A 57,671-nucleotide genomic window follows, 5' to 3' on the forward strand; every position below is an offset into this window, starting at 1 on the left:
ATCGTAGTTGAAATAATTAATTCCGATAAGCGAAGTTGCTTTTTTTCCTGCATTAAACTTCATTCCTAAATCAAGATTACTTTCAAAATAAGAAGTTGTAAAATAATCGGCAGAAAAAACCGGAGCATTTGTTGGGTTTTTGGTAATAATATTTATAAGACCTCCTACGGCTTCACTTCCGTATAGAGACGAAGCCGGACCTTTTACAATCTCGATTCGTTCAACCAGAGAATTTGGTATTCCGGATAAACCATAAACTGTCGACAGACTGCTCACAATTGGCATTCCGTCTATCAGGACCAAAGTATAAGGACCTTCCAATCCGTTAATGTGAATATCGCCCGTATTACAAACACCGCAATTGAGCTGCGGACGAACGCCGTTTATGTTTTGAAGCGCATCATAAATACTTGGCGTTGGATTTTTTTTGAAGAAAACAGGAGAATATACCTCAACCGGAACGGCACTTTCTAATCGTTTAACAGGTTTTAAGGTTCCGGAAACTACGACTTCATTTAACTCATTCTGATCTTCTTTTAATTCAAAGTCGAGATTCAAATCCTGATTTTCCAAAACTGAGATTCTTAGGGTTTGCGATTGGAATCCCTCCGCAGTCACTTGTATTTTATAATTTCCTTTTGGAACATTTTCTAATTTATAAAACCCAGTAGAATCTGTCTGGGTTTTAAAGTTTGTATTTAGTAAACCAACATTAATTTCCTGTCCTGCTGGAATTAATGTTTCTACTTTTCCTGAAATGTTTTGCGAGTATAGATTTTTAGCTGAGATTATTAATATTGTCAAAAATAAATATTTCATTATTATAAAATTAAATTTAGACAAATCTAAAAATTAAATTTGATATACAATTATTCTCAAACCAGAAATTTTCAAACTGATTGAATTCAATATGTTAGATTTTTACTTTTAGATAAATATATAAACCATATAAGTCATATAAGAAAATTTAAGTCAAGCTTTAAATGAACTTATATGACTTATATAGTTTAAAAATTATTACAGAAAATCCTCGTCGATAAGTTCTTTATTAATTGCCGCTCCTGCGAAAGATCCGGAAGAAACCGCCAAAGCAACAGATCGCATTTGAGTTGCAGCATCGCCGCTTCCATAAATTCCCGGAATAGTTGTTTTTTGCATAAAATCAACTTTCAAGTATCCTTGCTCATTGATTTCACAGCCTAAATCTTGCGGTAAAGAACAATGTTGTTCAAATGCAGGTCTTGCGTAAACAGCTTTTACATCAGCCTTTTTGCCGTTCTTAAAAACAATATTCGAAATATAACCGGAATTGTGTTCAAAAGAATCTATTTCTTCTTCTAAAACAGAAACTCCGTGATTTTGTAAAACCTGAGTTTGTTCCAATGTCAATTCAGATTTTCCATTCGTGCAGAGTCTCAAATCTTTAGTCCAGTTCGAAATCAGTTTGGCGTATTCGAAACCCATTTCTCCATTGGCGATAATTGCCGTTTTTTCGCCTTTGACTTCATAACCATGACAGTACGGACAATGCAAAACCGAAATTCCCCAGCATTCACCAAAACCTTTAATTTCAGGAAAAAGATCTTTAACTCCGGTTGCAAACAAGACTTTTCTCGAAGTAAAAACATCTCCCGATTCTGTTGTTATTGTAAAACCTTTTTCAATTCTGTCGGCTTTTACAGCCAATCCCTTATAAAATTGTACTGTTTTATAAATGTCAACCTGTAATTTGGCTTTCGCCGAAATAACAGCAGGCTTTTCACCATCCTGCGTAATAAAATTATGAGAATGCGGTGTTTGTCGGTTGCAGGGCAGACCGCTGTCAATAACCAAAACCTGACGCAGAGAACGTCCTAAACTCATAGCAGCAGACAGTCCGCTGTAACTGCCTCCAACGATAATCACTTCAAAATTCTTTTGTTCCATGTTTCTGTTTTAATGATTTGTTTTGTGTAAATTGTAATTGATTAAATGCCCGACGATCATTCCGATGCCGCCGTAATAAATTAAATCGAGGTGAATTTCAAAAAGAAGATCGCTTAAAATACTGATCCAGATTAAAGACATTGAAACAACCAGAATTGCAGAGACCAAAAGAGCCGATTTTTTTATAATTTTGAAAATTGCAAATAAACCGATTGAAGCAAAGATAAGATCGACAATTGGATTGTGACTAATGCCTAATGGGAGTAGGGTCAGAATTGGAAAAATCAAACAATGCACTAAACAGATAGTCGCACTTGAAATTCCTAAAATATCGTAAAAGGATGTGGTGGTTTTCTTCATATCTCTTAAATTAGCTTAACGCAATTATGTTGCAAATATATGTAATTTTATCAATTGCAACATTGTTGCGATAAAATTTTTTAATTCAAAAAAAATGAAAACGACACGTAACACTACAGCAAAGACAGCCGTTATAGAGGTTTTTGAGAAATCAAAAACAGCACTGTCTCACGCCGAAATTCAGAAACAATTAAACGATGTATGCGATCGCGTCACGATTTACAGAATCCTCGACCGATTAGTAAATGACGATATCATTCATAAAATTTCAAACCTTGACGGTACAGTAAAATATGCAAAATGCAATCATTCACATCAGCGTGTGCATATTCATAATCACGCACATTTCAGCTGCGAAAACTGTCATGAAATTACCTGCCTCGAGAATGTAAAGCCAAGTTATATCATGCCGCACAACTATAAAGTTAAGGAGATAAACTTTACCTTATCGGGATTATGTCCGAAATGTTTAAATTCTAACATTTAACATTTAGACTCGTCTAAAAATATTGTTCAGCGAATATAATTTTTCTATATATTTGTGAAAACAATATAATTACGATGAGTAAATCTCTAGAAGAAGTTCATGAATCGGTTTCTACAGAACATAAAAAAACAGGATTCAGAAAAATATTAGCATTTTTAGGTCCGGCGTACCTTGTGAGCGTCGGATATATGGACCCCGGAAACTGGGCAACCGATATAGCAGGAGGGAGTCAGTTTGGTTACACTCTTGTATGGGTTTTATTAATGAGCAACCTCATGGCTTTGCTTTTGCAGAGTTTGAGTGCACGTCTTGGAATTGTAACCCAGCGGGATCTTGCTCAGGCTTCAAGAGAAACGTATTCGAAGTACATCAATTATATTTTATACTTTCTGGCCGAGATTGCCATAGCGGCCTGCGATTTGGCAGAAGTACTCGGAATGGCGATTGGAATTAACCTGCTTTTTGGAATTCCATTGCTCGAAGCGGTTTTGATTACCGTTTTAGACACCTTTTTGCTGCTTTTCCTGATCAATAAAGGAATCCGTAAGATGGAAGCCTTCATTATAGCTTTAGTGGCAATAATTGGCTTTTCTTTTATTTTCGAAATGATTTTTGCCGAACCGGAAATGCATAAAGTGCTCGAAGGTCTTATTCCGTCGATTCCAAATTCGGCAGCTTTGTATATAGCGATCGGAATCATTGGGGCGACTGTTATGCCTCACAACTTGTACCTGCATTCGTCTTTGGTGCAGACCAGAAAATTTGATCGTACTCCGGCCGGAATCAAACAAGCCCTAAAATATAATTTAATCGATTCTACGATAGCCCTTAATCTTGCCTTTTTTGTAAATGCGGCTATTCTGATTCTCGCAGCTGCAACCTTTCATCGAAATGGAATGTATGAAGTAGCTGAAATTCAGGATGCTCATCAATTCCTGGAACCTTTGCTGGGAACAAAATGGGCGCCTATTTTGTTTGCCGTAGCGTTAATTGCGGCAGGACAAAGTTCAACAGTTACCGGAACACTTGCCGGACAAATCGTAATGGAAGGCTATTTACATTTTAGAATCCAGCCGTGGGTCCGCCGAATTATAACCCGTTTGATTGCGATTATTCCCGCTGTAATTGTTATTTTAATTTATGGCGAAAGCGTCACAGGAAAGTTATTGATCCTAAGTCAGGTTATTTTGAGCCTCCAGTTAGGCTTTGCGATTATTCCGCTGATTCATTTTGTGAGCGACAAATCGAAAATGAATGGTTTTCATATTTCCAGAACTACTCAGGTTGTTTCCTGGATTATTGCATCAATCATTGTTTCCTTAAATGCCAAATTGGTTTACGATGAAATTACTTCATGGCTGGAAAGTTCGGCTCACCCAACGATTTTATGGTTTACAGTAGTACCGCTTGCTTTTGGATTTTCAGCTTTATTATTATATATAGTTTTCAAACCCTTCATTGCTAAATTCAAAGCAAAAATGATCAATCATTCACCGCATAATCTGCAGCTGCGTTTTACGCCAAAAGAAAGTCAGACTGTAAAAAACATAGCAATTTCTGTTGATTTTTCTAATGCAGATGAAGCAGCTCTCAACCATGCTTTTGAATTGGGCGGAATGGATGCCAAATATACGCTGATTCATATTGTGGAAACCGTTGGTGCTTTAATGTATGGCATTCACGTTCATGATCATGAAACTACAATCGACGAAAAATTGTTATTGGAATATAAAGAAATGCTTTCGCAGAAAGGATTTAATATCGAAACGGAACTTGGTTTTGGAAAACCCAACAAAGTAATTCCTAAAATCATAAACGAAGGCAGTTTTGATATTCTCGTTATGGGAACTCACGGCCACACGGGATTAAAGGATATTCTTTTTGGCACAACCGTAGATAAACTGAGACATAAAATTTCGATACCTTTGTTGATTGTTAAATAAAAGGGGCAAAGACTCAGAAGGACAAAGGGACAAAGCCTTTGCAACTCTGAACCTTTGAGCCTTTGAACCTCAAAAAAAATGACTTTTTCAGAAGAAAATTACCTAAAATCGATCTATCACCTGACTGCAGCTTCAGAAACCGAAGTGAGTACTAACGCCATTGCCGAAATTATGGAAACAAAAGCGTCTTCTGTAACTGATATGCTTAAAAAGCTGGCGGAGAAAGATTTGGTGAATTATAAAAAATATCAGGGCGTTTCGTTGACCGAGAACGGAAAACTTGCCGCAAAAATGATTGTTAGAAAGCACCGTTTGTGGGAAGTGTTTCTGGTTGAAAAGCTTAACTTTAGCTGGGATGAGGTACATGATATTGCAGAACAGCTGGAACATATCAAATCAGAACAATTGATTAATCGTCTGGATGATTTTCTTGGAAATCCTACTGAAGACCCGCACGGCGACCCGATTCCGGATGCAAACGGACGTATCATTAAAATTGAAAAACAGCTCCTGTCTGAATTAGAAGAAAATCAAACCGGCATTTGTGTTGGTGTAAAAGATACTTCTTCGGAATTTCTGAAATATCTGGATAAACAGGGAATTGCTCTAGGTTCAAAGATCGAATTCCTTTCTAAAGAATCTTTTGATTTGTCTGTTAGAATAAAAGTGAATGATAGAGAATTATCTATTTCGAATAAAATTGCTTCTAATTTGTTTGTGAAGCTTTTGTAAATCTTGAATTTTAAATACCTAACAGGTTTTTAAAACCTGTTAGGATAAATATATAATCTATTTTATAATTCCTTTTTCAATCATTTCCAGCATTACCGGAGAAGCATTTTTAAACGTTGGCGGCTGTTCTATAATACTTCCGGCATTCTTTTTATTTACTTTAAACGTAACATCATTATCTGTTGTAAAAAGTAAAGCGGTCAGAAATGGTTTTTTGATGTGCGAACCCAAAATCAATAAAGCTTCATCTAAAGTATGAATGCTTTCGATTTCTTCGGTTTTATATTTAAAAGTCAATGAAATTGAGAAAGTATTATCTTCATTTAAAACCAATCGGAAATACACATTTTTAAGTTCTGTATCGCCCATAGTTTTGGCCAAAGTTAATTTTGCGAAAGTTCCAGATTGGATGCTTTCTTTAACTCGTTCACAAAAAAGGGCAAATATTGGTTCGTACATTTTTTTAGGTGCTAAGGTTCTGAGATACTGAGGTTCTAAGTTTTATCCTCTTTGGTGTTTAATTTAACCACAAAGGTCGCTAAGATTTACGCAAAGCACACAAAGAAAATAAAAAAACTTAGCGAACCTTGCGTAAATCTTAGCGCCCTTTGCGGTTAAGAAAATTATTTTCCTGTAAATTCAGCTTTACGTTTTTCTAAGAATGCTGTCGTTCCTTCTTTAAAATCAGCAGTTCCAAAACATTCTCCAAATGATTTTATTTCGGTATCAAAACCATTTTTGCCATCTTTATAATTGGCATTAATAGATTTTATTGCTTTCCCAATTGCAAACGGAGCATTTTTGATGATTCTTTGCGCAATGGCAGCTGTAAAAGATAAAAGTTCAGTTTGTGCCACTACATGGTTTACTAAACCGTATTGTTTGGCTTCTTCTGCAGAAATCATTGCGGCAGTCATGATCATTTCCATCGCACGGCCTTTACCAATTAGTTGAGGTAAACGCTGTGTTCCGCCGTAACCAGGAATTAGTCCTAGAGTTACTTCCGGAAGTCCCATTTTAGCATTATCAGAAGCTATTCTGAAATGACATGCCATTGCCAGTTCCAGTCCGCCTCCAAGAGCAAAACCATTAATGGCTGCAATAACCGGTTTTCTTAGGTTTTCGATGCAATCAAATAACGCTTCATGTCCTTCGGCAGCTAATTGTGCACCTTCGACAACGGTATAATTTGCAAATTCTGAAATATCGGCTCCTGCCACAAAAGCTTTTTCGCCGGTTCCCGTTATAATAATAACACGAACATTGTCATCATTTCCTAAAGCAGAAACAGCATTGCTCAAATCACTGATTGTGGCTTTATTTAAAGCATTTAGTTTTGCAGGCCTGTTAATTGTAATAGTTGCAATTCTTTCTTCAATAGAAACTAGAATGTTTTCGTAATTCATAACGCTGATTTTATGAGTTTGTAATAGGTAGAGAAACCCTAAATGTGGTTCCTTTTCCGTAAGTTGATTCAAAGGTAATTGTTCCTTTGTAATTTTCGATGATGTTTTTTATAATTCCCAGACCAAGTCCCATTCCGCTGGTTTTAGTGGTAAATTTTGGTTCGAAAATTCTGCCGATATCTTGCTTTTGAATTCCGATTCCGTTGTCTTTTACCGCAATTTCAACATTGTTGTTTCGTCTTTTTACCGAAACCACAATAGATTTTTGAAACTGACTTTCCGGAATGGCCTGAGTTGCGTTTTTAACCAAATTGGTAATCACACGAATCAATTGTGTACGATCCATTTTTGAAATAATTTCTTCTTCTTCTTTTTCGAAAGAAATATAATCTTCATTGAAAATATCCAAAGCCAGTTCTACAACCTCAACTACATTTAAAGTTTCATTTTGCTGTGCCGGCATCGAAGCAAAATTCGAAAATGCCGAAGCTACAGACGTCATGGTATCAATCTGCTGAATCAGGGTTTCTGAATAATCATTCATTTTCTGCTTTACATCAGGATCATTCGGATCAAATTTTCTTTGAAAACTCTGAACCGTTAAACGCATTGGCGTAAGCGGATTTTTAATCTCGTGCGCTACTTGTTTGGCCATTTCGCGCCAGGCTTCTTCACGTTCACTTTGTGCGAGTTTGATCGCACTGGTTTCCAGTTTGTCGACCATTCCGTTATACGCTTTGATCAGGAAGTTGACTTCTTTGCTGTTGGCTTCCAGAACAATTTTCTCGTTTTTCTGATCCAGATTGGTTTCTTCCAAACGATCTGAAATGGTTTTAAGCGATTTTGTAATATAAGTGGAAAGAAAATATGCTAAAGCAAAAGCCACAATCAGCATAAAAGAATAGACCTGACTTAAACGAATCAGGAAAGTATTCAACTCGTTGTCGTAATATCCATCGTCTTCTAAATACGGAAGATTCAGAATTCCGAGCGGTTTAAATTTTTCGTCTTTTATTAAACTGTATGAAGATCGGTTTTTAACTCCGTCGATGGTTTTAATGTCTACAAATCGCTTTTCGATAGAAGAACGAACCAGCTTTAAAATGTATTCCGGAATTGGCGGTGCGATTTTATCAACGGCAAAAGATTCTTTGGAAGATTTTAAAAGTTTCCCGTCAAGGCTGTAAATATTGATTTCAATTTTGTGAATCTGCGCCAGTTCGTGGATTTTATCTTTAAAAATTAAATCCAGATTTTGGGTTTTAAGCGGATAAGTTGTCGTTGAAAGAACGTAATTTATATGTTCTTTTACCGCATTTTCTTTTCGTTCTAAACGTTCCTGATGATATTCTTTTGCTTCTGTTTTAAATTGAATAATCGAAATCGAAGCCAATAAACAAGATGCCACAACAATCAATACAATCATCGACAGGAAAATCCTGGTACGAAGCGAAAGCATTGACATTTTGAAGTTGTTAAGCATGTTTTGTTGTTTTATTGTTTCAGGTTTCACGTTTCAGGTTATGTTGCGTGTGGCAACTTGAAACTTGAAACCTGAAACTAAAAAACTATTTTTTCTCCCGAATTCTTTTGTAAAATCGAAATCCCAGCATGATTAAAACCGAAAACAAAATAATTCCGATTACGCCGAAAATCCAATTGATGGCACTTTTTAAAACTACTAAAAAAACAACGGCAAACAAAATAATCGTTGCGCCTTCGTTCCATAAACGCATGAAGTTGTTTGAATATTTTACCTCATCGTTTTGTAATTGCTTAAAAATCTGATGACATTTTCCGTGGTATAAATACAAAAGGAAAACGAAACATAATTTTACGTGCATCCAGGGCATTTTCATCCAAACATGACCAGCATCTGTAAAAAACAACATCCAAAAAGCAAAAATACTCGCCAAAACCGCCGATGGCCACGTAATTATGTACCACAAACGATAGGCCATAATTTTGTACTGCGCCTGCAAAATTTCTTTTTCCGGCGAAGGTTTTTCATTGGCTTCTATTTGATACACAAACAAACGCACAATATAAAACAAACCTGCAAACCAAGTTATGACAAAAATAAGATGCAGCGATTTTAAGTAATTATAATACTCCATTATGAAAGTCTTTTTTCTTTACTCTTTCTTCTATTTTCTCTATTTAGCCCAGTCGTTAATCCAATTTGCAACTGTCTGACACCATTCGTCATCGTCATTCAAACATGGAATTGCCAAAAACTCTTCTCCTCCATTTGCTTCAAAATCTTCTTTGGCGCGCATGGCGATTTCCTCTAAGGTTTCCAAACAATCTGAAACGAACGCCGGTGTTACAACCGCTAATTTCTTGATACCTTTTGCTGGCATATTGTCAATTTCAACATCAGTATAAGGTTCAAGCCATTTATCGCCCGCTAAACGAGATTGAAATGTCAAACTGTATTTGTCTTCAGGAAGTCCTAATAATTTAATGACTTGTTTTGTTGTTTCGTAACATTGGTGACGATAGCAAAATTCGTGCGCCGGCGATGGTGTGTTGCAACAAGAACCGTCAATTTTACAATGTGATTTTGTCACATCGGTTTTGCGGATATGACGCTCCGGGATTCCATGGTATGAAAACAATAAATGATCATAATCAAACCCAACTAAATGTTTCTGAATTGAATCTGCTAAGTTTTTGATGTAATCCGGTTTGTTGTAAAACGCAGGGACATCGATAAATTTCATATGAGGGAATTTCTTCTTGCGAATTTCTTCAGCCTTAACCAAAATAGTCAAAGTCGATGCCATTGCATATTGCGGATATAATGGAAAAAGCATTACATCTGTAACTCCTTTGTCGCTTAATTCCTGAAGTCCTTTTTCAATAGTCATACTTCCGTAACGCATTGCCAAAGAAACAGGAACATTTACTAAAGGCTGTACTTTTTGCTGCATTCTTTCAGAAAGAACCACTAATGGCGAACCTTCTTCCCACCAAATTTTCGCGTAAGCGTGTGCCGATTCTTCTGGTCTTTTTCTTAAAATAATACCGCGAACTAATAATGCTCTTAATAAATATGGAACGTCGATCACATATTTATCCATCAAAAATTCATCTAAATACAGTTTTACATCTTTTGGAGTTGGACTGTCCGGAGAACCTAAGTTTACTAATAATACGCCTTTCATTATTGTTTTTTTTGCTTTTTGCTTTAAGCTCTAGGCTTTAAGCTTTTTTGTTTGTTTTAGAAATTTCCACAAAAGTAGAATTTGATGCTTTTGAGAAAAATAATATTTATTACTTTTTAATTATTGTTGGATATTCAAAATTGATGCTTTTAATACTTGCTTAATTCTTGTTCCATTTTTTCTTTCCATCCTTTTCCATTTCTGTTTTCTAAATAAGAGTCTGTTATTTTATGATATGCACTTATTGCTTCATTCAATTTTTTATCACCAATTACACAACCTTCATTTCTTAGAAATAAACCATATTTTTTATAAACACTATCCCGTTTATGTTCTTTTTTTAATTGGATTTTTCGTTCAGCTTCAGAAGGTGCAATAAATCGTAAACCATAAGTAAATTTTTTGACACTGTCTACTTCAACATCATGCAAAGCTTGATTTTTGTATTCAGTCACTAACGGAATATCTTGTGATTTACAATTAAAGAAAACAATACTTAATATAAGAATAGCTTTTTTCATTATTAAACATTCGCATTAATCGACATCAAATACTTTTTAGGAGTTGTTCCGAATTTCTTTTTGAACGCGGCTATAAAATGACTTCCGGTGCTGTAACCAATTTTCAATCCCACTTCGTTTACATTATAAGAACCGCTGTCTAATAATTTTCTGGCGAAATCCATTTTGTAATCAAACAGGAAACCGTAAACCGTGTCGCCGTAAATTTGTTTGAAGCCCATTTTCAGCTTTTTTAAATTCAAGCCAATTTCATCTGCCAATTCTTGTAATCCTGGAGGTTCGGCCATATTGGCGATTACAATTTCTTTGGCTTTTCTGATTTTCAAAACATTGTCTTCGTCAATCAAAAACGGACATTGTTCTGCATTTGGGTCTTCGGTTCTGTTGAAATACAAACTCAACAATTCGTATCCTTTTCCTTTATAATAAAGGTTTTTTATCGAAGGATGAAGATTATAATGAAACAATTGACTCAGCACAATCGCCATCGACGGACTGATGTTTCCTTCGTTATAATACTTTTTATCTTTATTATCGGGACTTAAAAAAGTAATATAATCAGCTTCGGCAGAAAACAACGCGTGAAATTTCTTTATCGATACTATTACAGAAATTACCCAGGAGTTAGGAGCCAATTCTAAATTAAGAGGAAGCTCTTTCTGCGGGTTATACAAAAGCAGTGATTTTTCTTCTTTCAATTCTAAAGCATAATTGCCCATATTGAATAAAAATTTGGCTTTGCCCTTTATTCCAAAGTGAAATTGTATTAGTCCGCTGCCTGCTTCATGCTGTGCATAAAAGGGCTCTGAACTGTCGTTTTGAAAACGGATCAGCGTAAAGTCGTCTTCGATTTTTATAATTTCTTGAGAACCCATAGCGATATTTTTTTGAAACTAAATTTCAAGTCAGAGCAAAGTGTTATTTAGAACGACTCTAAACAAAACGTTTCAAACAACTTGATTTTGCTACAAAAGTACTCCTTTTTGCATAAAAACAGACGATTACAATCAAAAAATCATGGAGCGATACAAAAAGTACTTTTAGCGTTATTTTTATCAATGCTATAGTAATAATTTTGTTGCACTTTTATGAAAGTGAATTTATGGAAAACAATAACGTACCGAAACACCTTTATTTTTACTCAGTTGGTCTGAGTTATAAAAAAGCTGATGCTGAGGTTAGAGGTCAATTTAGTTTGGATGCCGCTGCGAAGACCCGCCTGCTGGAACAAGCTAAAAGCGAAGGAATAGAAAGTTTAATTGTAACTTCAACTTGTAATAGAACCGAAATCTACGGTTTTGCAGAACATCCATTTCAATTAATAAAACTTATCTGCGACAACAGTAATGGTTCTGTTGATGCTTTTCAAAAAGTTGGTTTCGTTTACAAAAATCAGGAAGCGATCAATCACTTATTTCGCGTAGGAACTGGTTTGGACAGCCAGATTTTAGGTGACTTCGAAATTATATCTCAAATTAAAACCAGTTTTACACATTCAAAATCAGTTGGCTTAGTCAATGCTTTTTTAGAAAGACTGGTAAATGCGGTTATCCAGGCGAGTAAAAGAATTAAAAACGAAACTGAGATCAGCTCTGGTGCTACTTCGGTTTCTTTTGCATCGGTACAATATATTCTTAAAAATGTAGAAGACATTGGCAATAAAAATATTTTGCTTTTCGGAACTGGAAAAATCGGAAGAAATACGTGTGAGAATTTAGTAAAACATACTAAAAACGAACACATCACTTTAATAAACCGTACGAAAGACAAAGCAGAGAAACTGGCAGGAAAATTAAATTTGATTGTTAAAGATTACTCTGAATTGCATTTAGAACTTCAAAAAGCCGATGTTGTGGTTGTTGCAACGGGCGCTCAAAATCCTACTGTTGACAAAGCAATCTTGAATCTTAAAAAACCTTTATTGATTCTGGATTTATCTATTCCGAAAAACGTTCATGAAAATGTTGAGGAATTGGAAGGTGTAACTTTAATTCACATGGATTATTTGTCTCAATTGACAGATGAAACTTTGGAAAACAGAAAATTACACATTCCGGCTGCTGAAGCGATCATCGAAGAAATCAAAGAAGAATTTGTTACCTGGATGAAAGGAAGAAAGTTCGCTCCGACAATTAATGCTTTAAAAGACAAACTAAACGCTATTAAAGCTTCGGAACTGGATTTCCAAAGCAAAAAAATTGCCGATTTTAATGAAGAGCAGGCTGAAATCATCAGTAACCGAATCATTCAAAAAATCACTACACATTTCGCAAATCATTTAAAAGACGACGACACCATGGTCGATGAAAGCATCGAATGGATCGAAAAAGTCTTCAAAATAAAAGCATCTTAGTTTAAACCATATAAGTCATATAAGTTCATTTAAAATTGCCATGCGCAAAAAACTTAAATTTACTTATATGACTTATATGGTTCAAAAATTTTAAAGTTGTATCAGATTATTTAAACTGTTTTTTACCCAAACCGCTTAAATTACTTATATAACTTATATGGTTCAAAAAAAAGTTGTATTAGTCTTTTTATTCGTTTTACCCAAACTGCTTAAATTTGCTTATATAACTTATATGGTTCAAAAAACAAAACATGGCTGAAAAAACAATCAGAATAGGAACGCGTGACAGCGAATTAGCACTTTGGCAGGCACACACTGTAGAGAAAAAACTAAACGATTTGGGTTATAAAACTTCAATTGTTGCCGTAAAATCTCAAGGTGATATTATTCTGGATAAACCACTTTACGAACTTGGCATTACGGGAATTTTCACCAAAACTTTAGACATTGCCATGATCAATGGCGATATTGATATTGCGGTGCATTCGATGAAAGATGTTCCAACAGCTTTACCAAAAGGTATCGTTCAGGGTGCTGTTTTACCAAGAGCCAATGTTTTAGATATTTTAGTCCATAAAGGAAATCCTGATTTTGCAAATCCAAGTACAATTGCAACCGGAAGTCTTCGTCGCCAGGCACAATGGTTTAATAAATATCCAAATCATACTGTAGTTGATTTACGCGGAAACGTAAACACGCGTATGCAGAAGTTACAAGATAACAATTGGGATGGAGCTGTTTTTGCAGCGGCTGGTTTGGAAAGAATTAATCTGAAACCTGAAAATTTCATCAACTTAGATTGGATGATTCCTGCGCCCGCACAAGGAGCAATGCTGGTTGTGGCAATGGAAAATGACAATTATACTTTAGACGCACTTTCTCAGTTAAATGATATCGAAACTGAAATTTGCACGCACATCGAACGTCAGTTTTTAAGAACGCTTGAAGGCGGATGTACTGCGCCAATTGGAGCTTTGGTTACCTATAACGAAGACGAAGACACTTTACATTTTCAAGGTGTTTTACTTTCTATCGATGGAAAACAAAAACTGGAAATAGACAAAACCGTTGATATTTCAGAATGGAAAAAATTAGGATTCAACTCTGCTCAGGAGATTTTGAATAATGGCGGAACAGAATTAATGCAGAAAATCAAAGAATCCCTGAAAAAATAATGGCAAATCCAGTTCAGATATTATCTACAAAAATATTATCTCCTCTTCATAAGCAAGAGCTGATGAAATATGGCGTTGAATTAATCGAAGCTGATTTCATTAAAACAGAAAACAAACCTTTCGAATTAAAAGACCTCAACGAAAGTCTGATTTTTACAAGTCAAAATGCCGTTCACAGTGTTTTATCACACCCCGATTCTGAACAGTTAAAAAAGAAAAACGTGTATTGCGTTGGACTTAAAACCAAAACGCTTTTAAGCGATAATGGCTTTAATGTCGTGGCTTACACAGGTTACGCTGCTGATTTAGCTGAGATTATCACTTTGATTTACGGAAATGAGAGTTATACTTTTTTCAGCGGTAATTTAAGAAGGGATACTTTGCCGGAAGCTTTAAAAGAAAACGGAATTAAATTCAATGAAATTCAGGTTTACGAAACTACGTTGCAACCTCAGAAAATAAAAGCAAATCCAGAAGCGATCTTATTTTTTAGTCCGTCTGGAGTTAAGAGTTATTTGAAAGACAATAAGATAAATAAACAAATCTGTTTCTGCATTGGGGATACCACCGCAGAAGCATTGTCAAAAATCACTAAAAACATTATCGTCGCAGATCAGCCTACAATTGAAGATGTGATCGAAGATGTAATTCACGAATATAAGTAAGCAATAAGCTTTAGGCTGTAAGCCGTAAGCAAAAAACTATAGTTAAAAACAGCTTAAAGCCTAAAGCTTAAAGCCTAAAGCAAGAAAAAATGTTAAAAAACGACCTATTTTTAAAAGCATTAAAAGGAGAAACAGTACAGCGCCCGCCAGTATGGATGATGCGTCAAGCCGGAAGATATTTACCGGAATTTATCGAGTTAAGAGATAAATACGATTTCTTCACTCGTTGTCAGACTCCGGAATTAGCTGCCGAAATTACAGTTCAGCCCATTCGCCGTATCGCTCCGGATGCTGCTATTTTGTTCTCGGATATTTTGGTAGTACCGCAAGCAATGGGAATCGAAGTTTTGATGAAAGAAAATATCGGTCCGTTTATCCCGAATCCGATTCGCTCAATGGCAGATGTTCACCGTGTTTACATTCCGGATATCCAGCAAAGTTTAGGTTATGTAATGGATGCCATTAAATTGACCAAAGAAATGCTGAACGATGAGGTGCCGTTAATTGGTTTCGCAGGTTCGCCGTGGACAATTTTCTGTTATGCTGTCGAAGGAAGAGGTTCTAAGAGTTTTGATATGGCAAAAGGATTCTGTTTTTCTAATCCGGCTGCTGCTCACACTTTACTACAAAAAATTACAGACACTACGATTTTATACTTAAAAGAAAAAGTAAAAGCGGGTGTTGATGCCGTTCAGATTTTTGATTCCTGGGGAGGAATGCTTTCTCCTGTTGATTATCAGGAATTTTCATGGAAATACATCAACCAGATTGTTGAGGCTCTGGCTGATTTAACTCCGGTTATTGTTTTCGGAAAAGGATGTTGGTTTGCTCTTGGCGAAATGGGTAAAAGCCGTGCTTCTGCATTAGGGGTTGACTGGACTTGTTCGGCTAGAAATGCACGTTACTTATCTGGAGGAAACATTACTTTACAAGGAAACTTTGATCCGTCAAGATTACTTTCTCCAATTCCGACTATCAAGAAAATGGTTCACGAAATGATCGACGAATTCGGAAAAGATAAATATGTTGTAAATTTAGGTCACGGAATTTTACCAAATATCCCTGTAGATCACGCAAAAGCGTTTATCGATGCTGTGAAAGAATACGGGCAATAATAATTTTCAGTGTTCAGTCGCAGTTAGTTTTCCTGCAAGGTTTCCAAAACCTTGTAGGTATAAATATCCATTACATAGATAAAAAAACTCAAAAATAACACCAACAAGGTTTTGAAAACCTTTCAGGAAGCAAGAAAAGGGTAATCTAATGGTATAATTACAAAGTTAAACAAACACAGATGTAGAAGACCTACAAGGTTTTAAAAACCTTGCAGGAGATGAGAAATGAATGAGAACATGAAGTTGGAGATTTTAGAAAAGGATTGTTATTATCACATTTATAATCGTGGAATCAATGGAACTGATTTGTTTGATAATGATGAAAACAAAATCTATTTCTTAAAACAATTAGCCAAATACAGTGAAAAGAAAATTTCAATTTTTGCTTATTGTTTAATGAAAAATCACTTTCATTTGGTAATTCGACTAAATAGTGAAGAAAAAGACGTTACGCAGGCCTTTTCTAACTTATTTAATTCTTATGCCAAGGCATTTAATAAACAAATTGGAAGAACAGGAAGTTTGTTTGAGAAGCATTTCAAAAGAATAAAATTAAGAGACGAAAACTATTTAAAACGATTAATTGTTTATGTCCATTTAAATCCAAAACATCATTTAGATCAGGATTTTAAGAATTTTAGATTTTCTTCTTATCAAGCATTTTTATCTGATAAAGAAACTAAAATAGAACGAGAAGAGGTTTTAGATTTATTCGGGGATTTCGAAAATTTTATTTTTTGCCATAATCAAAAAAATGATCTTTTAAACGAAACGTATACTTTTGAATGATTTCGTTTCGTCCTGCAAGATTTTCAAAATCTTGTAGGTCTAGATTTCAAGATGATTTCTATAGAAGATGTACAATTAATACCTACAAGGTTTTGGAAACCTTGCAGGAAACGGAAAAGATAATTATGCTCAACAAAGGTTTAAGAGATGAAGAAAAAATAAGAATCGACAATGTTCTAAAAACATTGAGAACCCTTGTTTATGTACCTTATCCTTTAAATAACCTACAAAAAACAGATATTGAAAATCAGCTGAAAGAATTCGGATTAAACTTTGAAATTTTAGTTGATTATTCGAATGAAGATTTAATTACATTGTTAATGCGTCTTCATCTTGATTGGGATCAGTTAGAGCAGTTCGCTGATATTCTGATAGAATTTTCAAAAGCTGAAGATTATAATTTTGACGATAAGGCTTTAGCCATTTACCAATATATTCAGGCAGAGAGCAAAGTTTTTTCTTTTGGAATAAATTCGAAGATTTCATCAATTAAAAACAAATAAAAATGAGTTTTACAGATTGGAAAACAGAACGAATTGATGCTATTCTTCCCGGAGAATTTTACAAACTGATTGATAAGAATAAAACTCATATTGGAAAGACTTTTCCAGTTACACTTGCCAACTCAGATACTTTAGAAAAAGCACAGCATTTTTTATCGCTAAGTAGCGATAAAGAGAAAAACAAAGAAGGTTTTCATTTTTATGCCCGAGATATGCAAACAAACAATTTGATTGGTTATTTATGTGTAAAAACAATCGATTATCGCATTTCTAAATGTGAATTTGGATATTTTATTGATGAAGATTATCAAGGAAAAGGAATTACCTCAAAAATGGTTGCTGATGCACTTGAATTTTGCTTTAACAAATTAATGCTTAATAAGGTTTTTATCTGTACATCTGAAATCAATTTGGCAAGTCAGCGAATCGCATTAAAACACAATTTCAAACAAGAAGGAATCTTAAGAGACGAATTTAGAAACGGAGATGGCACTTTGCAGAATTCTGTTTATTTCGGGCTTCTTAAATCAGAATACATAAAATCATGAAAGACAAATTTTACGCCTACATACAAAATTTACAAGACCAAATCTGCGCCGGATTAGAAGCTGTTGACGGAACTGCAAAATTCCGTGAAGACTTATGGAAACGCACAGAAGGCGGAGGCGGAAGAACACGCGTTATTGAAAACGGAAATGTTTTTGAAAAAGGCGGTGTAAACATTTCAGCCGTTCACGGAAAACTTCCGGAAACGATGCAGAAAATGTTTAATGTTGGCGAAGCTGATTTTTTTGCCTGCGGATTAAGTTTGGTCATTCACCCGAAAAACCCGATGGTTCCTACCGTGCACGCCAATTGGCGATATTTTGAAATGTATGACGAAAAAGGAAATGTAATCGAACAATGGTTTGGGGGTGGTCAAGATTTAACGCCGTATTATTTGTTTGAAGAAGATGCTGTTCATTTTCACCAAACTTGTAAAACAGCCTGTGATAAACATAATCCGGAATTTTATCCAAAATATAAAAAACAGTGCGATTCGTATTTTTGGAATGCACACCGAAATGAAGCGCGAGGACTTGGCGGTTTGTTTTTTGACTATTGCAAAGCAAATGAACAGATGTCAATGGAAAACTGGTACAATTTTGTAACCGAAGTCGGGAATAGTTTCCTTGAAGCTTATGTGCCGATTGTCGAAAAAAGAAAAACACTTTCTTATACTCCGGAACAAAGAACCTGGCAGGAAATCCGTCGCGGCCGTTATGTAGAATTCAATTTGGTTCATGACAAGGGAACTTTATTCGGTTTAAAAACAAACGGAAGAATCGAGAGTATTTTGATGAGTTTACCGCCGCACGTACAATGGGTTTATGATCATCACCCGGAAGCAGGAAGCGAAGAAGAGAAATTGATTAATGTATTGGCAAATCCGCGAGAGTGGATTTCATAATTTTATTTCTATAAATATAATGCTCCTCTGGAGCATTTTTTTTTGCACTGTGTCAGAGGACGGAGTATTCATTTAAAAACAACAAAAAAACAATATTTATCCTACAAACTTAAAATTATTAATTAGTTTTGTCATTTAATTGAAAAATAAAACGTCACTATTGATGAACTTAAAATTAACCGGCATATTACTGTTGCTGAATGTTTTGGGCTGTTTTGCCCAAAAAGACACTTTGCAAAATCCATATTTTAAATCTTACAACGATAAAATTACCACCAGCATTTATTATTTGGATACTTCCAATAGTTTTGAAATAGCGTCGGATATTCAAGAACCGAAAATATACCTTAAACTTATTCCCAATCGAAGAGAACAAATTGGTTTTAACTTAAACTATAAAATCATTGATGTATCAATTGGTTTTGCTCCTAAATTTCTGAGTCAGAACAAAGGTGATTCTAATTCCAAACACTTTAATTTCAACACCCGATTTTATTATAAAAAATGGATGCAGTCCTTTACCTTTATTAATCAAAAAGGATTTTATATTAGTGATAATAACATAGCGGCGCAGCTTCCGGGCATGCGCACGACCAAGATTGGTGGATCGACTTCTTATGTTTTTAATGATAAATTCTCTTTTAAAACATTGGTAAGCCAAAACGAATGGCAGACTAAAAGCTCAGGAAGTTTCATTCCGTCATTTTCTTTTTATTATACCAATATAGATTTAAATACTTCTGACACATCTCCTTCAGATATGTATATGTTTACTCTATCACCATCCTACTTTTATAACTTTGTAATCAGTAATAGGGTTTTAATTGGTGCCGGAATTGGTTTAGGCGGCGGAGTTAATGTCACTGATGGAGATACTTCTGCGATATATCAGGGAGATTTCAATTTAAAATTAGCCTATAATAACGATCGTTTTTTTGGCTTTGCAAGTTTGAATTCCGTAAGTTTTGCGCAGGATGATAAAGTCGATCCAAGATTGAATGACAATATTGTTACTGTAAAACTTTCTGTTGGTTACCGATTTGATCCTCCAAAAAAGGTAAAAGAAGTCTACGACAAGGTCAATGAAAAAATAGGTTTGTAAGAAATATTAACTCAAAATAGACAGTAAGCCCCAATTAAAATGCTTAAATTACAGAGATTATAAAAAACTAAAATTCATTGTTATGAAAAATATAAACAACGAACAGTTAAATCTCATGCATTCCGGAAAAGGATTTATTGCGGCATTAGACCAAAGCGGAGGCAGTACTCCAAAGGCGTTATCGCAATATGGCGTTCAGGAAAACCAATATACAAACGAAGAAGAAATGTACACTCTTGTACATGAAATGAGAACCAGAATTATTAAAAGTCCGGCTTTTGACAACCAATATATTCTTGGTGCTATTTTGTTTGAGAATACAATGGACCGTAAAATAGACGATCAATGGACAGCCGACTATTTGTGGGAGAAAAAACATATCATTCCTTTTTTAAAAGTCGATAAAGGATTAGCCGAACTTGCAAATGGAGTTCAACTAATGAAGCCCATTTCTAATCTTAATGAATTACTGGACCGTGCTGTAGAACGTAAGATCTTTGGAACCAAAATGCGCTCTGTTATCAAAGAAGCAAATCTGAAAGGAATTCAGGATGTCGTAAAACAGCAATTTGAAGTTGGATTGCAGATTTTTGAAAAGGGACTTATCCCGATAATTGAGCCTGAAGTTGATATTTACAGTGCAGATAAAGAAAAATCAGAACAGATTTTAAAAGACGAAATCAAAAAACAGCTTGATGCTTTGGACAAAGATGTAAAAGTAATGTTGAAACTTTCTATTCCAACTGTAAATGATTTTTACCATGATTTAATGTCTGATCCGCACGTGGTGAGAGTTGTGGCACTTTCGGGAGGATATTCCAGAGAAGATGCTAATCAAAAACTAAGCGAAAATCACGGATTGATTGCCAGTTTCTCAAGAGCTTTATCTGAAGGACTCAGCGCCGGGCAAACTGACGATGAATTTAATGCACAGCTGGACAATTCGATTAAAGAAATCTACGAAGCTTCTGTTAACTGATTTAATTGAAGAGATTAATTTTTTACATAAAAAAAGTCCCCGAAAATATCTTTCGGGGACTTTTGTTGATAGATTATTTTAAAGTTAGTTCCTGAGCCAGATCTAAAGTCTGTAAAATGATATTTTTATCTGATTTAGAAGAGTTTAATTTCAATTCAAACTTCAGTTTATTATCAATCAGTTTTTTTGCAGAACTAAATGTAATATCCGCGAACTGTTCTGAAATCTTGATCGTTTTGTTTAGTTCTTCTGGTTTTGTTTTTCCTGAATTTCCAAAAGCGTTTATAGATTGCGCGATATTCAGTTTCGCAAACATATAGTCTTTACGCAAATCCTGTTTTGCTTCTTTAACAAAAGAACCGCTTCCGCCGCTAAAGTAATTAAACGTATTACCAATAATTACTACATCATTGTCTTTTCTGATAAAAATATCACCGTATTCTTTTACTCCGGTTATAACGTAATCATTACCTTTTTGAACAAGTACTTTTTTGCGTACTCCTAATTGCAGTAGTTTATCGCCAAATGTTGGGTGTGTTGAGGTGAAAATTACAGAAAACTGAGGAATGCTTTTCTTCACTTTTTCTTCTGTTATTGTTTCTTCATAGTTTTCATCATAACCATATTTTTTAGTCATAACCTCCACTTCTTTCACGTCATGTAAAAAAGCACTTAAATCACCGTCAAAAAGTTTGGCTGTTGCTTCTTCATCGACTATAGTCGAAATCAAATCGGTTATAATGGTAATGTCTTCTTTTAAAAGTTTCGTACTTTGGAATAAATCGGATATAAGGGAGGGGATATTTTCCAGTGCAGCTTTGGTATTAATGTGATAGGAGGCATACCCCAGCGGTTTTTGATTTGGGAAATATTTGTAGATGTTCTTATTTGGTTTTCTATTAGTAATCTTAGCAGCAGCTTCGGCAATTGGCTGTGAATATTCTAAAATTTCCTCGATTCTCACATTATCATTATCAAAATAAAAATCAAGGTTTATTCCTTTTATAAACTTCCTGAAGTTCTTCTGCGCGGGAAGAAATTTATCATAACCGCCAAAAATTGCCAGCGGAGCACTATATGCTTCGTATAAACTCGACATCGTCCCGCCGTAATCTAACCAGGATGAAATATCTGCCTGTGCATTTATTTTTGCTGAATTTGGAGCATTGAATCCATTTTCGAATAATGCTTTTAGGATCGCACTTTGTTTTTCGGCTAATTTTTTATCAAATTCGGCCTGTTCTACTGTGTATTCTTCATACGGATTTCCATGATACGAATACTCATTCTGGGTATCCGCCGGATCTTCAAATAGTATTGGGTCATTATTTACTATTGGTTCTGTTTTTTTTGACGGATTTTGAGCTGCTGGAATTCCATATGCAGGTACTTCTACAGCAGTTTCTTCATAAGGTTCGGTTACGGCGACGGAATCGGTTTCAAATTTCGTATCTGCCAGATCATAATACTTAGAAGGAAGTCTTTTTGTTAATTCAAATATTACCAGATATTTATCATTCCATGCCAATGATCTTTTTACACCGCTTGGTGTAAAAACTTCATATTTTCCAAAATCCTGAATTTGGCTGTTTGTTCCGTTTGCTCCTTGTTTTTCAATCAAATATTGTCTTACGGCTTCTTTATTTTTGATTGGAATCGTAAACTGATAATACGGAACACTGTCCAGAAAACTTCCGTGAATGGTAACTTTTTGATCTAATGCAATAATAGAAGCATATTTACGAAGATCAAAATCAGGTTTTTTGTCAATATATTTGGTTAAAACCGGATGGTTTAAAACTTCATCAATATTTACTTTTTTAGAAAGCTGGTTTCCGTTTAGCTGTACAAAATAATCGTATTTGTCCGGATTACTTTGGCCAAAAGTCAGATATGCGGCGAGTAATAAAAATAGAGTATAAAATTGCTTCATGATCAAGGCGTTAATTGGATTGTATTATTCATTAAAGTCGATTTTTTTAAAACACTGTACATGCTTTGCTTTAAAAAAACCGTTTTTTTATTTTTTGAGATTACACTGTTGGCATTGTTTACCGTGGCAATATCCTTATCGAAAGTATAAATAGAAATAATACTGGCCGCTTCCAGATCTTTCTTTTTCTTTGGATCATTGACTACTTTTTCCGGAACAGGGTAGGACGCAATTCTTTCGAAAGTTTTACCGCTTCCGCTGAAATGAATCTGGTCACGCTGATTGTTTATTGTATTTACAACTGCGTTTAGTGCTTTTAGATTGGCATAATTGAGTTTGATGATAAAAACATAATTATCAAAGTCGGTTTTTGTGGAAACATTGCTTATTCCGTTAATTTTTGAAGCTTTGGCCTTAAAGTCTTCCAGTTTTTGAGTGATTTCCTGTTCATTCGGAATTTTAACGCCGTCAACTTCTTCCAGCCAGATTGCAGATTTTGTTTTAAACCAGGACTTCGAAAAATCGACCATCAGTGTATATTCACCACTTTGATCATCGTGATGCTTGATTCTTTCTGTAATCTCAAAACAACTCGTTAGGAGAAAGCAGCAACATAAAGCGAGAATTTTCTTCATCTCACAAATTTAAATCGAATAATTCTAAAAAACCAGTTTCGATTTAATTCTTAAGAAAAATCATGATCTAAGTGCAAAATTTTAGATAATATTAACGGATTCTGTAATAGCTTAAAGGCTTAATTCTGTTCCTTTTTCCATAACTTTGCACCACTTGTAAAAAGTAAAATACAACTTCAAAAAGAATAAAAAAACAACTACCGTTTTAGAAAAAAAGATTTAGCAATCTGTTTTCAATAAATCAGTCCAAAATCTGTACTTCTAAAATCTTAAATCTAAAATTATATGTTCCCATTACAAAGAGGCAGAAGATTAAGAGTAAATGAATCAATTCGTTCTTTAGTGCGCGAAACCAGTTTAAGTCCATCGGATTTTATGTTTCCAATGTTTATTGCAGAAGGCGAAAATGTAAAAGTCGAAATTCCTTCTATGCCTGGAATTTTCCGCAGATCTATAGATTTAACGGTTGAAGAAGTAAAAGAATTGTATGACTTGGGAATTCGCGCGGTGAATATTTATGTAAAAGTCAGCGAAAATCTAAAAGACAATACAGGAAAAGAAGCCTGGAATGCTAACGGATTAATGCAGCAAGCCATTCGTGCCATAAAAGCGGCCTGTCCGGAAATGATTGTAATGCCGGATGTCGCATTAGATCCATATTCTATTTATGGTCATGACGGAATTATAAAAAACGGCGATGTAGAAAATGACAGTACTGTTGATGCTTTAGTAAAAATGGCCGTTTCTCACGCAGAAGCCGGTGCCGATTTTGTTGCACCAAGTGATATGATGGACGGGCGTGTTTTACGTCTTCGTGAAGGTTTAGATGCTGCCGGATTTCAAAATGTTGGAATCATGAGTTATTCTGCTAAATATGCTTCAGCTTTTTATGGTCCGTTTAGAGATGCTTTAGATTCTGCTCCAAAAGAAGCTGATGTTGCTGTTCCAAAAGATAAAAAAACCTATCAAATGGATTATGCCAATCGTATTGAAGCCATTAAAGAAGCTTTGTCTGATGTAGAAGAAGGTGCTGATATGGTTATGGTAAAACCGGGAATTGCATATCTGGATATTGTTCGCGAAATAAAAAATACGGTAAATGTTCCGGTTACTGTTTATCAGGTTTCCGGAGAATATGCTATGATTAAAGCGGCATCTGAAAGAGGATGGCTGGATCACGACAAAATTATGATGGAACAATTAATGTGCATCAAACGTGCAGGAGCCAATCTTATTTCTACTTATTTTGCTAAAGAAGCAGCAATTTTATTAAAGAAATAATATGAAAAAGGTATTATTTTTAGCTGCCGTTTTAGCTTTTGCTTCTTGTAAAAAAGAAGGTTCAGAGCCAACAAACACAACAACCGAATCTGTTTCTGAAGGCGAATCTGCAAAAGCCCAAACTCCCGAAGCTTTAGGAAAAGAGATTTTTGAAGGAAAAGGAAATTGTACTGCCTGCCATATGCCGGACCAGAATGTGATTGGTCCAAGTATAAAAGAAATTGCAAAAATCTATAAAGAAAAAAATGGTGATATGGTTACATTCCTAAAAGGAAATGGAGAACCAATTGTAGACCCAAGTCAGTTTGCGGTTATGAAAACCAATTTTCCTATTACTCAGGCAATGTCTGATGAGGAATTAAAAGCAATTGAAATGTACATTTACAGCCATCTGAAATAAGAGACTTACTTTAAAAAACAAAAAACGGCGCTGAATAAGCGCCGTTTTGTTTTCTAGTATACTGCATTACCAGATTTTAACTCGTTTTTCCGGCTCAACATACATTTTATCACCTTTCTTGATTCCAAAAGCATCATAGAAAGAATCAACATTTTGAATTGGAACATAAGCTCTGTACATTCCGGGAGAATGCGGATCTGTTTTTACCTGATTTTTAATCGCTTCATCTCTTGATTTTGTTCTCCAGACTGTAGCCCATGAAATGTAGAAACGCTGTTCAGGAGTAAATCCGTCAATTAAACCAGGATTTCCGTTTGCCTTCAAATACAATTGTAACCCGTCATAAGCAGCATTTATACCGCCTAAATCTCCAATATTTTCACCGAGAGTAAAATTACCATCAACATGAATTCCCGGAAGCGGCTCTAATGCGCTGTATTGATCAGCCAGTTTGGTTCCCAGTTCTGTAAATTGTTTTAAGTCTTCCGGAGTCCACCAGTCCACCAGATTTCCTTCTGCATTATAACGAGCACCAGAATCATCAAATCCGTGAGAAATCTCATGACCGATTACAGCACCGATTCCGCCATAATTTACAGCTTCGTCTGCCTGATAATTATAAAAAGGCGGCTGCAGAATAGCGGCCGGGAATACAATTTCGTTGTAAGACGGATTGTAATATGCATTTACAGTTTGAGGAGACATATGCCATTCTGTTTTATCTACCGGTTTATGCAATTTTTCAATATTCTTTTTGAAATTCCATTTTGAAAGGTTTTTTGAGTTTTCAAAATAACTTCCGCCTTCGGCAACGCTTTTAATTTCAAGTGCCGAGTAATCTTTCCATTTGTCAGGATATCCAACCTTAATAGAAATCTTGTTCAGCTTTTCAATCGCTTTTGCTTTGGTGTCTTTAGACATCCAGGTTAAATTGTTGATGCGGTTTTGATATGCCGTAATTACATTATGGATCATATCAACTGCTTTGGTTTTTGCTTCAGCAGGAAAAACTTTTTCAACATATAATTTACCAAGCGCCTCCCCAATTCTAACGTTTACAACCTGAAGTGCTTTTTCTTCTCTTGGAAGTTGTTTAATGGCTCCTCTTAATGTTTTACTGTAAAAATCAAAGTTTGCAGTTTCAATAGGAGTAGATAATTGCGATGCGGCACTATTTAATAAATCCCATTTTAAGTATTCCTTCCATTGTGCGATTTTGTTTTCCTTAAATACAGTTTCTAAAGCTTTCATATAACGAGGCTCCATTACAACTACTGTATCTAACTTTGCAAGACCAAGACCAGTAAAATAAGCATCCCATTTAATAGAAGGAGTCAGTTTTTGAAGTTCGGCCACTGTCATTGGATTATATTGCAGACGGCTGTCTCTGCTTTCAACACGATCCAGTCTTGGTTTTGACAATTCAGTTTCCAAGGCAAGAATTTCTGCTGCACTTTGCTTTGCTTTTTCTGGAGATTCTCCAATAAACTGCATCATTCTGGCAACATGCTGTTCGTATTTGCCGCGTTTTTCTTTAGAATCTTTATCGTCAGAAGTATAATAATCTTTATCCGGAAGTCCTAAACCGCTTGTTACAAGACTTACAGAGTTTTTAGAACTGTTTTTTTCATCGGCACCAATGTAAATTCCAAAAAAACCTGAACCACCCAAAGGTTCCATTTCAATTAGATACTTTTGAACATCGGTGATAGTTTTAATTGCATCAATTTTTTTAAGGTAAGGTTTTAAGGGCTCAATGCCTCTTTTGTCTCTCCCTACAGTATCCAGAATCGTGGCAAAAAGGTTAACAGCTTTACCCTGATCTGTATTGGATTTGTATTTCGGGTTTTTTGATGCTTCTTTCAAAATAGACATAGCATCTTTATCCGTTTTTTTAATCAGTTCGTTAAAACTTCCCCAAGATGTCCTGTCGCTTGGAATTTCGGTTTTACTAAGCCAGGTTCCATTTACATATTGAAAAAAATCCTGACTTGGACTGATTTTCGTATTCATATACGATACATTGATTCCCGGCTCTTTTGCAGGAGCATTTTGAGCTTTTACTGCTGTGATGGAAAGCATTACAGAAAAAGCACAAAACAAAGGTTTGCTAAATTGTTTTTTCATTTATAATTAAGTTTTCGAGTGTTTATACAAACATATTGTTAATATTCGGTTTGGCATGTTAAAATTTTTGCAATAATCTGCCCTGAACCTATTTATTGTAACATACAAAAAAAGTGTGCCTTTGTTAAATCACAGTTATAATTAAAGTTTTAAAATGCTGTTTTTGTACTTTTGCGCCAAATTATTTTTATGAAATCGCTTCTTTACAAATACCGCAAATTTTTCATTGTATTAATTGTATTTTCTGCTGTCACTATATCTTTATTTTATTCGGCTTTAAAGCCAAAGAAAACGCTGCCGATTTACAATCCGTCCGATGTAAATCCTGAATTGGTCGATAGTACGGTTCAGTATAAAAGTAAATACCATACAATTGCAGATTTTTCATTTGTAAACCAAAACGGCGATACGATTACCCAGAAAAATTATGAAGGCAAAATTTATGTTGCTGATTTCTTTTTTACAACCTGCGGTTCTATTTGTCCAAAAATGTCAACCAATCTTGCAGGTGTTCAAAAAGCGGTTTTAAATAATCCTAAAGTAATGCTGCTTTCTCATACCGTTTTTCCCGAGGTCGACAGTGTTTCGGTTTTAAAAGCGTATGCTGTAAAATATGGAGTAGTAGACAGTAAATGGAATTTGGTAACGGGCGATAAAAAAGAAATTTACAAAATGGCCAGACAATCGTATCTGGCAGTAAAATTAGGAAGACCGGACCAGCTTTATGATATGGTTCATACAGAGAATTTTGTTTTGGTTGATCAAAAAAGACGTGTCCGAGGATTTTACGACGGAACGAACCCGGAAGAAATCAAACGTCTTTTAGATGACATAGAATTCTTATCAAAAGAGTAAAAAGCCCTTATTTTTAGAAACATTTAGCATTTGTCCAAGTGTTAATTGTCTTTTAATCGATAATAATTGCCTATTTTTGCAATCTAAACTCAATCTAAATAAGCTTGCAAAATACTATACACACTCTGAAAAAAGGCGACAAAGCCATTATAAAAGATTTTGATATAGATCTTATTCCACTAAAATTATTAGAAATGGGTTGTCTTCCGGGCAGCTTAGTCGAACTGCTTCAGGTTGCTCCTTTTGGAGACCCTCTATATCTGGACATAAATGGTTCGCATGTTGCGATTCGTGTTGAAACCGCTCGTGAAATTGAAGTTGAACTTATCCAAAACAATTTATAATGAGTGTTCAGAATATCAATGTTGCCCTTATTGGAAATCCTAATACCGGAAAAACTTCTGTTTTTAATCAGTTAACCGGACTAAATCAACAAGTTGGAAATTATCCCGGAATCACGGTTGAGAAAAAAATCGGGTTCTGTAAATTACCTCAAAATATAAAAGCAAACATTCTGGATTTACCCGGAACGTACAGCTTAAATGCCAGTTCAATGGACGAAAGTGTGGTTATTGAACTGCTGTTAAATAAAAACGACAAACTTTATCCGGACGTTGCCGTAGTGGTTACCGATGTTGAAAACCTAAAAAGAAATTTACTGATTTATACTCAGATAAAAGATCTTGAAATTCCAACAATTCTGGTAATCAATATGTCGGATCGTATGGAAAGCAAAGGGATTTCTCTGGACATTCCGTATTTAGAAGAAAAACTAAAAACCAAAATTGCTTTAGTAAGTTCGCGAAAAGGCCATGGGATCGAAGAACTGAAAGAACTGATTGTTTCGTATAAAAGCCTTCCTAATGAACCTTGCTTAAATGCTTCGGTAATTGATCCGGAGTATTTTGAAAAGTTACAAAAAGCATTTCCAAACCAGTTAATGTACAAGTTGTGGCTGGTAATTACGCAAGATGTTAACTTTTCGAATTTAGATCGAAATGAAGTCAGAAGCACTTTTACCAAATCACATTCAGAACTAAAGCGTTTACAGCAGAAAGAAACCATCAAAAGATATCAGTTTATAAATGATGTTTTAAAAGAAGGTTTAAAGGTCGATGCTTCGATGGCAAAAGATGTACGCGCCAGACTGGATCGTATTCTTACACACAAGATTTGGGGATATGCAATATTCTTTGCGATTTTGTTTTTGATCTTCCAGTCCATTTTCAGCTGGTCGACCATTCCAATGGATTTTATAGACAGCACATTTGCATCATTAAGCAGCTGGGCGGCAGAAGAACTGCCAAGCGGTATTTTAACTGATTTACTTTCGCAGGGAATTATACCGGGAATAGGAGGGGTTATTATTTTCATTCCGCAGATTGCTTTCCTTTTCCTGTTTATTTCTATTTTAGAAGAGAGCGGTTACATGAGCCGTGTAGTATTCTTAATGGATAAGATTATGCGTAAGTTTGGTCTTTCAGGAAAAAGTGTGGTGCCGTTGATTTCAGGAACCGCTTGTGCTATTCCGGCTATCATGGCTACACGAAATATCGAAAACTGGAAAGAACGTTTAATCACCATTTTAGTAACTCCGTTTACCACTTGTTCGGCAAGACTGCCTGTTTATGCAATTATCATTTCATTGGTAATTCCAAATGAGCGTGTTTTTGGGTTCTTGAACCTTCAGGGATTATCACTGATGTTGTTGTACCTTTTAGGTTTTGTTACGGCTATTGTATCATCTTATATTTTGAATAAAGTTCTAAAACTGGAATCAAAAACGTATTTCGTAGTTGAAATGCCGGGTTATAAATTACCGCTTTTCAAAAACGTTGGTATTAATGTAGTTGAAAAAACCAAAGCATTTGTGGTGGGGGCCGGAAAAATCATTTTGGCAATCTCGGTTATTTTGTGGTTTTTGGCTTCATACGGTCCAGGAAAAGAATTTAACGAAGCAGAAACAATTGTAAAAGAAAGATTTGCAAATGCCGATCTTGATGAAACCCAGTTTGAAAACGAAGTGGCTTCTCAAAAATTAGAAAACTCCTATATCGGATTAATGGGAAGAGCAATTGAACCGGCAATTGAACCTTTGGGTTACGACTGGAAAATAGGAATTGCATTAATCAGTTCGTTTGCAGCTCGCGAAGTTTTCGTGGGAACACTTGCTACCATTTATAGCGTTGGAGATACAGATAATGAGTCGACCATAAAAAGTAAAATGCAGCAGGAAGTACATGCAGATACCGGAGAGAAAGTATTTAATTTTGCAACCGGAGTATCATTGCTTTTATTTTATGCTTTTGCAATGCAGTGCGCCAGTACACTGGCGATTACCAAAAAAGAAACCAACTCGTGGAAATGGCCTGCCATGCAGCTGGTTTTTATGAGCGGACTGGCTTATTTTACAGCCTTGATCGCTTATCAAATATTAAAGTAAAAAATCATGATTCAGGAAATTATAGCTTTTGCCATACTAGGATTTGCGGTAGCTTTTTTGATCAAGAAATTCTTCTGGAAATCTAAAAAGAAAAAAGACTGTGGCGACGGGAATTGCGGTTGCGGCTGATTTTATCGTAAAACAGAGATTAATAAAATAACAAAAAAGCTTCACAAAGATTGTAAAAATTTCTGTGGAGCTTTTGTCTTTTATTATTATTCTAAAAACTTTTGCTGTCTGTTTTGCAGTTTTGAAGAAGGTAAATTTGGTAGAATTTTTAAATCATGAAACAATGACACAAGAAGACAGAATGGAAATAATCAGAGATAACAGAGTCGCCCGATTATTGTGGTTTATGATCGGTTTTTTCTGTGCAGGAGTCATTACGTATTTGGTAATGAAACCGCATTAATTAAAACCACAACTAAGACAGTACTGAAACCGTAATACTATTTAAGCCCGTCCCATTCTGCATAGAACTGAGCAAGGAACGTTTGCATAAAAAGATGCCTTTCTTCTGCAATTTGTTTTCCTTTTTCAGTATTCATTTTGTCTTTTAAAAGTAAAAGCTTTTCATAGAAATGATTAATAGTAGGAGCATCATTCTTTTTATACTCCTCTTTAGTCATATTTGTTACAGGGGCAATCTCGGGGTTGTGGAGAGATCTATTTTTAAATCCGCCATAATTAAAGGCTCTTGCAATCCCTATAGCTCCAATGGCATCCAGACGATCGGCATCCTGAACAATATCCAGTTCGACAGAAGAAAACTTCTTTTCGAAATTTCCGCCTTTATAAGAGATGTTTTCAATGATATTGACTACATGCTGGATAATGTCCTCAGAAACATTTTCCGACTCTAAAAACAAACGTGCCGTCTTTGGTCCGATAGTTTCATCACCATTATGGAATTTGCTGTCGGCAATATCATGAAGCAGAGCACCAAGCTTTACAATCGTAATGTCGCATTCTGTATCTTTTGCAATTAAAAGCGCATTTTTATAAACACGTTCGATATGAAACCAGTCATGACCGCCTTCGGCATCATTTAATTTTTCTTTTACAAAAGCAATGGTTTTAAGTATTAAGGTGGTATTATTCATGCTGTTTTATTAATGCTTGGTGAAATTCATCCTGAAAACGGATAGAATCTGGATTTAAAGTCCATAAAAAATGTTGATTGCCAAAGTAGGTAAACTTCAGCAATCAACAATATGTTTTTTTAAGTAGTTTCAAATTAAGATGCAAAGCATCAATCTAAAAGCTGCATTCTAAAAATCTAGAATTATAACCTGGCCGGTTCAACCCATTTAAAGATATGTCCTTCGGCAGGAATAACGATTCTTTCAGAGATTTTAGCCATACGCGCCGGCAGCTTCATTAAATAATCACGGGCTTTTTCGGCTTCATCTGTTAAATTCGAGATTTTGTCAATTTCCCATTTGTTAATTAGTTTCTGCATAATTTCAACATAATCGGTAGCGGTATAAACTCCAATACGCTGTGCAGAATCAGAAAACTGTTCAAAAGCAGTGCTTATTTTCTGACCGGATTCTCTAAGGAAATGAGCAGGCATGACAATCTTCTGTTTCATCATGTACTGAAAAGCAAGCATCATTTCGCTTGGATCAACCTGAAAAATTCTGGTTACAAATTCGCTGTACGCATGGTGATGACGCATTTCATCGCCTGCAATCATTTTACACATTTTAGACAACTTGTTATCGCCAAATTTCTTTGCAATCTGCGAAACTCTATTGTGCGAAACATAAGTTGCTAATTCCTGAAAACTGGTATATACAAAGTTTTTGTACGGATCAGATCCAGTTCCAATATCAAAACCGTCGTTGATTAAATGCTGTGTAGTCATTTCGATTTCACGCATGTTTACACGACCAGACAAATACAAGTATTTATTTAAAAGATCTCCGTGTCGGTTTTCTTCTCCCGTCCATTGACGAATCCATTTAGACCAGCCATTTCCTCCGTCTTCTACCTGATTTACTCCTTCAACATCCATTAACCAGGATTCGTATGTAGGCAGCGCTTCTTCGGTAATGGTATCACCAACAAGCGTAACCCAGAAATCGTATGGCAACTCTTTGGCAATTTCTCTCAGTTCCTTTACCTCTTCAAAGAAATTTTCTCCTTGAGAATTCGGTAAGAAATCTGTAGGCTGCCAAATAGTTTCAACAGGGATTAAATACTGTTCAACGAAGCTGTCCACGTTTTTTTCCAAAAACTGCATCACTTCTAATCTAATGTTTTTTATAGACATTCCTAATTTAAGATTGGGATTTAAGCTTACTGCCGCCTAAATCTATTTATACTCGTTTATTCCTTCCTTTACTGTTTTTTCAGTAATCTCCATCAATTCCTCAAACTTATACTCTTTTACGGCCAAAGCTTTATGAGCGGTAAAAGTAAGATGATTTCCTAAACCAACCGGAAACATTCCGTATCTGACCATTTTCCATGAATTGTTGATACTTACAGGTACAACATATGCAGAAGGCGCATATTTACATAAGATTTTTAAACCGCTTTGGGCAAATTCTTTGGGTACGCCGGTTTTACTGCGGGTTCCTTCAGGGAAAATTACAGCAGATCTGGTGTTTTTTTCTATATATTCAGACAAGCCTTTGATTACCGGAATCGCTTGTTTAGGGTCTTTACGGTCAATAAGCACTGATCCGCCATGTTTTAAATTATATGAAACACTCGGGATTCCGCTGCCTAACTCTTTCTTACTTACAAATTTACAATGAAAACGTCTAAAGTACCAAATCATTGCCACGATATCGTACATGCTTTGATGATTGGCCACAAAAATAATAGGAGCACCTTTCGGAATTGTGTCTACTCCTTTTACAGTATACGTAGTTCCGGCAAGATTGGTGCATTTTAAAAGGCAGAAATTTAAATAGTCTACACTTTTCTTGTGCGCCTGATAACCAAAAAGATTAAGGCAGATCCATTGTATCGGGTGAAAAATTACCAGACACAATCCAAAACATAAATAATAAATTACGGAGACTGGATATGAAATTATCTTTTGCATGCTTGAAAAAATTAAAGGCCAAAAGTAGTAAATATATTTTTAGCCGTATAAAAATTGAAAACAATAACTGTTTTTATGGTTTAATTGTACCTTTGTCCTTTAAATTGCAAATGTTTTCTGAATTAAATGAACTTCACATATCCTAAAAATGAACGCTTAAAGAGCAGAACGACGATTGGATTATTGTTTTCCGAAGGAAAATCAGTTTCTAAATATCCGCTTCGTTTGGTTTATCGTCAGGCGGAAGAAAATTCAGAAGAGCAGACTAAAATTGGTGTGTCGGTTTCCAAAAAATACTTCAAGAAAGCCGTTGACCGAAATTACTTCAAAAGAGTTTTAAGAGAAACATATCGTTTGAACAAACATCTTCTTTTAGATAATCTGGATCAGCCGTATTCGATTATGCTTTTTTATCAAAGTAAAGACAGATTATCATTTGAAGAAATCAATACAAAAACCATTCAGTTATTTGAGAAATTCAGGATGCAGATCGATAAAATTGAGAATACTGAAAAGAAAATTGAGCCTTAAATTCTAAAAGGTAAGATTATTAGCCAGATTAGATAAAAAAATCGTAGTTTTAGCTCTTAATTGAAATTGTATGAAACCTGTTTTCTTTATATCTTTTGTCCTTTTAATTCTTTTTGGTTGCAACAAAGCTGAATCTTTAAATGAAGCTACTGTTGATCAGGTAAAATTTGTTGCTCCAAACTTATCTGGAGACAGTGAATCTGATGCTAACTTTAATATTTCTCAAAAAATCATCAAAGAAGCTACATTAAGATTTGAAACTGATGATCTTGAAAAAAGTTTCACACAAATCCAAAAAGCAGTTTCAGACAACAAAGGAAATATACTAAACGATTCTGAAGGAAAAGATTACGGAAGTGTTTACAGAAATATTAAAGTAAAAGTTCCTAGTCAGAATTTTGATAATTTTATAAATGCCGTTTCAAAAGGTGTTTCGTACTTTGAACGCAAAGATATATCCGCAGTAGATGTTACAGAACAATATATCGATCTAAACTCCAGATTAAAAACAAAGAAAAAACTTGAAGAACGTTACCTTCAGATTTTACAGAAAGCAGTTAAAATAAGTGAGATTTTAGAAATTGAAAAACAGCTTTCGGCCATTCGTGAAGAAATTGAAGCCAAAGAAGGCCAGCTGAAATATCTGCAAAGCCGTGTTTCTGAAAGCACTATTACAATTGAATTTTATAAAACCATTGCCGAAAAAGAAGGCATTAAAATATCATACGGATCAAAAATCTGGACAGCCGTGAAATCCGGATTCTTCAGTTTATCTGATTTCTTAATTTCCCTCATCAGTATCTGGCCGTTTATCATTATCATTTGTGTACTAGCCTATTTTATTAGAAAAAGATTTAAAAGAAAAAAACAACAATCATGAATCGTTATTTCAGAAAGAAATTCATTATACCAACAGTTGCTGCAGGTTTTTTGTTTATTGGAACGAGTTTCAAAGAAGATTTCTTTGAGATTGCCAAACAAATCGAAATCTTCACAACCTTATTCAAAGCCGTAAATACGAATTATGTAGACGAAACCAATCCGGGCGATTTAATGGACAAAGCTATTAAAAGCATGCTGGGAAGTTTAGATCCGTATACGGTTTACTTTAATGAGCAGGATGTGGTGAATTTCAAAATCAACAATACGGGAGAATATACCGGAATTGGCGCTATGATCGCCCGTAAAAAAGATCGTCTGATTGTTCGTGAACCCTATAAAAATTATCCGGCTGATAAAGCAGGTTTAAAAGCAGGAGACGAAATTATCCAGATTGGTGATGTTCTGATTGCCGATTTTAAAGACGATGCATCGCAATTATTAAAGGGAACTAAAAACACCAAGATTGCCATAAAATACCTTCGTCAGGGAAAAACCTTTACAACCGAATTGGTTTTGGATGAGGTTGATATCAAATCGGTTCCGTTCTTCGGAAAAATTGATGACAAAACCGGTTACATCGTATTGGCGCATTTTAGCAGAAAAGCTTCGGCTGAGGTAAAAGACGCACTTGAAAAACTAAAAGCTGATGGTGCATCGCAGATTGTTCTGGATTTAAGAGGAAATCCGGGCGGTTTGTTAAATGAAGCAATCGACATTTGTAATTTATTTGTTCCGAAGAATGAAGTTATTGTTACAACCAAATCGAGAATTGAAAAACATAACAATACATATAAAACAACCAAAGAACCAATTGACACCCAGATTCCGCTTGCTATTTTGGTAAACGGAAGGAGTGCTTCTGCATCTGAGATTGTATCCGGTGCTCTTCAGGATCTGGATCGCGCCGTAGTTTTAGGAAGCCGCAGTTTTGGTAAAGGTTTGGTACAGCGTTCCGTAGACCTTACTTACGGCACACAGCTTAAAGTAACCATTTCACGTTATTACACGCCTTCTGGCCGATGCATTCAGGCATTGGACTACGCGCATAAAGATAAAAATGGTGCGGCAGTCAAAACTGATGCTAAAAATTACAACGCTTTTAAAACCCGAAAAGGAAGAACGGTTTATGACGGAGGAGGAGTGCTGCCGGATATTGAACTGGAAGAAGCCAAAATGAGCCCAATTACAACGGCACTTCTTAAAAACGACGGAATCTTTGATTACGCCACAACATATTATTATAAAAACCCAAATTTAGGCGATAAAATCCCGGTTTTGACAGATGCTGATTATACGGCCTTCAAACAATATCTCAAAACAAACAAAATCAGTTTTGACACCGAAACAGAAATTGCCCTTAAAAATACTTTGGCTGCAGCCAAAAATGAAAAGATTGACGAAACTATTGCTCCGGAATACCAACAATTATTAGCCGCATTAGAAAAGAGTGAAAGCACATTATTAGACAAAAACCAGAAAGAGATTAAAGGTCTTATTCAGGAAGAATTGATAAAAAGATACCAATACCAGGAAGGATTGTATCAGTTTTATATTAAAAACAATTCAGAAATTAAAAGAGCAGTAAACGTATTAAATAATCAAACTGAATATAAAACGATTTTAAAAATGTAGAAATGAAACTTTACCGGGTCCTATTTTTGTTTATCATTTACAATTCAGCGGCACAGCATAAACCTATCGAAACCATTTATTTTGATTTCGACAAGTATAATCTTACCACAGCACAAACCAAGGTTGTAAACCGATTTATAAAAACAATAGACACTTCAAAAGTTGAATCGATACAGATTTACGGCTACTGCGACGATCGCGGAACCGATGATTATAATATCCGGTTGTCTCATGACCGGGTAAATACTATTCAGGCACTGCTTATTTCGTCCGGATTTAATCAAAACAAAATTGTTATTCTGGAAGGAAAGGGGCGTGTCGTAGTAAAAGCCGATACAGTCGAGAATTTATACGAAACCCGATTACGTAACAGACGGGTAGACCTCATTGTTGTTAAGCGAAATAGTTTTGGTAAAGATGTTCATACCTCATTTAAGGATAAAATAAAAGTGGGTGACAAGATTTGTGTTGAAACAATCTTGTTTGATCTTGGAAGTGCAAGGCTTACGCCAGCCTCAAAAAAGGAACTGGATAAAATTGCACTCACACTTCAAAAACATAAAAATATTCGATTCGAAATTCGCGGACATGTTTGCTGTACTCCGGAAATCTATAGCGACGGAATTGATAAAGATACCAGAGACAGAAAACTTTCTTGGAATCGGGCAAAGAGCGTTTTTAACTATTTGAGCTCTAAGAAGGTTTCAAAAAACCGAATGCGCTATCAGGGATGCGGTAATAAATTTCCGCTAAAAAGAGGCGATAAATTTGATCGGCGCGTTGAATTTTTGATTACTAAAATCTGAAACGATTTTTATTTATAACTCCTTTTTTTAAATCATTTTATTGAAAGATAAACTTTAAACAATAGTTATTACTTGGTTTGTTATTAATTGTTTATATTTTAAATAAAACCTTTTTTAAGTTTTCCCTAAAACAACTAATGCAACAAAGTTGCGAACTTAATTTGATTGTTTTTAGGAAATAAAAATTAAAATAAGCCGGATAGATTTCAAAATCTGTCGTGCTCAAATATTTCTGATAAGGCAAAATGTTCAACAAATTCTGTATTGTCATTTTCGTGTCGTTTTAGAAGAACCCATAATCTCCAAATGGTAATTTGGCACCATTATATTTCACGTTCCATCTTGTCAATATTTAACTTTCTGATAAGACGCTCTTGTCTTTCAAAAATGATGGTCTGCAAGATTAAATTATACTGGTTTTTAGTATGAATTTCTTATTTAACAAACCATTATTTTAATGCATAAAAAGCAAAATAAAAAAAATACTATCTTTACCGATCGAACGTTTATGAACTTTAGCTGCATTTTAGCGGCACTACATATATAATTATGGCATGTACAAGTTGTTCAACCTCAGATGGCGGCGCACCAAAAGGTTGTAAAAATAATGGGACTTGCGGCACCGATAGCTGCAATAAATTAACGGTTTTTGACTGGCTCTCAAACATGAGCCCGTCTAATGGAGAGGCAATTTTTGATTGTGTTGAAGTTCGTTTTAAAAACGGGCGCAAGGAATTTTTTAGAAATTCAGAAAAATTAACTTTAAGTATTGGTGATATTGTGGCAACTGTTGCTTCACCAGGACATGATATTGGAATTGTTACGCTTACAGGCGAATTGGTAAAGATTCAAATGAAGAAAAAAGGTGTAAATTACGAAAGTAACGAGGTTCCAAAAATTTATAGAAAAGCATCTCAAAAAGATATCGATATCTGGTCTGTAGCTCGTGATCGTGAAGAACCAATGAAAGTTCGGGCACGAGAACTGGCCATTCAGCACAAACTGGAAATGAAAATTTCGGATATTGAATTTCAGGGTGACGGATCAAAAGCGACTTTTTATTACACAGCAAACGATCGTGTCGATTTTAGAATGCTGATTAAAGATTTTGCCAAAGAATTCAGTACGAGAGTCGAAATGAAACAAGTGGGTTTCCGTCAGGAAGCGGCTCGTTTGGGCGGAGTAGGTTCATGCGGACGCGAACTCTGCTGCTCTACTTGGTTAACTGATTTTAGAAGTGTCAACACCTCGGCAGCACGTTACCAGCAGTTATCACTAAATCCGCAGAAATTAGCCGGACAATGCGGTAAACTAAAATGCTGTCTGAATTATGAGTTAGACACTTACATGGATGCATTGAAAGATTTTCCGGATTACGACACGAAACTGATTACCGAAAAGGGAGATGCTGTCTGCCAGAAACAGGATATTTTTAAAGGATTAATGTGGTTTGCCTACACCAATAACTTTGCAAACTGGCATGTTTTAAAAATTGATCAGGTAAAAGAGATCATTGCTGAGAACAAACAGAAAAACAAAGTTTCGTCATTAGAAGATTTTGCTGTAGAAGTAACTTCAGAACCAGAAAAGGACTTTAACAATGCAATGGGTCAGGAAAGTTTAACCCGTTTCGATCAGCCGAAAAGAAAGAAAAAGCCAAACCGAAAACGCAAGCAAAATGCCGAAGGCGTTGGGGTTACGGCTCCGGCAAAACCGCAGCAGGAAAAAAATCACAATAATAATCCAAAGCCTGCAGGGAATAACAATCCGAACCAGAATCCTAATAAACAGAATAAGCCAAACCCAAATAAACAAAACCATCATAAGAATAAGCACAATTCGAATAAATCAAACAATCCGAATAAACAGAATTCGAATGATAACAAATCGGCTGAGCCTAGAAAACCTATAACGAATAATAAAAATGAGAATAAAAAATAGCGGTATTCTTCTACTGGCAGCGGTACTTCTTTTTTCATGCGATAAAAAAAGAGTATTCGACGAGTACAAATCTGTTGGAAGCGCGTGGCATAAAGACAGTATTGTTACTTTTGATCTGCCGGTTCTGGATTCTACCAAAATGTACAACCTGTTTGTAAATTTGAGGGCCAACAACAATTATCCGTTTAATAATTTATTTTTAATTGTGTCGCTTGAAACTCCAAACGGATACACAAAAGTAGATACATTAGAATATCAAATGGCAAATCCTGACGGAAGCCTCATGGGCAACGGTTTTACAGATATAAAAGAAAGTAAGCTTTTTTATAAAGATGCCAAGTTTAGAGGACATTACAAAGTTCATATTAAACAAGCCGTTAGAGAATCAGGAAAAATTCCGGGAGTTCAGGAACTGGATGGTATCACAGACGTAGGTTTTAGAATAGAAGATAAAGATTAGAAAAATAGTTATATGGCTGCTAAAAAAAACAATCAAACCAATACCGTAAAGGATATTAATTACTACAAAAAGAAGTTCTGGAGATTTTTTGCTTATTTTCTTTTAAGCATTCTAGCTTTCTTTTTATTTGCCTCTTGGGGATTATTCGGTTCAATGCCTTCTTTTGAAGACTTAGAAAATCCCGACTCTAATCTGGCTACCGAAATTATTTCTTCTGATGGAGTAGTAATTGGTAAATATTTCAAAACCAACAGATCGCAGCTTAAATACTCGGATCTTCCTAAAAGTTTAGTTGAAGCTTTGGTTGCTACCGAAGATGCTCGTTTTTACGAACACTCAGGAATTGACGGACGCGGTACTTTAAGAGCCGTTTTCTCTTTAGGAACAAACGGGGGAGCGAGTACCTTATCGCAGCAGCTTGCAAAACAGTTGTTTCATGGTGAAGGTTCGCGTTTCCTGCCTTTCAGGATTCTGCAAAAAGTAAAAGAATGGATTATTGCCATTCGTCTTGAAAGACAATATACCAAAAATGAAATCATCGCTATGTACTGCAACGTGTATGATTTTGGGAACTATTCTGTTGGAGTAAGTTCTGCCGCACAAACTTATTTCTCAAAAGACCCAAAAGATTTAACGGTAGACGAATCGGCTATTTTGGTTGGGATGTTCAAAAATTCAGGATTATACAATCCGGTACGAAATCCAGAAGGAGTAAAAAACCGTCGTAATGTAGTTTTGGGGCAGATGGTAAAAGCAAAAATGATTACAAATGCAGAAAAAGAAAGACTGCAGGCACTTCCAATTGCTTTAAAATTTAAATTAGAAAGCCACCGTGAAGGAACGGCAACATATTTTAGAGAATACCTTCGAGATTATATGAAGAAATGGATGACAGAAAATAAAAAACCGGACGGATCTGATTACGATATCTACAAAGACGGTTTAAAAATCTACACCACTATCGATTCAAGAATGCAGCTTCACGCCGAAGAAGCGGTTGCTGAGCACATGAAGAATTTGCAGCAGCAATTTTTTATTGAAATGAAAAACAATAAAAATGCGCCATTCGTAAATATCACCCAGGCAGAAACTGAACGCATCATGATGCAGGCAATGAAAAACTCTGTTCGTTGGGCACAGATGAAAGAAATGGATAAAAGTGAAGACGATATTATAGCTTCATTTAAAATCAAAACCAAAATGCGTGTCTTTACCTGGAAAGGAGAACGCGATACTATTATGACACCGCTTGATTCTATCCGTTATTACAAACACTTCCTTCAGTCAGGTTTAATGGCAATGGAACCGCAGACCGGAGCAATCAAAGCATGGGTTGGCGGGATCAACTACAAATATTTCCAGTACGATCACGTAGGGCAGGGAGCAAGACAGGTAGGATCTACATTTAAACCTTTTGTTTATGCAACTGCAATCGAACAATTGAATATGTCGCCTTGCGACTCGATTCTGGACGGACCATTTATGATCCGTAAAGGACGTCACAATGTAACAGCAGACTGGGAACCAAGAAACTCAGATTACAGATACCGCGGAATGGTAACTTTAAAACAAGGACTTGCGAATTCGATCAATACGGTTTCGGCAAAATTAATTGACAGAACCGGACCAGAAGCAGTTGTAGAACTGGCTCATAAACTTGGAGTTAAAACTAATATTCCGGCACAACCGTCGATTGCATTAGGAGCAGTAGATATTACTGTTGAAGATATGGTTGCCGCATACAGTACATTTGCAAATCAGGGTGTGTATGTGAAACCTCAGTTTTTAAGCCGAATTGAAAATAAAAGCGGCGAGGTAATCTACGAACCAATTCCGGAATCTCACGATGTGTTAAATAAAGATATTGCTTTTGCCGTAATCAAATTACTGCAGGGGGTAACCGAAAGCGGTTCAGGTGCACGTTTGCGTACACAAGGAGGCGGAAGCGGAGATAAGCGCTGGACAGGATATCCGTATATGTTTAAAAACCCGATTGCAGGAAAAACAGGAACAACACAAAACCAATCGGACGGATGGTTTATGGGTATGGTTCCAAATTTAGTTACCGGAGTATGGGTTGGATGCGAAGACCGTTCGGCACGTTTCAAAAGTTTAACTTACGGACAAGGAGCTACAGCAGCTTTACCGGTTTGGGGTTATTTTATGAAATTATGTTATGCCGATAAAAATCTGCAGGTTTCTAAAGCAGAATTTGAGCGTCCTGCAAACCTTTCTATAAAAGTAGACTGTTATGCAAGGCCGGCAGTTGTAAAAGATACCACCCAGACAGAACAAAATACAGACGAATTCGAATTGTAACATTGTTGCAATAAATCGTAACTCATTATATTTTATCCCTTTACAGCTCTTTTTAAAAGAAAAGTAAAGGGATTTTATTTTTGGTTTTATTTTTACGAAATCGTTATAATTCAATCTAAAAATCTTATTTTTATCAAAATTATTCAGTAATAAAGTTAGTTTGTTATGATAACAAAAAAGGTTAATAGCGTTCAGGAAGCTATTGAAGGAATCGAAAGCAGCATGACCATCATGTTTGGAGGTTTCGGATTGTGTGGTATTCCTGAGAATACAATTGCGGCTTTAGTAAACACTTCAATCTCAGATTTAACCTGTATTTCTAACAATGCAGGTGTTGATGATTTTGGTTTGGGCCTGCTTCTGCAAAAGAAACAAGTTAAAAAAATGATTTCTTCTTATGTGGGTGAAAATGCCGAATTTGAACGTCAGATGCTTTCGGGCGAACTGGAGGTAGAATTGACACCACAAGGAACCTTAGCAGAAAAATGCCGTGCTGCTCAGGCAGGAATCCCGGCTTTCTTTACACCGGCGGGTTACGGAACTGAGGTGGCCAAAGGAAAAGAAGTCCGTGAATTCAACGGCAAGATGCATATCATGGAAGAGGCTTTCAAAGCAGATTTTGCGATTGTAAAAGCATGGAAAGGCGACGAAGCCGGAAACCTGATATTTAAAGGAACTGCCCGAAATTTTAATGCTTGTATGGCCGGCGCCGGAAAAATTACAATTGCCGAAGTGGAAGAACTGGTTCCTGTGGGAACTCTGGATCCAAACCAAATTCATATTCCGGGCATTATGGTGCAGCGAATTTTTCAGGGTGAAAAATTCGAAAAAAGAATTGAACAGCGAACTGTAAGAGTAAAGAATTAGATAATTGAGTTAATGAGGCAATTAGATAATTGTTTTTGAATTATCTAATTATCAAATTCTCTAATTGACACATTAAATTTATGGCACTTAGTAAAGAAGATATAGCAAAACGAATTGCAAAAGAAGTAAAAGACCGTTATTTTGTTAATCTTGGAATCGGGATACCAACTTTGGTGGCGAATTATGTACGCGAAGATATTTCGGTAGAATTTCAAAGTGAAAATGGAGTTTTGGGAATGGGACCTTTTCCTTTTGCAGGTGAAGAAGATGCCGATATTATCAATGCAGGAAAACAAACTATAACCACGCTTCCGGGAGCCAGTTTCTTTGATTCGGCTTTTAGTTTTGGGATGATTCGAAGCCAAAAAGTCGATTTGACGATTTTGGGTGCGATGGAAGTTTCTGAAAACGGAGATATTGCCAATTGGAAGATTCCTGGTAAAATGGTTAAAGGAATGGGAGGTGCAATGGATCTGGTAGCTTCGGCAGAAAACATTATCGTGGCCATGATGCATGTAAATAAGGCTGGAGAATCAAAAATATTAAAAAAATGCACTTTACCATTAACAGGCGTAGGATGCGTTAAAAAAGTCGTTACTGAGCTTGCAGTACTCGAAGTAACTGAAAAGGGTTTTAAGCTCTTAGAACGAGCGCCAGGTGTTTCGGTTGAACATATTATCCAGTCAACTGAAGCCGATTTAATAATCGAAGGGGAAATTCCGGAAATGGAGATCAGCTAAACAAGTATAATTTTTTATAAAATTTCATGGAGCCGGCTTTAAAGGAGCCGGCTTTTTTATGCGATTCATTTAAAAACTTGATTTTTAATCAATTTTAAAGTTTTTGTGTTGTTTATCAGTTAGTTATGTTTTGATAATATACAAATTTTCGCACTTTTTGTTGCTGAATTTTCAGGGTTTGTTATATAAATGTGAATTTTAGGTAAAAAGTGTTGCATTTTATCGATTAATGGCAAATTTCATCGATAATCTAACAAAATTAAAATACTTTTAACACTTAATTTAAGTATTTACTTACTTTAAATTAACAATTGCAATTATTTAACAACCTAAAAACCCCGATTATTATGAAAAGAACATTACCAGGAATTACGGCTGCCTTTTTGCTGACGTTTTCATTTTCTTCTTTTGCCCAAAACACTGACAAGCGGGTAAGCCAAAAAAATGTCTCAGAAAATGGACAGCCAAGTTTAATTACCTTTAGTGAGGTCTCAACTTATAAAGGCTCAGAATCACAAAAGGTTTTTAAAGAACAGTTAGGTCTCAAAGACACACAATCTTTTTTGCAGGTAAAAACAGAGTCTGACAAACAAGGTTACATACACGAAAAATTTCAGTTGTATGAACAGGGCATCAAAGTTGAATTTGCCAATTACACACTGCATTCAAAAAACGGAAAGCTGGTTTCGATGAATGGTGAATATTACAATATAGAAAATGTAAAACTTTCGCCAAAACTTTCTTCAGAACAAGCTTTTAATAAAGCATTACAGCATACGCGAGCCACAGAGTATCTCTGGGAAAAACCTCAGGATGCAGCTGAATTAGGTTATGAAAAACCAAAAGGCGAACTTGTTTTACTTCCGGATATGGAACAGCAGGGACTTAAACGTACAAAAGACAACGTTCGTCTGGCTTACAAATTTGATATCTATGCAACAAAACCTTTAAGCCGAGGCGATTTGTATATAGATGCTCAAACAGGAAAAGCACTGTTTTATAATGCCGCAATAAAACATTTGAACGATCATGTTCACACAAGAAAAGTTTCTTCTCCTAAAGTTGAAAGCAAAGAAACAGTTTCTGCTAAAAAAGCAATTGTGGCAGCAAACGCAGCTACACGTTACAGCGGAACACAAACCATACAAACTACTTTGAGCGGTTCATCTTATATTTTATTGGATGGAACCCGCGGTAACGGAATTCAAACTTATAATTCTGCCAGAACTGCAACTTATCCAACTACAAACTTTACAGACGCCGATAATAACTGGACGGCGGCAGAATATAATAATACAAACAAAGACAATGGAGCACTTGATGCACATTGGGGAGCCGAAATGACGTATGATTATTGGTCTGCAGTTCACGGAAGAAACAGCTTTGATAATGCCGGAGCAAAAATTAGAAGTTATGTGCATTACAACTTAATCGCCGCCGGATATTCCAGCAATAATAATGCTTTCTGGAACGGAAGTGTTATGACGTACGGTGACGGAAGCGGTACAGGCGGATTTGATATTTTAACTTCTCTTGACGTAGCAGGCCACGAAATTGGCCACGCCATTTGTACCTATACGGCAAATCTGGCTTACCAAAGAGAATCGGGAGCGATGAACGAAGCTTTCTCGGACATTTGGGCAGCCTGTATCGAGTACCGTGCAGCGCCGACAAAATCGACCTGGTTAGTGGGTGAAGATATTGAAAGAAGAAGTGGTCATGTGGCTTTGCGTTCTATGAGTGATCCAAATGCCGAAGGCCAGCCGGATACATACGGCGGAACATATTGGGTAAACGTAAGCTGTACCCCTACAAGCAGTAACGATTATTGCGGGGTTCATACCAACTCAGGAGTCTTAAATCACTGGTTTTATATTTTAACTGTGGGTAAATCCGGAACCAATGATATTGGAAGTGTATACAATGTTACCGGAATCGGGATCGATAAGGCAGCAAAAATCGCATTCCGTTTAGAAAGTGTGTATTTAACTTCAAACTCTACTTTTGCAAATGCAAGAACATCCGGAATCCAGTCGGCAATTGATTTGTACGGAGCAGGTTCTGCTGAGGTTATCGCCACAACAAACGCATTTTATGCAATTGGAGTAGGAGCAGCTTATTCAGGAACTACAGATACAACGCCGCCATCAGCACCAACAGCTTTAACAGCTTCGGGAACAACAGGCACGACAACAAATTTAGCTTGGACGGCTTCTACAGATAATGTTGCGGTTACAGGTTACGATATTTATCAGGGAACAGTTCTAAAAGGATCATCAACTACAACTTCTTATACTGTTACAGGATTAACCGCTTCAACTGCTTACACTTTCAGCGTGAAAGCCAAAGATGCCGCCGGAAATGTTTCAGCTTCTAGCAACATGGTAAACGTAACCACTACTACAGCTTCTGTTACATATTGTAATTCTCAGGGAACCAGCGCAGCCGATGAAAGAATTGGGAAAGTAGTTTTCGGAACCATCAATAATACATCAACCGGAACAACCGGATATGAAAATTTTACTTCCATATCTACAAATGCTTCAAGAGGAACCGCATATACGATTTCGATAACACCAACATGGACATCCACTACCTACAATGAAGGTTATGCGGTATTTATTGACTACAACCAGGATGGGGATTTTTCAGATTCCGGTGAAACCGTTTTGACTAAAGCGGCATCAAAAACAACTCCGGTAACAGGAACCATTACAATTCCGGCATCGGCTTTGCTTGGAGCAACAAGAATGAGGGTTTCTATGAAATACAATGCAATTCCAACAGCCTGCGAAGGCTTCTCTTATGGACAGGTAGAAGATTATACTATAAACATCACTGCTTCGGGTACACTTGAAGGAGAGGAAATTGCAGGGTTAGCTGAAACAACCGAATCTTTAAAATTTGCTTTATATCCAAACCCGGCAGAAAGTGAGCTGAACGTTTCGTTTTTAGAATCTAACGGATATTCATACCGAATCATAAATACATTAGGACAGCAGTTAGGATCTGGCCAGCTTTCCGGAAATGTTGTAGATGTAAGCAAATTAAGTTCAGGAATATATCTGATTGAATTAACTGGCGGTGACAAAAAAATCGTTAAGAAATTTGCCAAAAAATAAAATCTGAATTTATTAAAAGCAAAAGCCGTCCAGTTTAAACCGCACCCGAAAATCAGGACAGTTAATTTGGACGGCTTTCCATAAAAACAAAAACCGCTCAAGAGCGGTTTTTTTATAATTGCTTCGAACAGAACACCAGTTTTTAGTGTCTATTGCGTTTTAGAATATTATAAACTGAATGAAGCCCCTAAACTGAAAGTAACCTGGTTGTTTAAATGGTCGAATACATCTTTTTCTTTACTGTATTTCGCAATTGGAAAACCAATTTCTGTGAAAACACCAAATCCGTCAGTAAAGAAATAACGACCTCCAACATGACCTCCAAAATTGCGAAGACCTAAGCTCAAACCTGGGTATACGTCTAATTCTTTAACTCCAATAACACTGCTTAAGTTTGCATTAATTCTTGCTTTAGCATCAAAACGATCTTTAAATTCCGGTTTGTAATCATCAAAATATCTGGTGCCTCCATAATAAAAACCACTGTAGTTGTCTACTCCAAGTAAATAGTTAGTAACAAAACCGAAAGAGAAATTTTCTCCTAATCCAAAATCGATAGATCCCTGAATTCCTGAACCTCCATCCTGAAGGTTAGCACCAACATTTACTTTCATATCGCCTTTTCCTGTAAAAGCCTGCTGTGCATTAATGAATCCGAATGAAACTAAAAACAATAATGTAATAACTTTTTTCATAACCTTAAATATTAATTAAATCGGGAGCAAATTTATATTTTTAATATCTTAATTCCTACCTCTTTCATTAGAATACAGCTCATTCAAAGGGTCACTTTGCCAGAACTGCTTGGTATTCACATCCATAATCGTCAGCGGTCCTTTAAAAGCGGCTCCCGTATCGACATTCCAGACGCAGGCTCTGTTAACAGGAGTAGTTTCTCCAATTCTTGTAACAGGTGTATGACCAATATAAATTTCTTTATAAATCGTAAAACGCTTCGGATAATATAAATCATCCGGCTTTAAATCCGGATTAAGAGCAAGTGCTGATTCCCAAAGAGTTCTGTCCCAATAAAACAATTTAGGGAAGTATTCCCAGATAACACCATTTAGATTTGTAAAACCGGCATGAACGAAAAGTCGGTTTTCATCATCGAGATAATAATCTTTTAAAGATTCAAAAAAAGCAATATGATCTTTTTTTCTTTCCGGAGATATTTTCGAATACCCTTCAACAGTAGCTTTTCCGCCATGTTTGTACCACATTTCTTCATCAAAATTCTCATGTCTGTTTTCCAGCCAGTCCAAAGCCAGCTGGTCATGGTTTCCTCTAATGCAGATGCAGTTTTGTCTGGTTTTTAATTCAATTAAAAAATCAATCACGTCTGCTGACTGGCTCCAGCCGTCAACATAATCGCCTAAAAATATAAGAGTGTCTTCTGTAGTAACTTCAGCTTTCTTCAAAACCTGCTCAAGTGCGAGTAATCCTCCATGTATGTCGCCTATAACAAATGTTCGCATTTTATAAAATTTCGAGTAGTAACTACAAAAATAACGAAAATGATTTGTTTGATACCAACTTGAGATCGAAAGGTTTTTTTTATGATTATTTTGATCTCATTTTCAGGCTTTCCTGTTTAAATTTGCAGCATGTCAGAAATACCTACATACCGCAAAATTATCCATATTGATATGGATGCTTTTTATGCTTCGGTAGAGCAGATGGATAATCCGGCTTTGCGAGGTAAACCAATTGCTGTTGGGGGTTCTGAAAACAGGGGAGTAGTAGCGGCGGCGAGTTATGAGGCCAGAAAATTTGGAGTAAGAAGTGCCATAAGCGGTGTTTTGGCAAAAAAATACTGTCCGGAGATTATCTTTGTCCGGCCGAGATTTGACCGCTACAAAGAAATCTCTTCAAAAATTCATCAGATTTTTCATGATTATACAGATTTGGTTGAACCGCTTTCTCTTGATGAAGCATATCTGGATGTAACGCATAACAAGAAAGGAAATCCTAGTGCGAGTTTACTGGCACAGGAAATCAGATCCCGAATTTTAAATGAAGTTGGTTTAACGGCTTCGGCAGGAATATCTGTCAATAAATTTGTGGCTAAAATTGCAAGTGATGTCAATAAACCAAACGGACAAAAAACAGTAAACCCGGATGAGATTATTGGGTTTCTGGAAGAACTGCCTGTCAGAAAGTTTTACGGAGTTGGAAAAGTGACAACCGAAAAAATGTACCAATTGGGAATCTTTACCGGACTGGATCTCAAAAGCAAATCAGAAGAATTTCTGGAGAAGCATTTTGGAAAATCGGGATCTTTTTATTACAGAGTTGTTCGTGGAATTCATAATAGCGAAGTCAAGCCGCATCGTATTACCAAATCAGTTGCTGCAGAACATACCTTCGATACCAATCTCTCATCTGAAATTTTTATGCTTGAGCAGCTGGACAGGATTGCAGTTTCTTTAGAAAAACGATTAAAAAGACATGATGTTTCGGGTAAAACAGTAACCCTGAAAATAAAGTACAGCGATTTTTCACAACAAACCAGAAGTAAAACACTGCCCTATTTTATTTCAGACAAAAGCCTGATTATTGAGGTTGTTGAAGAATTGCTGTATCAGGAAAAAATGAAAGATTCTGTACGTTTACTAGGAATTTCTTTGAGCAATTTAAATAATGAAGAAAAGAAAGCTGTTGTTGTACAACTAAAATTTGAGTTTTAAATGAAAGTTAAATCTAAAGATTAAATTTTTTGTGAAGAATTTTCGCGCTATCTTTGAGAAAGAGGATCATATAAATGCAATTAAAATGAAAAAGAACAGTGCCGATGAAATAGCAAACCGTACTTTGGTGCCTATTTTGGCTCTGGACCTTCATTATGAATATTTAAATGAACTTAAAGCGGTTTTCGCTGATATGAAAAAGGTTAGTAAAATTTCGAGCCAGTTTCACTGGAAAGAAGAAAACCTGAAAATAGAAGAGCGCATTAAAGATGAAGTAGTCCTCATAACTGATTCTGATCTTAAAATTGTTTTTGCTTCCAAAGGAATAAAAAAAATGACTGGTTATGCAGAGGAAGAAATTCTGGGAAAAACACCCAAAATGTTTCAGGGACCTCAAACGTGTCAATCTGTTTTAAAGGAAATTAAAGATGCGATTAAACAGAAAATCCCATTTAAAAAAACGATCGAAAACTATAAAAAAAATGGCGAAACCTATAAATGCCAGGTCGATGCCATTCCGGTTTTTAATCAAAAAGGGAAATTATCGCATTTTATAGCTTTTGAAAAAGAGGATAAAAATCAAAGTGTTTAACTGTAAAAGTTTGATGCAGAGAGATTAAATGTGATTTTTTCTTTTTAGAAAATAAAAAAGACCGCCTTTAGAGCGGTCTTGTATAAAAACTTTGTGTCTTAGTGCTTTTATGTCTAGAACATATTACAGATTCTCAAAGAAGTCATTTCCTTTATCATCCGTAATAATAAAAGCTGGGAAATCTTTAACGGTGATTTTACGAACAGCTTCCATTCCTAATTCTTCAAAATCAACCACTTCTACTTTTAAGATGTTGTCTTGCGCCAAAATCGCCGCCGGACCTCCAATAGAACCAAGATAGAATCCGCCGTATTTGTTACAGGCATCTGTTACCTGTTTTGTACGGTTTCCTTTAGCCAGCATTACCATGCTTCCGCCATTTTTCTGGAACTCATCTACATACACGTCCATACGTCCGGCCGTTGTAGGTCCAAAACTTCCAGAGGCCATTCCTTCCGGAGTTTTTGCCGGGCCGGCATAATAAACAGGATGATTTTTAAAGTATTCCGGCATTGGTTTTCCGGCATCTAATAATTCTTTGATTTTTGCGTGCGCAATATCACGGGCGACAATAACGGTTCCGTTTAGTTTTAAACGTGTTTTGATAGGATACTGAGACAGCTTTGCCAGAATATCGGCCATTGGCTGATCCAGATCAACTTCAACCGGAGCTTCTAAATGCGGTGCCGTTTCAGGTAAAAACTGCTTTGGATTTACTTCCAGCTGTTCAACGAAGATTCCGTCTTTTGTAATTTTTCCTTTGATGTTTCTGTCTGCAGAACAAGAAACGCCCAAACCAACCGGACAAGAAGCCGCGTGGCGGGGAAGACGAATGACACGAACATCATGCGTGAAGTATTTTCCACCAAACTGAGCCCCGATTTCGCTTTCCTGACAGATTTTCTGAACGCGCTCTTCCCATTCTAAATCACGAAATGCCTGACCGGCCATGTTTCCTGAAGTTGGAAGATTATCGTAATATCCTGCGGATGCTTTTTTAACTGCGCTTAAGTTTGCTTCCGCAGAAGTCCCCCCAATAACCAAAGCCAAATGATAAGGCGGACAAGCCGAAGTTCCTAAATCTTTAATTTTGGCACGGATAAAAGCATCCATCGATTTATCATTCAATAACGATTTAGTCTGCTGATATAAATAGGTTTTATTTGCAGAACCTCCTCCTTTTGCCATAAACAAGAACTCATAAGAAGTTCCTTTTTTAGCATAAATATCAATTTGTGCCGGAAGATTTGAACCTGAGTTTTTTTCTTCAAACATCGAAATCGGAACAATTTGAGAATAACGTAAATTACGTTTTTGATAGGTATTGAAAATTCCCTTGCTCAACCATTCTGCATCATCAACACCAGTAAAGATACTTTCTCCTTTTTTCGCCATTACAATCGCAGTTCCCGTATCCTGACAGCTTGGCAGCTGGCCTTCTGCAGCAACAGATGCGTTTTGAAGTAAATTGTAAGCCACAAAACGATCATTGTCTGTCGCTTCCGGATCATCCAGAATATTTCTTAGTTTTTGTAAATGCGTAGTTCGCAGCATAAACGAAACATCTGTAAGCGCTTCTTCAGCCAATAATTCCAAACCTTTTGGATCAACTGTTAAAACTTCGCGTTCTCCAAATTGTTCTACTTTTACAAAATCAGAAGTAATTTTACGGTATTGCGTATCATCCTTCAAAATAGGATAAGGATCCTGGTATATAAAATCAATCATTTCTTTGTTTTTTTACAAAGTTAGAAATTATTTACCTAAGAAAGAATTTGAATAAGGGGTCTTAAAATGGTTTATTGCTGATTATGAAACTCGTTAAAAGTCATCTTTTTTTCGAAATAAGGTTTCTCTTTTGCTGATAGAAGTTTCTTTTTCCAATGACTGCCCTGTAATGAAAATGATATAGAATCAGAGTATTTTAAAATGCCAGAGTCCTCATTATCATCGTCTCCGGGTACAAATGCAACAGTTTTGCAATAAAACATTTTAGGATCTTTCCCCCCTTCTGAATCATGATTCACGAATTCTGTCCACATTCCCCAGCCGCTATCAGACATTGACTGCCAATGGTGAACCAGCTGCAAATTAGAATCTTTTAAATAATAGAGATAATTCTCGTGAGTATAACCGCAGGCAGGATATCCCGAACCAATACTTATAAACGAAGAATTTTGATTTGACGATTCTGTTAAGCCCAAAGATCCGCTCCAGTCAGAACCTTTTTCATATTGCTGGATTGCTATTTTAGAAGATGCAATTTTGTTTTTATTCTGATAAAAATCAAGTCGAAAAGTTGAGGTAACAACACTGTCTTTATCAGCTTCCTGCTTTACAAGGTTTGCCAGAACAAGATTGATATCAGCGTTTTTATCTTCAGAAAGAATAATGGTGTCTGTGTGTAATACTTTCTCATCAGTTGTCTGTTCTTCTGTTTCAGTGACTTCGGGAATTTCAGAAATTGTTACAATTTCGGTCTGAGCTTTTTTTTGGTCTTTTTGGCAGCTAATTACAGTTAAGGCTATTAAAATGAAGAAATAGGGGATTTTCATAAGATTTATATTAGATCTTCAAAAATATATTTTTCTTCGTATTGAATCTTGAATTTGTCCGGAAAATTTAAAAATTCATCTCTAAAGTTTTGTTTTTTATGGTTTCCTTTCTGATTTTCAATGTGTTTGTAAACCGGGTCAAGATGAGACTTGCAATGTGAAAATGTTTCATATCCCTCATAAAAAATCCGCAGGATCGGTCCATATTTTTAGATTTATCTATAAAACGGATCGATCCTACGGAACTCTGTATTGTTATTGGATATCTTTAGTGATTTTTAAAAAAACCAGGTTGCCACGAAAATTGCCGTAATAACACAAATAACATCAACCAGAAGCATTGTGCCTAAGGCATAACGTGTGTTTTTGATATTAACAGATCCAAAATAAACCGCAATTACATAAAAAGTACTTTCGGCACTGCACTGAAAAATACTGCTCAGCCTTGCTGTTAAAGAATCGGCTCCAAAAGTATTCATCGAATCAATTAAAAAACCACGTGATCCTGCTGAACTGAAAGGACGAAGCATAGCAACAGGCAATGCATTTGTAATTTCTTTGCTGACACCCATATTTGAAAATATAAAGGCAATTCCGTCGCTGATGATTTCAAACAAACCGCTGTTTCTAAATAAGGAAATAGCAACTAACATTCCTAAAACGTAAGGGAAAATCGTAACCCCTGTTTTAACTCCATTATTGGCGCCTACTACAAAAGTGTCAAAAACGGTCGTATTGGCTTCACTGAATTTTTTTTCATTTTTGAATGAGAAAATCAATGTGAAAGCAATGATCGCAATTAAGATTAATCCGGAAAGGTTAGAAGTGAAATAGTTTTTTCCAATTAGATCCAGCTGATTTACATACATCAATAAACCAACAATAGCCGCAATTAATCCCATTAAGACGATTAAAAGCGAAGCACTTTTAAAGTTGATTTTTTGTTTAACCCCAACAATAAGGAAAGCGGCAATAGTTCCAATGAATGACGTTATGATACACGGAAGCATAACATCGGCAGGATTACTCGCATTTGCAGCAGCGCGATAACCAATAATTGAAGTTGCAATTAATGTTAAACCCGAAGCATGCAGACACATAAACATAATTTGCGCATCACTTGCTTTGTCTTTTTCAGGATTTATTTCCTGCAGGCTTTCCATCGCTTTTAATCCGAATGGCGTGGCAGCCGAATCCAATCCTAAGAAGTTAGCGGCAAAATTTAAGGTCATATAAGAAATCGACGGGTGATTTTTAGGAATGCTTGGAAATACTTTTACAAATACCGGACTCAGCACTTTTGCTAATTTTCCGGATGCTCCCGAAATGATTAAAAGCTCCATTAAACCGCAGAAGAAAGCCAGGTATGCTATAAGAGGCAGGATTAAATCGACCAAAGTGCTTTTACAGGTTGGCAAAAGTCCGTCAGATTTCTGAAGTCCGCTGTAGATTTTTACGGTTTTATTTTTGTAAACATACGTTGTATCGGCATTAAGAGTATCACGATTGATGATCATGGTTTGTTCCGGTGCTTTTTTAATGCTGTCTTTGATGAAAGCCGGAAGCTGCCCGATGTATTTTTCGGATACCAGAATTGGATCATCTTTTTTTCCATTTAAAACAGAATCAATAGTATAAGTGTTGGCTGTAAATAAGCTCACAACAATAAAAACAATTGAAGAAATAAAAATAACTAACCAAAATCTGCTTAATACCATAATTGTAATTTTTTGTAAATGTAATTATTTAGCAATAATATGCATAACGATTTTATGTAATGAGATGGGAATTTAAGGATTATAGAGTTGAATATTAAAAATATGGTTTTATATAACGCCTCGCTTTGGCGCATGTTCTATTACGTTGTTTTGCAGTTATGCATATTTCGCTCTTTCCATAACGGCAGGCAATCGACATTAGAAAACTCAGACAGAGCAAAAGATCATCTGTTTATCTTTTTAAAATCAAATTATGTAATCACAATTTTCATCCCCAAATAATTTTCAAACGATTTTATTTCTTTAAATAAACTCTCTTTTGCATCTAAATTTACAGCATCGAAAAACTCCGTTTCTATTGTAACGTGATCTTTTTTGATGGTTCGTTTCCATGTTCCGATAACCTTTCCGTTTTCTAAAATCGTGGGTTTAAAAATGCCGTTTTTGGTAAAAGCTTTAGATTGATGGTCTAATAAAATGGAAGATTCTCGGTTTTTGTATGAAATCAGATATTCATCAAAAGCAGGAAGAAAATGTACGCTTTCGCAGAAATTAACCAAATCTGTATGATCTTTTCCGAACCAATATTCCTGATTATCAATTACAATGTTGTTTAATTGCAGTTTTATTGCGTTAATTGCAGCTTTGCAAATTGTTGGAGAAAATCCAGACCAATGCGAAAAATCGGCAGCTGTTGCGGGACCATGACTTTCAAAATATCGCAGCGCTAATTTTGCCAGTGCTTCTTCTTTGGTTAATTTGGTTTTTGGTTTTGAAACACGTTCTTCAAGCAGGGCATACGTAATTTGTTTGCCTTTCATTTTTCCGCTGCAGACCAAACCTTCTAATTCGGCATTCATCATAACAATAACTGGGGACAAATCGCCTGCACTTTTTTGGATATTAAGTTCCTGCATGATTTCGTCTCTAGTTAAATGATTATTTCCGGTTAACAGTTTTTGGATAACCGAATTGATCTGATCCAGTTTCTTGTCATCATAGCCATGCTGTTTGGCAGTCGAAGCAAAAAGACGCTTAACCTGAGGTCCTGAAAGATCAAGCATCCAGTAAATATCTTCGGCAGAAACCAAATGCCAGGTGGGACGTAAAATATGAGTGCGGATTATTTTGCCTGAATTTATCGCTTCTTCAATTTCTTTTTCAGCCACAGTACAACGTGAACCAACCGCCCATTTCGCCATTGCATAATCCTGAGCCTGCATTGCTCCCATATGATATACAATATCCTGAGGTGAAACGGTATTTGTTTTATACAGTTTTTGAGAAACAAGTCTACGATGTGAAATTTCCTCGTGCGTCATTTTAGAAACTTTTTTTAACCATATAAGTTATATAAGTTCATTTAAAGCTTTGTGCTTTTGCTGTTTGTGTTGATTTATTTAAACTTTATGTTTAAAAATATTAGCCTCTCTTATGTTATTTTTTGCTATATAAGAAATATAAGTTCATTTAAAACTTTGAGCCTTTGCAGCTCTATCTCTCAAAATTCAAACCCTTAGAACCTTAGCACTTCAAAAATCACACATGAATAATCTCTTCATCGATAAGTAATTCTTCACGGCGTAAACGAAGGAAAATCTGGGCAACGGCAATCGTGTCTTTTTCGCAATAGGTTATGATTCGGTCAATGTCTTTTTCGACATAAAAAACATGTGCAACCTGACTTCCGTCGATATCGCCTTTTGGCGATGGAACGCCAAGAATCTTAGTAAGCAGTTTCAAAGAAGTAAAATGTTTATAATCGCCAAACTTCCATAATTCCAAAGTGTCAAGATGCGCAATTTCCCAAGGCTTTTTTCCAAACAGATTCAGTTTGTCCGGAATCGCGATCTGATTGATGATCATGCGGCGTGCCAGAAACGGAATGTCAAATTCTTTAGCGTTATGTCCGCATAAAAGATGTTGCGGCTGATTGAAATGATTGTTCAGCAGGTTGTTGAAGTCTTTCAAGATCTTAGTTTCTTCCCCAAAAAAAGAGGTCACCCTGAAATTCCGAACATCACCTTTAATGGTAAAATACCCAACCGAGATACAAATGATCTTTCCAAATTCGGCCCAAATTCCGGCACGTTCGTAAAATTCTTCAGGAGTAAAATCGTCTTTTCGCTGATATTGTGTTTTGATGTCCCAAAGAGACTGCATCTCAGAATCAAGTGAATTGAAATTTTCCTGTTCCGGAACAGTTTCAATATCAAGAAACAAAATATTGTTGAGGTTTATTTTTTCGATCATGGCTTTTATAAAACACGATTACACGAATTAACACAAATTTGGTTTGAATTAAGTACGAATCCTAAAAACTTTTATTTTGTAAATATAAGACTATAATTTCTATTTGTGTAGATCTGTGAAATTTGTGTTGAATTTAAAATAAACTTTGCTGTTGAGAAGGGCTTTCGTGTTCCAAAAGCCATTTTTTTCGGGACAATCCGCCGGCATATCCGGTTAGCGAACCATTTGTGCCAATAACTCGGTGGCAGGGAACTACAATCCATAGTGGATTTTTACCATTTGCCGATGCTACAGCGCGAATTGCTTTTACATCGCCCAGTTTTTTGGTTTGGTCCATATAACTGACTGTTTTTCCATACGGAATTTCCAATAAGGCTTTCCAGACTTTCTGCTGAAATTCGGTTCCGGCTGGATTGAGTTTCAGATCAAAATGGGTTCTTTTTCCTTCGAAATATTCGTTTAACTGCAAAACAGCATTCTTTAAAACTTCAGGAATAATTTCTGAAACTTCATTTGTTCCAACATCAGAAACAGAAATTACAGCAATACCGTTTTCGTCGCCAGCAATTTTGGTGATTCCTAAAGGCGAATTGATATAAACAGTTTCCATAATTTTTGCGTCTGACACAAAGTTCGTTAATTTTTTTGAACTATTTAAGTGATGTAAGTTCATTATAATTACATCACTTATATGGTTTAATAATTCTCCAGTCTAAATTTGTAATTTAAAATGGTTTCTACCTTTTCACTTGAAATGGTTTTCCTGATGTTTGATTTTTCAGAACTGAATTTGGGTAAGATCAGTTTTTGTTCTTTTGCTTTTTGGGTATAATATTCTTGTCTTGTGGGATGAAAAGGCGCAGCGGCATTAAAAACGTCATTCCATTTCGATTGATAGATTATTTCTTCGATGATTCCAATGCAGTCATTCAGGTGAACTAAATTTACAGGTGCATCAGGGTTTTCAAGGTTTTCTTTTCCGGCTAAGAATTTTACTGGATGCCGGTCTTTGCCAATTAAACCGCCAAACCGTAAAATCGTGGTTTCAAAATTTGGATTTTCCTGTAGAATTTTCTCCGCCAGAAGTAATTGTTTACCACTTTCTGTGTCCGGGTTTGGGTTTGTTTCTTCGGTTATAAGATCATTATCGTC

The 57,671-nt window shown here is 35.9% G+C and carries 56 protein-coding genes (2 of these 56 cut by a window edge); 31 read left to right on the forward strand and 25 right to left on the reverse strand.

Translation table 11 applies throughout. The features are described from left to right. From OZP11_RS14890 to OZP11_RS14900, 3 genes are all read right to left on the reverse strand, one after another. Positions 1–819, reverse strand: the start of a protein-coding gene (locus OZP11_RS14890) for a TonB-dependent receptor (RefSeq protein WP_281231339.1). 1,434 nt of this gene lie to the left of the window's left edge; 819 of the gene's 2,253 nt are visible here — the first part of the coding sequence; its start codon is at positions 817–819; the stop codon falls past the left edge of the window. Positions 820–1,017: 198 nt separating this feature from the next. Then, the gene (locus OZP11_RS14895) at positions 1,018–1,926 is read right to left on the reverse strand and encodes an NAD(P)/FAD-dependent oxidoreductase (RefSeq protein WP_281231340.1); all 909 of its coding nucleotides are present in this window, start codon (positions 1,924–1,926) and stop codon (positions 1,018–1,020) included. A gap of 9 nt (positions 1,927–1,935) precedes the next feature. Beyond that, complete coding sequence (locus tag OZP11_RS14900) at positions 1,936–2,286, reverse strand: MerC domain-containing protein (protein WP_281231341.1); 351 nt, start codon at positions 2,284–2,286, stop codon at positions 1,936–1,938. Between the two features lie 94 nt (positions 2,287–2,380). On the opposite strand from OZP11_RS14900, the gene OZP11_RS14905 reads away from it, so the two are divergent. The 3 genes from OZP11_RS14905 (at position 2,381) to OZP11_RS14915 (ending at position 5,448) form a co-directional block, all read left to right on the forward strand. Then, on the forward strand, positions 2,381–2,773 hold the full coding sequence (locus tag OZP11_RS14905) for a Fur family transcriptional regulator (protein WP_281231342.1): 393 nt from the start codon (positions 2,381–2,383) through the stop codon (positions 2,771–2,773). 74 nt (positions 2,774–2,847) lie between these two features. Continuing rightward, entirely contained in the window at positions 2,848–4,716 is a 1,869-nt protein-coding gene (locus OZP11_RS14910; protein WP_281231343.1) for an Nramp family divalent metal transporter, read from the forward strand. 78 nt (positions 4,717–4,794) lie between these two features. Next, complete coding sequence (locus OZP11_RS14915) at positions 4,795–5,448, forward strand: metal-dependent transcriptional regulator (RefSeq protein WP_281231344.1); 654 nt, start codon at positions 4,795–4,797, stop codon at positions 5,446–5,448. A 57-nt stretch (positions 5,449–5,505) separates the two neighbouring features. Here OZP11_RS14915 and OZP11_RS14920 read toward each other — a convergent pair whose 3' ends face one another. From OZP11_RS14920 to OZP11_RS14950, 7 genes are all read right to left on the reverse strand, one after another. Continuing rightward, a complete protein-coding gene (locus OZP11_RS14920) occupies positions 5,506–5,907 on the reverse strand; it encodes a hypothetical protein (protein WP_281231345.1) in 402 nt (133 codons plus the stop codon). A gap of 164 nt (positions 5,908–6,071) precedes the next feature. Further along, positions 6,072–6,854 carry an enoyl-CoA hydratase/isomerase family protein gene (locus OZP11_RS14925; protein ID WP_281231346.1) on the reverse strand — a complete coding sequence of 261 codons (783 nt, stop codon included), beginning with the start codon at positions 6,852–6,854 and terminating at the stop codon, positions 6,072–6,074. A 10-nt stretch (positions 6,855–6,864) separates the two neighbouring features. After that, positions 6,865–8,280, reverse strand: a complete 1,416-nt coding sequence (locus tag OZP11_RS14930; protein WP_281235533.1) for a sensor histidine kinase — start codon at positions 8,278–8,280, stop codon at positions 6,865–6,867. Between the two features lie 142 nt (positions 8,281–8,422). After that, positions 8,423–8,971, reverse strand: a complete 549-nt coding sequence (locus OZP11_RS14935; protein ID WP_281231347.1) for a CopD family protein — start codon at positions 8,969–8,971, stop codon at positions 8,423–8,425. A gap of 39 nt (positions 8,972–9,010) precedes the next feature. Further along, entirely contained in the window at positions 9,011–10,024 is a 1,014-nt protein-coding gene (gene hemH / locus OZP11_RS14940; RefSeq protein WP_281231348.1) for a ferrochelatase, read from the reverse strand. Positions 10,025–10,173: 149 nt separating this feature from the next. After that, positions 10,174–10,545, reverse strand: coding sequence for an FEKKY domain-containing protein (locus OZP11_RS14945; RefSeq protein ID WP_281231349.1), 372 nt, complete (start codon positions 10,543–10,545; stop codon positions 10,174–10,176). Between the two features lie 2 nt (positions 10,546–10,547). Next, entirely contained in the window at positions 10,548–11,420 is an 873-nt protein-coding gene (locus tag OZP11_RS14950) for an AraC family transcriptional regulator (protein ID WP_281231350.1), read from the reverse strand. A 227-nt stretch (positions 11,421–11,647) separates the two neighbouring features. On the opposite strand from OZP11_RS14950, the gene hemA reads away from it, so the two are divergent. The 10 genes from hemA (at position 11,648) to OZP11_RS15000 (ending at position 20,676) form a co-directional block, all read left to right on the forward strand. Continuing rightward, entirely contained in the window at positions 11,648–12,898 is a 1,251-nt protein-coding gene (hemA, locus tag OZP11_RS14955; protein ID WP_281231351.1) for a glutamyl-tRNA reductase, read from the forward strand. A gap of 251 nt (positions 12,899–13,149) precedes the next feature. Beyond that, positions 13,150–14,073, forward strand: a complete 924-nt coding sequence (hemC, locus tag OZP11_RS14960) for a hydroxymethylbilane synthase (protein ID WP_281231352.1) — start codon at positions 13,150–13,152, stop codon at positions 14,071–14,073. Next, positions 14,073–14,738, forward strand: a complete 666-nt coding sequence (locus OZP11_RS14965; protein ID WP_281231354.1) for a uroporphyrinogen-III synthase — start codon at positions 14,073–14,075, stop codon at positions 14,736–14,738. The genes hemC and OZP11_RS14965 overlap by 1 nt, the downstream gene beginning before the upstream one ends. An 89-nt stretch (positions 14,739–14,827) precedes the next feature. Next, positions 14,828–15,853, forward strand: a complete 1,026-nt coding sequence (gene hemE / locus OZP11_RS14970) for a uroporphyrinogen decarboxylase (RefSeq protein ID WP_281231355.1) — start codon at positions 14,828–14,830, stop codon at positions 15,851–15,853. A gap of 237 nt (positions 15,854–16,090) precedes the next feature. Then, the gene (locus OZP11_RS14975) at positions 16,091–16,642 is read left to right on the forward strand and encodes a transposase (protein WP_281231356.1); all 552 of its coding nucleotides are present in this window, start codon (positions 16,091–16,093) and stop codon (positions 16,640–16,642) included. Positions 16,643–16,767: 125 nt separating this feature from the next. Further along, a complete protein-coding gene (locus tag OZP11_RS14980) occupies positions 16,768–17,145 on the forward strand; it encodes a hypothetical protein (protein ID WP_281231357.1) in 378 nt (125 codons plus the stop codon). A 2-nt stretch (positions 17,146–17,147) separates the two neighbouring features. Beyond that, complete coding sequence (locus OZP11_RS14985) at positions 17,148–17,693, forward strand: GNAT family N-acetyltransferase (RefSeq protein WP_281231358.1); 546 nt, start codon at positions 17,148–17,150, stop codon at positions 17,691–17,693. After that, complete coding sequence (hemF, locus tag OZP11_RS14990) at positions 17,690–18,595, forward strand: oxygen-dependent coproporphyrinogen oxidase (RefSeq protein WP_281231359.1); 906 nt, start codon at positions 17,690–17,692, stop codon at positions 18,593–18,595. The genes OZP11_RS14985 and hemF overlap by 4 nt, the downstream gene beginning before the upstream one ends. A gap of 163 nt (positions 18,596–18,758) precedes the next feature. Then, positions 18,759–19,697 carry a DUF4421 family protein gene (locus OZP11_RS14995; protein ID WP_281231360.1) on the forward strand — a complete coding sequence of 313 codons (939 nt, stop codon included), beginning with the start codon at positions 18,759–18,761 and terminating at the stop codon, positions 19,695–19,697. Between the two features lie 91 nt (positions 19,698–19,788). Further along, positions 19,789–20,676: a fructose bisphosphate aldolase gene (locus tag OZP11_RS15000; protein WP_349293780.1), complete on the forward strand. Its 888-nt coding sequence runs from the start codon at positions 19,789–19,791 to the stop codon at positions 20,674–20,676. Between the two features lie 73 nt (positions 20,677–20,749). On the opposite strand, the gene OZP11_RS15005 is transcribed toward OZP11_RS15000, so the two are convergent. Both OZP11_RS15005 and OZP11_RS15010 read right to left on the reverse strand, forming a co-directional pair. Beyond that, positions 20,750–22,609 carry a hypothetical protein gene (locus OZP11_RS15005; RefSeq protein WP_281231362.1) on the reverse strand — a complete coding sequence of 620 codons (1,860 nt, stop codon included), beginning with the start codon at positions 22,607–22,609 and terminating at the stop codon, positions 20,750–20,752. A 2-nt stretch (positions 22,610–22,611) separates the two neighbouring features. After that, entirely contained in the window at positions 22,612–23,244 is a 633-nt protein-coding gene (locus OZP11_RS15010) for a hypothetical protein (RefSeq protein ID WP_281231364.1), read from the reverse strand. A gap of 285 nt (positions 23,245–23,529) precedes the next feature. Between OZP11_RS15010 and hemB the strand changes: the two genes are divergently transcribed. Continuing rightward, positions 23,530–24,525 (forward strand): porphobilinogen synthase, encoded by a 996-nt coding sequence (hemB, locus tag OZP11_RS15015; protein WP_281231365.1) that lies wholly within the window; start codon positions 23,530–23,532, stop codon positions 24,523–24,525. Between the two features lies 1 nt (position 24,526). Continuing rightward, on the forward strand, positions 24,527–24,925 hold the full coding sequence (locus OZP11_RS15020; protein WP_281231366.1) for a c-type cytochrome: 399 nt from the start codon (positions 24,527–24,529) through the stop codon (positions 24,923–24,925). 66 nt (positions 24,926–24,991) lie between these two features. Here the strand turns inward: OZP11_RS15020 and OZP11_RS15025 are convergent, their stop codons facing one another. Then, entirely contained in the window at positions 24,992–27,052 is a 2,061-nt protein-coding gene (locus OZP11_RS15025; RefSeq protein ID WP_281231367.1) for a M13 family metallopeptidase, read from the reverse strand. Positions 27,053–27,241: 189 nt separating this feature from the next. On the opposite strand from OZP11_RS15025, the gene OZP11_RS15030 reads away from it, so the two are divergent. The 4 genes from OZP11_RS15030 (at position 27,242) to OZP11_RS15045 (ending at position 30,479) form a co-directional block, all read left to right on the forward strand. Further along, complete coding sequence (locus tag OZP11_RS15030; protein WP_281231368.1) at positions 27,242–27,907, forward strand: SCO family protein; 666 nt, start codon at positions 27,242–27,244, stop codon at positions 27,905–27,907. Positions 27,908–28,011: 104 nt separating this feature from the next. Further along, positions 28,012–28,251, forward strand: coding sequence for a FeoA family protein (locus tag OZP11_RS15035; RefSeq protein WP_281231369.1), 240 nt, complete (start codon positions 28,012–28,014; stop codon positions 28,249–28,251). Further along, the gene (feoB, locus tag OZP11_RS15040) at positions 28,251–30,350 is read left to right on the forward strand and encodes a ferrous iron transport protein B (RefSeq protein ID WP_281231370.1); all 2,100 of its coding nucleotides are present in this window, start codon (positions 28,251–28,253) and stop codon (positions 30,348–30,350) included. Before OZP11_RS15035 ends, feoB begins: the two co-directional genes overlap by 1 nt. A 6-nt stretch (positions 30,351–30,356) precedes the next feature. Then, positions 30,357–30,479: a FeoB-associated Cys-rich membrane protein gene (locus OZP11_RS15045; protein ID WP_155104139.1), complete on the forward strand. Its 123-nt coding sequence runs from the start codon at positions 30,357–30,359 to the stop codon at positions 30,477–30,479. 320 nt (positions 30,480–30,799) lie between these two features. Here the strand turns inward: OZP11_RS15045 and OZP11_RS15050 are convergent, their stop codons facing one another. The 3 genes from OZP11_RS15050 to OZP11_RS15060 form a co-directional block, all read right to left on the reverse strand. Beyond that, entirely contained in the window at positions 30,800–31,453 is a 654-nt protein-coding gene (locus OZP11_RS15050; protein WP_281231371.1) for an HD domain-containing protein, read from the reverse strand. Positions 31,454–31,635: 182 nt separating this feature from the next. After that, positions 31,636–32,628, reverse strand: a complete 993-nt coding sequence (locus OZP11_RS15055; RefSeq protein ID WP_281231372.1) for an acyl-ACP desaturase — start codon at positions 32,626–32,628, stop codon at positions 31,636–31,638. A 42-nt stretch (positions 32,629–32,670) separates the two neighbouring features. After that, positions 32,671–33,411 (reverse strand): lysophospholipid acyltransferase family protein, encoded by a 741-nt coding sequence (locus tag OZP11_RS15060; protein ID WP_281231373.1) that lies wholly within the window; start codon positions 33,409–33,411, stop codon positions 32,671–32,673. A gap of 126 nt (positions 33,412–33,537) precedes the next feature. Between OZP11_RS15060 and rnpA the strand changes: the two genes are divergently transcribed. The 10 genes from rnpA to OZP11_RS15110 all read left to right on the forward strand — a co-directional run bounded on the left by rnpA (position 33,538) and on the right by OZP11_RS15110 (position 46,711). Then, positions 33,538–33,942 carry a ribonuclease P protein component gene (gene rnpA / locus OZP11_RS15065; RefSeq protein WP_281231374.1) on the forward strand — a complete coding sequence of 135 codons (405 nt, stop codon included), beginning with the start codon at positions 33,538–33,540 and terminating at the stop codon, positions 33,940–33,942. 70 nt (positions 33,943–34,012) lie between these two features. Next, positions 34,013–34,822, forward strand: a complete 810-nt coding sequence (locus OZP11_RS15070) for a DUF4349 domain-containing protein (protein ID WP_281231375.1) — start codon at positions 34,013–34,015, stop codon at positions 34,820–34,822. Continuing rightward, positions 34,819–36,456: a S41 family peptidase gene (locus OZP11_RS15075; protein ID WP_281231376.1), complete on the forward strand. Its 1,638-nt coding sequence runs from the start codon at positions 34,819–34,821 to the stop codon at positions 36,454–36,456. The genes OZP11_RS15070 and OZP11_RS15075 overlap by 4 nt, the downstream gene beginning before the upstream one ends. 2 nt (positions 36,457–36,458) lie before the next feature. Continuing rightward, the gene (locus OZP11_RS15080; protein ID WP_281231377.1) at positions 36,459–37,262 is read left to right on the forward strand and encodes an OmpA family protein; all 804 of its coding nucleotides are present in this window, start codon (positions 36,459–36,461) and stop codon (positions 37,260–37,262) included. Between the two features lie 549 nt (positions 37,263–37,811). Further along, a complete protein-coding gene (locus OZP11_RS15085) occupies positions 37,812–39,203 on the forward strand; it encodes a PSP1 domain-containing protein (protein ID WP_281231378.1) in 1,392 nt (463 codons plus the stop codon). Then, on the forward strand, positions 39,187–39,663 hold the full coding sequence (locus OZP11_RS15090; RefSeq protein WP_281231379.1) for a gliding motility lipoprotein GldH: 477 nt from the start codon (positions 39,187–39,189) through the stop codon (positions 39,661–39,663). The genes OZP11_RS15085 and OZP11_RS15090 overlap by 17 nt, the downstream gene beginning before the upstream one ends. A 12-nt stretch (positions 39,664–39,675) precedes the next feature. After that, positions 39,676–41,982, forward strand: a complete 2,307-nt coding sequence (locus tag OZP11_RS15095; protein ID WP_281231380.1) for a penicillin-binding protein 1A — start codon at positions 39,676–39,678, stop codon at positions 41,980–41,982. A gap of 165 nt (positions 41,983–42,147) precedes the next feature. Then, the gene (locus OZP11_RS15100; RefSeq protein ID WP_281231381.1) at positions 42,148–42,849 is read left to right on the forward strand and encodes a CoA transferase subunit A; all 702 of its coding nucleotides are present in this window, start codon (positions 42,148–42,150) and stop codon (positions 42,847–42,849) included. 80 nt (positions 42,850–42,929) lie between these two features. Beyond that, complete coding sequence (locus OZP11_RS15105; RefSeq protein WP_281231382.1) at positions 42,930–43,589, forward strand: CoA transferase subunit B; 660 nt, start codon at positions 42,930–42,932, stop codon at positions 43,587–43,589. A 347-nt stretch (positions 43,590–43,936) separates the two neighbouring features. Then, entirely contained in the window at positions 43,937–46,711 is a 2,775-nt protein-coding gene (locus tag OZP11_RS15110) for a M4 family metallopeptidase (protein WP_281231383.1), read from the forward strand. A 167-nt stretch (positions 46,712–46,878) separates the two neighbouring features. Here the strand turns inward: OZP11_RS15110 and OZP11_RS15115 are convergent, their stop codons facing one another. Together OZP11_RS15115 and OZP11_RS15120 are read right to left on the reverse strand one after the other, a co-directional pair. Then, the gene (locus tag OZP11_RS15115) at positions 46,879–47,406 is read right to left on the reverse strand and encodes a DUF6646 family protein (protein ID WP_281231384.1); all 528 of its coding nucleotides are present in this window, start codon (positions 47,404–47,406) and stop codon (positions 46,879–46,881) included. A 48-nt stretch (positions 47,407–47,454) separates the two neighbouring features. Next, entirely contained in the window at positions 47,455–48,189 is a 735-nt protein-coding gene (locus tag OZP11_RS15120) for a metallophosphoesterase family protein (protein ID WP_281231385.1), read from the reverse strand. Positions 48,190–48,318: 129 nt separating this feature from the next. On the opposite strand from OZP11_RS15120, the gene dinB reads away from it, so the two are divergent. Both dinB and OZP11_RS15130 read left to right on the forward strand, forming a co-directional pair. Further along, positions 48,319–49,401 carry a DNA polymerase IV gene (gene dinB / locus OZP11_RS15125; protein ID WP_281231386.1) on the forward strand — a complete coding sequence of 361 codons (1,083 nt, stop codon included), beginning with the start codon at positions 48,319–48,321 and terminating at the stop codon, positions 49,399–49,401. An 85-nt stretch (positions 49,402–49,486) separates the two neighbouring features. Then, complete coding sequence (locus OZP11_RS15130) at positions 49,487–49,993, forward strand: PAS domain-containing protein (RefSeq protein WP_281231387.1); 507 nt, start codon at positions 49,487–49,489, stop codon at positions 49,991–49,993. A 123-nt stretch (positions 49,994–50,116) separates the two neighbouring features. On the opposite strand, the gene OZP11_RS15135 is transcribed toward OZP11_RS15130, so the two are convergent. From OZP11_RS15135 to OZP11_RS15165, 7 genes are all read right to left on the reverse strand, one after another. After that, the gene (locus OZP11_RS15135) at positions 50,117–51,721 is read right to left on the reverse strand and encodes a fumarate hydratase (protein WP_281231388.1); all 1,605 of its coding nucleotides are present in this window, start codon (positions 51,719–51,721) and stop codon (positions 50,117–50,119) included. A gap of 71 nt (positions 51,722–51,792) precedes the next feature. Continuing rightward, entirely contained in the window at positions 51,793–52,548 is a 756-nt protein-coding gene (locus OZP11_RS15140; RefSeq protein WP_281231390.1) for a hypothetical protein, read from the reverse strand. 278 nt (positions 52,549–52,826) lie between these two features. After that, positions 52,827–54,266, reverse strand: a complete 1,440-nt coding sequence (locus tag OZP11_RS15145; RefSeq protein WP_281231391.1) for a nucleoside recognition domain-containing protein — start codon at positions 54,264–54,266, stop codon at positions 52,827–52,829. A gap of 251 nt (positions 54,267–54,517) precedes the next feature. Then, positions 54,518–55,588, reverse strand: a complete 1,071-nt coding sequence (locus tag OZP11_RS15150) for a winged helix DNA-binding domain-containing protein (RefSeq protein ID WP_281231392.1) — start codon at positions 55,586–55,588, stop codon at positions 54,518–54,520. Positions 55,589–55,805: 217 nt separating this feature from the next. After that, positions 55,806–56,519 carry a 3'-5' exonuclease gene (locus OZP11_RS15155; protein WP_281231395.1) on the reverse strand — a complete coding sequence of 238 codons (714 nt, stop codon included), beginning with the start codon at positions 56,517–56,519 and terminating at the stop codon, positions 55,806–55,808. 133 nt (positions 56,520–56,652) lie between these two features. Continuing rightward, complete coding sequence (locus tag OZP11_RS15160) at positions 56,653–57,129, reverse strand: methylated-DNA--[protein]-cysteine S-methyltransferase (RefSeq protein ID WP_281231396.1); 477 nt, start codon at positions 57,127–57,129, stop codon at positions 56,653–56,655. An 86-nt stretch (positions 57,130–57,215) separates the two neighbouring features. Then, on the reverse strand, positions 57,216–57,671 hold the 3' portion of the coding sequence (locus OZP11_RS15165) for a Rossmann-fold NAD(P)-binding domain-containing protein (RefSeq protein WP_281231397.1). The gene runs 360 nt beyond the window's last position; only the last 456 of its 816 coding nucleotides appear in the window; its start codon lies off the right edge, out of view; it ends in the stop codon at positions 57,216–57,218.

It is taken from the genome of Flavobacterium gelatinilyticum, from assembly GCF_027111295.1.
Classification (GTDB): domain Bacteria; phylum Bacteroidota; class Bacteroidia; order Flavobacteriales; family Flavobacteriaceae; genus Flavobacterium; species Flavobacterium gelatinilyticum.

Bases quoted from the DNA above. Each gene is read 5' to 3' on its own strand.
- OZP11_RS14895 (WP_281231340.1), bottom strand. From the start codon at position 1,926: ATGGAACAAAAGAATTTTGAAGTGATTATCGTTGGAGGCAGTTACAGC.
- OZP11_RS14900 (WP_281231341.1), bottom strand. From the start codon at position 2,286: ATGAAGAAAACCACCACATCCTTTTACGATATTTTAGGAATTTCAAGT.
- OZP11_RS14905 (WP_281231342.1), top strand. From the start codon at position 2,381: ATGAAAACGACACGTAACACTACAGCAAAGACAGCCGTTATAGAGGTT.
- OZP11_RS14910 (WP_281231343.1), top strand. From the start codon at position 2,848: ATGAGTAAATCTCTAGAAGAAGTTCATGAATCGGTTTCTACAGAACAT.
- OZP11_RS14915 (WP_281231344.1), top strand. From the start codon at position 4,795: ATGACTTTTTCAGAAGAAAATTACCTAAAATCGATCTATCACCTGACT.
- OZP11_RS14920 (WP_281231345.1), bottom strand. From the start codon at position 5,907: ATGTACGAACCAATATTTGCCCTTTTTTGTGAACGAGTTAAAGAAAGC.
- OZP11_RS14925 (WP_281231346.1), bottom strand. From the start codon at position 6,854: ATGAATTACGAAAACATTCTAGTTTCTATTGAAGAAAGAATTGCAACT.
- OZP11_RS14930 (WP_281235533.1), bottom strand. From the start codon at position 8,280: ATGATTGTATTGATTGTTGTGGCATCTTGTTTATTGGCTTCGATTTCG.
- OZP11_RS14935 (WP_281231347.1), bottom strand. From the start codon at position 8,971: ATGGAGTATTATAATTACTTAAAATCGCTGCATCTTATTTTTGTCATA.
- hemH (WP_281231348.1), bottom strand. From the start codon at position 10,024: ATGAAAGGCGTATTATTAGTAAACTTAGGTTCTCCGGACAGTCCAACT.
- OZP11_RS14945 (WP_281231349.1), bottom strand. From the start codon at position 10,545: ATGAAAAAAGCTATTCTTATATTAAGTATTGTTTTCTTTAATTGTAAA.
- OZP11_RS14950 (WP_281231350.1), bottom strand. From the start codon at position 11,420: ATGGGTTCTCAAGAAATTATAAAAATCGAAGACGACTTTACGCTGATC.
- hemA (WP_281231351.1), top strand. From the start codon at position 11,648: ATGGAAAACAATAACGTACCGAAACACCTTTATTTTTACTCAGTTGGT.
- hemC (WP_281231352.1), top strand. From the start codon at position 13,150: ATGGCTGAAAAAACAATCAGAATAGGAACGCGTGACAGCGAATTAGCA.
- OZP11_RS14965 (WP_281231354.1), top strand. From the start codon at position 14,073: ATGGCAAATCCAGTTCAGATATTATCTACAAAAATATTATCTCCTCTT.
- hemE (WP_281231355.1), top strand. From the start codon at position 14,828: ATGTTAAAAAACGACCTATTTTTAAAAGCATTAAAAGGAGAAACAGTA.
- OZP11_RS14975 (WP_281231356.1), top strand. From the start codon at position 16,091: ATGAAGTTGGAGATTTTAGAAAAGGATTGTTATTATCACATTTATAAT.
- OZP11_RS14980 (WP_281231357.1), top strand. From the start codon at position 16,768: ATGCTCAACAAAGGTTTAAGAGATGAAGAAAAAATAAGAATCGACAAT.
- OZP11_RS14985 (WP_281231358.1), top strand. From the start codon at position 17,148: ATGAGTTTTACAGATTGGAAAACAGAACGAATTGATGCTATTCTTCCC.
- hemF (WP_281231359.1), top strand. From the start codon at position 17,690: ATGAAAGACAAATTTTACGCCTACATACAAAATTTACAAGACCAAATC.
- OZP11_RS14995 (WP_281231360.1), top strand. From the start codon at position 18,759: ATGAACTTAAAATTAACCGGCATATTACTGTTGCTGAATGTTTTGGGC.
- OZP11_RS15005 (WP_281231362.1), bottom strand. From the start codon at position 22,609: ATGAAGCAATTTTATACTCTATTTTTATTACTCGCCGCATATCTGACT.
- OZP11_RS15010 (WP_281231364.1), bottom strand. From the start codon at position 23,244: ATGAAGAAAATTCTCGCTTTATGTTGCTGCTTTCTCCTAACGAGTTGT.
- hemB (WP_281231365.1), top strand. From the start codon at position 23,530: ATGTTCCCATTACAAAGAGGCAGAAGATTAAGAGTAAATGAATCAATT.
- OZP11_RS15020 (WP_281231366.1), top strand. From the start codon at position 24,527: ATGAAAAAGGTATTATTTTTAGCTGCCGTTTTAGCTTTTGCTTCTTGT.
- OZP11_RS15025 (WP_281231367.1), bottom strand. From the start codon at position 27,052: ATGAAAAAACAATTTAGCAAACCTTTGTTTTGTGCTTTTTCTGTAATG.
- OZP11_RS15030 (WP_281231368.1), top strand. From the start codon at position 27,242: ATGAAATCGCTTCTTTACAAATACCGCAAATTTTTCATTGTATTAATT.
- feoB (WP_281231370.1), top strand. From the start codon at position 28,251: ATGAGTGTTCAGAATATCAATGTTGCCCTTATTGGAAATCCTAATACC.
- OZP11_RS15045 (WP_155104139.1), top strand. From the start codon at position 30,357: ATGATTCAGGAAATTATAGCTTTTGCCATACTAGGATTTGCGGTAGCT.
- OZP11_RS15050 (WP_281231371.1), bottom strand. From the start codon at position 31,453: ATGAATAATACCACCTTAATACTTAAAACCATTGCTTTTGTAAAAGAA.
- OZP11_RS15055 (WP_281231372.1), bottom strand. From the start codon at position 32,628: ATGTCTATAAAAAACATTAGATTAGAAGTGATGCAGTTTTTGGAAAAA.
- OZP11_RS15060 (WP_281231373.1), bottom strand. From the start codon at position 33,411: ATGCAAAAGATAATTTCATATCCAGTCTCCGTAATTTATTATTTATGT.
- rnpA (WP_281231374.1), top strand. From the start codon at position 33,538: ATGAACTTCACATATCCTAAAAATGAACGCTTAAAGAGCAGAACGACG.
- OZP11_RS15070 (WP_281231375.1), top strand. From the start codon at position 34,013: ATGAAACCTGTTTTCTTTATATCTTTTGTCCTTTTAATTCTTTTTGGT.
- OZP11_RS15075 (WP_281231376.1), top strand. From the start codon at position 34,819: ATGAATCGTTATTTCAGAAAGAAATTCATTATACCAACAGTTGCTGCA.
- OZP11_RS15080 (WP_281231377.1), top strand. From the start codon at position 36,459: ATGAAACTTTACCGGGTCCTATTTTTGTTTATCATTTACAATTCAGCG.
- OZP11_RS15085 (WP_281231378.1), top strand. From the start codon at position 37,812: ATGGCATGTACAAGTTGTTCAACCTCAGATGGCGGCGCACCAAAAGGT.
- OZP11_RS15090 (WP_281231379.1), top strand. From the start codon at position 39,187: ATGAGAATAAAAAATAGCGGTATTCTTCTACTGGCAGCGGTACTTCTT.
- OZP11_RS15095 (WP_281231380.1), top strand. From the start codon at position 39,676: ATGGCTGCTAAAAAAAACAATCAAACCAATACCGTAAAGGATATTAAT.
- OZP11_RS15100 (WP_281231381.1), top strand. From the start codon at position 42,148: ATGATAACAAAAAAGGTTAATAGCGTTCAGGAAGCTATTGAAGGAATC.
- OZP11_RS15105 (WP_281231382.1), top strand. From the start codon at position 42,930: ATGGCACTTAGTAAAGAAGATATAGCAAAACGAATTGCAAAAGAAGTA.
- OZP11_RS15110 (WP_281231383.1), top strand. From the start codon at position 43,937: ATGAAAAGAACATTACCAGGAATTACGGCTGCCTTTTTGCTGACGTTT.
- OZP11_RS15115 (WP_281231384.1), bottom strand. From the start codon at position 47,406: ATGAAAAAAGTTATTACATTATTGTTTTTAGTTTCATTCGGATTCATT.
- OZP11_RS15120 (WP_281231385.1), bottom strand. From the start codon at position 48,189: ATGCGAACATTTGTTATAGGCGACATACATGGAGGATTACTCGCACTT.
- dinB (WP_281231386.1), top strand. From the start codon at position 48,319: ATGTCAGAAATACCTACATACCGCAAAATTATCCATATTGATATGGAT.
- OZP11_RS15130 (WP_281231387.1), top strand. From the start codon at position 49,487: ATGAAAAAGAACAGTGCCGATGAAATAGCAAACCGTACTTTGGTGCCT.
- OZP11_RS15135 (WP_281231388.1), bottom strand. From the start codon at position 51,721: ATGATTGATTTTATATACCAGGATCCTTATCCTATTTTGAAGGATGAT.
- OZP11_RS15140 (WP_281231390.1), bottom strand. From the start codon at position 52,548: ATGAAAATCCCCTATTTCTTCATTTTAATAGCCTTAACTGTAATTAGC.
- OZP11_RS15145 (WP_281231391.1), bottom strand. From the start codon at position 54,266: ATGGTATTAAGCAGATTTTGGTTAGTTATTTTTATTTCTTCAATTGTT.
- OZP11_RS15150 (WP_281231392.1), bottom strand. From the start codon at position 55,588: ATGACGCACGAGGAAATTTCACATCGTAGACTTGTTTCTCAAAAACTG.
- OZP11_RS15155 (WP_281231395.1), bottom strand. From the start codon at position 56,519: ATGATCGAAAAAATAAACCTCAACAATATTTTGTTTCTTGATATTGAA.
- OZP11_RS15160 (WP_281231396.1), bottom strand. From the start codon at position 57,129: ATGGAAACTGTTTATATCAATTCGCCTTTAGGAATCACCAAAATTGCT.